Annotated in this window: 54 protein-coding genes and 2 tRNA genes (1 of these 56 running past the window's edge); 19 read left to right on the forward strand and 37 right to left on the reverse strand. The window is 69.5% G+C overall.

The features are described from left to right. Window positions 1-156: 156 nt before the first annotated feature. From VKV26_07020 to VKV26_07035, 4 genes are all read left to right on the forward strand, one after another. Window positions 157-762, forward strand: coding sequence for a transposase (locus VKV26_07020; protein ID HLZ69649.1), 606 nt, complete (start codon window positions 157-159; stop codon window positions 760-762). Between the two features lie 163 nt (window positions 763-925). Beyond that, window positions 926-1,114, forward strand: a complete 189-nt coding sequence (locus VKV26_07025; protein ID HLZ69650.1) for a hypothetical protein — start codon at window positions 926-928, stop codon at window positions 1,112-1,114. 9 nt (window positions 1,115-1,123) lie between these two features. Further along, window positions 1,124-1,300, forward strand: coding sequence for a hypothetical protein (locus VKV26_07030; GenBank protein ID HLZ69651.1), 177 nt, complete (start codon window positions 1,124-1,126; stop codon window positions 1,298-1,300). 112 nt (window positions 1,301-1,412) lie between these two features. Beyond that, window positions 1,413-2,798: a hypothetical protein gene (locus VKV26_07035; GenBank protein ID HLZ69652.1), complete on the forward strand. Its 1,386-nt coding sequence runs from the start codon at window positions 1,413-1,415 to the stop codon at window positions 2,796-2,798. A gap of 2,102 nt (window positions 2,799-4,900) precedes the next feature. On the opposite strand, the gene VKV26_07040 is transcribed toward VKV26_07035, so the two are convergent. Further along, window positions 4,901-4,974: transfer RNA gene (locus VKV26_07040), tRNA-Asp, on the reverse strand. A gap of 99 nt (window positions 4,975-5,073) precedes the next feature. Continuing rightward, window positions 5,074-5,502, reverse strand: a complete 429-nt coding sequence (locus VKV26_07045; protein ID HLZ69653.1) for a hypothetical protein — start codon at window positions 5,500-5,502, stop codon at window positions 5,074-5,076. 284 nt (window positions 5,503-5,786) lie between these two features. Here VKV26_07045 and VKV26_07050 point away from each other — a divergent pair, with 284 nt between their 5' ends. Further along, window positions 5,787-7,211, forward strand: a complete 1,425-nt coding sequence (locus VKV26_07050) for an MATE family efflux transporter (protein ID HLZ69654.1) — start codon at window positions 5,787-5,789, stop codon at window positions 7,209-7,211. A gap of 252 nt (window positions 7,212-7,463) precedes the next feature. On the opposite strand, the gene VKV26_07055 is transcribed toward VKV26_07050, so the two are convergent. The 6 genes from VKV26_07055 to VKV26_07080 all read right to left on the reverse strand — a co-directional run bounded on the left by VKV26_07055 (window position 7,464) and on the right by VKV26_07080 (window position 14,967). Further along, window positions 7,464-8,357: an ABC transporter permease gene (locus VKV26_07055; protein ID HLZ69655.1), complete on the reverse strand. Its 894-nt coding sequence runs from the start codon at window positions 8,355-8,357 to the stop codon at window positions 7,464-7,466. 59 nt (window positions 8,358-8,416) lie between these two features. Next, window positions 8,417-9,367, reverse strand: a complete 951-nt coding sequence (locus tag VKV26_07060; GenBank protein HLZ69656.1) for an ABC transporter permease — start codon at window positions 9,365-9,367, stop codon at window positions 8,417-8,419. Between the two features lie 42 nt (window positions 9,368-9,409). After that, on the reverse strand, window positions 9,410-11,272 hold the full coding sequence (locus tag VKV26_07065; protein HLZ69657.1) for a peptide ABC transporter substrate-binding protein: 1,863 nt from the start codon (window positions 11,270-11,272) through the stop codon (window positions 9,410-9,412). 326 nt (window positions 11,273-11,598) lie between these two features. Continuing rightward, window positions 11,599-13,011, reverse strand: coding sequence for an aspartate aminotransferase family protein (locus tag VKV26_07070; protein ID HLZ69658.1), 1,413 nt, complete (start codon window positions 13,009-13,011; stop codon window positions 11,599-11,601). A 51-nt stretch (window positions 13,012-13,062) separates the two neighbouring features. Next, a complete protein-coding gene (locus VKV26_07075) occupies window positions 13,063-14,148 on the reverse strand; it encodes an alanine dehydrogenase (GenBank protein ID HLZ69659.1) in 1,086 nt (361 codons plus the stop codon). Between the two features lie 207 nt (window positions 14,149-14,355). After that, window positions 14,356-14,967: a GDSL-type esterase/lipase family protein gene (locus VKV26_07080; GenBank protein ID HLZ69660.1), complete on the reverse strand. Its 612-nt coding sequence runs from the start codon at window positions 14,965-14,967 to the stop codon at window positions 14,356-14,358. A 182-nt stretch (window positions 14,968-15,149) separates the two neighbouring features. Here VKV26_07080 and VKV26_07085 point away from each other — a divergent pair, with 182 nt between their 5' ends. Further along, window positions 15,150-15,713: an Lrp/AsnC family transcriptional regulator gene (locus tag VKV26_07085; GenBank protein ID HLZ69661.1), complete on the forward strand. Its 564-nt coding sequence runs from the start codon at window positions 15,150-15,152 to the stop codon at window positions 15,711-15,713. A gap of 170 nt (window positions 15,714-15,883) precedes the next feature. Here VKV26_07085 and VKV26_07090 read toward each other — a convergent pair whose 3' ends face one another. The 11 genes from VKV26_07090 to VKV26_07140 form a co-directional block, all read right to left on the reverse strand. Further along, a complete protein-coding gene (locus VKV26_07090) occupies window positions 15,884-17,563 on the reverse strand; it encodes a R3H domain-containing nucleic acid-binding protein (protein HLZ69662.1) in 1,680 nt (559 codons plus the stop codon). Window positions 17,564-17,615: 52 nt separating this feature from the next. Next, the gene (locus tag VKV26_07095; protein HLZ69663.1) at window positions 17,616-18,572 is read right to left on the reverse strand and encodes a hypothetical protein; all 957 of its coding nucleotides are present in this window, start codon (window positions 18,570-18,572) and stop codon (window positions 17,616-17,618) included. 19 nt (window positions 18,573-18,591) lie between these two features. Continuing rightward, window positions 18,592-19,215, reverse strand: coding sequence for a pyridoxal 5'-phosphate synthase glutaminase subunit PdxT (gene pdxT, locus VKV26_07100; protein HLZ69664.1), 624 nt, complete (start codon window positions 19,213-19,215; stop codon window positions 18,592-18,594). A 132-nt stretch (window positions 19,216-19,347) separates the two neighbouring features. Then, entirely contained in the window at window positions 19,348-20,235 is an 888-nt protein-coding gene (gene pdxS / locus VKV26_07105) for a pyridoxal 5'-phosphate synthase lyase subunit PdxS (GenBank protein HLZ69665.1), read from the reverse strand. 179 nt (window positions 20,236-20,414) lie between these two features. Then, window positions 20,415-21,482, reverse strand: coding sequence for an LLM class flavin-dependent oxidoreductase (locus VKV26_07110; protein HLZ69666.1), 1,068 nt, complete (start codon window positions 21,480-21,482; stop codon window positions 20,415-20,417). Window positions 21,483-21,712: 230 nt separating this feature from the next. Next, on the reverse strand, window positions 21,713-22,135 hold the full coding sequence (locus VKV26_07115) for a hypothetical protein (GenBank protein ID HLZ69667.1): 423 nt from the start codon (window positions 22,133-22,135) through the stop codon (window positions 21,713-21,715). Window positions 22,136-22,549: 414 nt separating this feature from the next. Beyond that, on the reverse strand, window positions 22,550-23,767 hold the full coding sequence (locus VKV26_07120) for an iron-containing alcohol dehydrogenase (GenBank protein ID HLZ69668.1): 1,218 nt from the start codon (window positions 23,765-23,767) through the stop codon (window positions 22,550-22,552). A 26-nt stretch (window positions 23,768-23,793) separates the two neighbouring features. Next, window positions 23,794-24,471: a hypothetical protein gene (locus VKV26_07125; GenBank protein HLZ69669.1), complete on the reverse strand. Its 678-nt coding sequence runs from the start codon at window positions 24,469-24,471 to the stop codon at window positions 23,794-23,796. Between the two features lie 36 nt (window positions 24,472-24,507). Continuing rightward, the gene (locus tag VKV26_07130; protein HLZ69670.1) at window positions 24,508-24,978 is read right to left on the reverse strand and encodes a glycine/sarcosine/betaine reductase selenoprotein B family protein; all 471 of its coding nucleotides are present in this window, start codon (window positions 24,976-24,978) and stop codon (window positions 24,508-24,510) included. A 64-nt stretch (window positions 24,979-25,042) separates the two neighbouring features. Next, window positions 25,043-25,525 (reverse strand): VOC family protein, encoded by a 483-nt coding sequence (locus tag VKV26_07135; protein HLZ69671.1) that lies wholly within the window; start codon window positions 25,523-25,525, stop codon window positions 25,043-25,045. A 178-nt stretch (window positions 25,526-25,703) separates the two neighbouring features. Next, window positions 25,704-26,336, reverse strand: coding sequence for an acyl-CoA dehydrogenase family protein (locus VKV26_07140; protein HLZ69672.1), 633 nt, complete (start codon window positions 26,334-26,336; stop codon window positions 25,704-25,706). Between the two features lie 100 nt (window positions 26,337-26,436). On the opposite strand from VKV26_07140, the gene VKV26_07145 reads away from it, so the two are divergent. After that, entirely contained in the window at window positions 26,437-26,757 is a 321-nt protein-coding gene (locus tag VKV26_07145; GenBank protein HLZ69673.1) for a cupin domain-containing protein, read from the forward strand. A gap of 64 nt (window positions 26,758-26,821) precedes the next feature. Here VKV26_07145 and VKV26_07150 read toward each other — a convergent pair whose 3' ends face one another. The 5 genes from VKV26_07150 to VKV26_07170 all read right to left on the reverse strand — a co-directional run bounded on the left by VKV26_07150 (window position 26,822) and on the right by VKV26_07170 (window position 32,428). Beyond that, window positions 26,822-28,183, reverse strand: coding sequence for a hypothetical protein (locus VKV26_07150; protein HLZ69674.1), 1,362 nt, complete (start codon window positions 28,181-28,183; stop codon window positions 26,822-26,824). A gap of 178 nt (window positions 28,184-28,361) precedes the next feature. Then, window positions 28,362-29,348: an electron transfer flavoprotein subunit alpha/FixB family protein gene (locus VKV26_07155; protein ID HLZ69675.1), complete on the reverse strand. Its 987-nt coding sequence runs from the start codon at window positions 29,346-29,348 to the stop codon at window positions 28,362-28,364. 54 nt (window positions 29,349-29,402) lie between these two features. Continuing rightward, window positions 29,403-30,197: an electron transfer flavoprotein subunit beta/FixA family protein gene (locus VKV26_07160; GenBank protein HLZ69676.1), complete on the reverse strand. Its 795-nt coding sequence runs from the start codon at window positions 30,195-30,197 to the stop codon at window positions 29,403-29,405. Between the two features lie 153 nt (window positions 30,198-30,350). Further along, the gene (locus tag VKV26_07165; protein HLZ69677.1) at window positions 30,351-31,715 is read right to left on the reverse strand and encodes an NADH-ubiquinone oxidoreductase-F iron-sulfur binding region domain-containing protein; all 1,365 of its coding nucleotides are present in this window, start codon (window positions 31,713-31,715) and stop codon (window positions 30,351-30,353) included. Window positions 31,716-31,801: 86 nt separating this feature from the next. Further along, complete coding sequence (locus tag VKV26_07170) at window positions 31,802-32,428, reverse strand: universal stress protein (protein HLZ69678.1); 627 nt, start codon at window positions 32,426-32,428, stop codon at window positions 31,802-31,804. A gap of 202 nt (window positions 32,429-32,630) precedes the next feature. Here VKV26_07170 and VKV26_07175 point away from each other — a divergent pair, with 202 nt between their 5' ends. From VKV26_07175 to VKV26_07185, 3 genes are all read left to right on the forward strand, one after another. Further along, entirely contained in the window at window positions 32,631-33,032 is a 402-nt protein-coding gene (locus VKV26_07175) for a cupin domain-containing protein (protein ID HLZ69679.1), read from the forward strand. Window positions 33,033-33,089: 57 nt separating this feature from the next. Continuing rightward, window positions 33,090-33,365, forward strand: a complete 276-nt coding sequence (locus tag VKV26_07180; GenBank protein HLZ69680.1) for a hypothetical protein — start codon at window positions 33,090-33,092, stop codon at window positions 33,363-33,365. A gap of 285 nt (window positions 33,366-33,650) precedes the next feature. Continuing rightward, a complete protein-coding gene (locus tag VKV26_07185) occupies window positions 33,651-34,067 on the forward strand; it encodes a PIN domain-containing protein (GenBank protein HLZ69681.1) in 417 nt (138 codons plus the stop codon). Window positions 34,068-34,080: 13 nt separating this feature from the next. On the opposite strand, the gene VKV26_07190 is transcribed toward VKV26_07185, so the two are convergent. The 7 genes from VKV26_07190 to VKV26_07220 form a co-directional block, all read right to left on the reverse strand. Then, a complete protein-coding gene (locus tag VKV26_07190; GenBank protein ID HLZ69682.1) occupies window positions 34,081-36,330 on the reverse strand; it encodes a (Fe-S)-binding protein in 2,250 nt (749 codons plus the stop codon). A gap of 153 nt (window positions 36,331-36,483) precedes the next feature. Continuing rightward, the gene (locus VKV26_07195) at window positions 36,484-38,046 is read right to left on the reverse strand and encodes a long-chain-fatty-acid--CoA ligase (protein HLZ69683.1); all 1,563 of its coding nucleotides are present in this window, start codon (window positions 38,044-38,046) and stop codon (window positions 36,484-36,486) included. Window positions 38,047-38,383: 337 nt separating this feature from the next. Beyond that, window positions 38,384-38,932 (reverse strand): hypothetical protein, encoded by a 549-nt coding sequence (locus VKV26_07200; protein ID HLZ69684.1) that lies wholly within the window; start codon window positions 38,930-38,932, stop codon window positions 38,384-38,386. After that, complete coding sequence (locus VKV26_07205; protein ID HLZ69685.1) at window positions 38,925-39,719, reverse strand: enoyl-CoA hydratase/isomerase family protein; 795 nt, start codon at window positions 39,717-39,719, stop codon at window positions 38,925-38,927. The genes VKV26_07200 and VKV26_07205 overlap by 8 nt, the downstream gene beginning before the upstream one ends. Before the next feature lie 19 nt (window positions 39,720-39,738). Next, the gene (locus VKV26_07210) at window positions 39,739-39,978 is read right to left on the reverse strand and encodes a hypothetical protein (GenBank protein ID HLZ69686.1); all 240 of its coding nucleotides are present in this window, start codon (window positions 39,976-39,978) and stop codon (window positions 39,739-39,741) included. Between the two features lie 24 nt (window positions 39,979-40,002). Beyond that, window positions 40,003-40,254, reverse strand: a complete 252-nt coding sequence (locus VKV26_07215) for a hypothetical protein (GenBank protein HLZ69687.1) — start codon at window positions 40,252-40,254, stop codon at window positions 40,003-40,005. A 143-nt stretch (window positions 40,255-40,397) separates the two neighbouring features. Next, on the reverse strand, window positions 40,398-41,168 hold the full coding sequence (locus VKV26_07220; protein HLZ69688.1) for an enoyl-CoA hydratase/isomerase family protein: 771 nt from the start codon (window positions 41,166-41,168) through the stop codon (window positions 40,398-40,400). 152 nt (window positions 41,169-41,320) lie between these two features. On the opposite strand from VKV26_07220, the gene VKV26_07225 reads away from it, so the two are divergent. Both VKV26_07225 and VKV26_07230 read left to right on the forward strand, forming a co-directional pair. Continuing rightward, window positions 41,321-41,551: a hypothetical protein gene (locus tag VKV26_07225; GenBank protein ID HLZ69689.1), complete on the forward strand. Its 231-nt coding sequence runs from the start codon at window positions 41,321-41,323 to the stop codon at window positions 41,549-41,551. A 47-nt stretch (window positions 41,552-41,598) separates the two neighbouring features. Then, on the forward strand, window positions 41,599-41,877 hold the full coding sequence (locus VKV26_07230; GenBank protein HLZ69690.1) for a hypothetical protein: 279 nt from the start codon (window positions 41,599-41,601) through the stop codon (window positions 41,875-41,877). A gap of 509 nt (window positions 41,878-42,386) precedes the next feature. Here VKV26_07230 and VKV26_07235 read toward each other — a convergent pair. Next, on the reverse strand, window positions 42,387-42,863 hold the full coding sequence (locus tag VKV26_07235; protein HLZ69691.1) for a hypothetical protein: 477 nt from the start codon (window positions 42,861-42,863) through the stop codon (window positions 42,387-42,389). Between the two features lie 53 nt (window positions 42,864-42,916). Continuing rightward, window positions 42,917-43,441: a hypothetical protein gene (locus tag VKV26_07240; protein ID HLZ69692.1), complete on the reverse strand. Its 525-nt coding sequence runs from the start codon at window positions 43,439-43,441 to the stop codon at window positions 42,917-42,919. Window positions 43,442-44,002: 561 nt separating this feature from the next. On the opposite strand from VKV26_07240, the gene VKV26_07245 reads away from it, so the two are divergent. Then, a complete protein-coding gene (locus VKV26_07245) occupies window positions 44,003-46,255 on the forward strand; it encodes a tetratricopeptide repeat protein (protein HLZ69693.1) in 2,253 nt (750 codons plus the stop codon). A gap of 264 nt (window positions 46,256-46,519) precedes the next feature. Here VKV26_07245 and VKV26_07250 read toward each other — a convergent pair whose 3' ends face one another. Next, window positions 46,520-47,416, reverse strand: coding sequence for a crotonase/enoyl-CoA hydratase family protein (locus VKV26_07250; protein HLZ69694.1), 897 nt, complete (start codon window positions 47,414-47,416; stop codon window positions 46,520-46,522). 31 nt (window positions 47,417-47,447) lie between these two features. Then, a complete protein-coding gene (locus VKV26_07255; GenBank protein HLZ69695.1) occupies window positions 47,448-48,188 on the reverse strand; it encodes an SDR family NAD(P)-dependent oxidoreductase in 741 nt (246 codons plus the stop codon). A gap of 362 nt (window positions 48,189-48,550) precedes the next feature. Here VKV26_07255 and VKV26_07260 point away from each other — a divergent pair, with 362 nt between their 5' ends. Together VKV26_07260 and VKV26_07265 are read left to right on the forward strand one after the other, a co-directional pair. After that, window positions 48,551-50,230: a methylmalonyl-CoA mutase family protein gene (locus tag VKV26_07260; protein ID HLZ69696.1), complete on the forward strand. Its 1,680-nt coding sequence runs from the start codon at window positions 48,551-48,553 to the stop codon at window positions 50,228-50,230. 20 nt (window positions 50,231-50,250) lie between these two features. Further along, window positions 50,251-50,454, forward strand: a complete 204-nt coding sequence (locus tag VKV26_07265; protein HLZ69697.1) for a hypothetical protein — start codon at window positions 50,251-50,253, stop codon at window positions 50,452-50,454. Between the two features lie 61 nt (window positions 50,455-50,515). Here the strand turns inward: VKV26_07265 and VKV26_07270 are convergent. After that, a tRNA-Pro gene (locus VKV26_07270) sits at window positions 50,516-50,593 on the reverse strand. A gap of 80 nt (window positions 50,594-50,673) precedes the next feature. Further along, window positions 50,674-50,877 carry a hypothetical protein gene (locus tag VKV26_07275; protein ID HLZ69698.1) on the reverse strand — a complete coding sequence of 68 codons (204 nt, stop codon included), beginning with the start codon at window positions 50,875-50,877 and terminating at the stop codon, window positions 50,674-50,676. A 335-nt stretch (window positions 50,878-51,212) separates the two neighbouring features. Between VKV26_07275 and VKV26_07280 the strand changes: the two genes are divergently transcribed. The 4 genes from VKV26_07280 to VKV26_07295 form a co-directional block, all read left to right on the forward strand. Further along, window positions 51,213-51,935, forward strand: a complete 723-nt coding sequence (locus VKV26_07280) for a response regulator transcription factor (protein HLZ69699.1) — start codon at window positions 51,213-51,215, stop codon at window positions 51,933-51,935. Window positions 51,936-52,064: 129 nt separating this feature from the next. Further along, the gene (locus VKV26_07285) at window positions 52,065-53,597 is read left to right on the forward strand and encodes a HAMP domain-containing sensor histidine kinase (protein HLZ69700.1); all 1,533 of its coding nucleotides are present in this window, start codon (window positions 52,065-52,067) and stop codon (window positions 53,595-53,597) included. Beyond that, on the forward strand, window positions 53,594-54,718 hold the full coding sequence (locus VKV26_07290) for a PDZ domain-containing protein (protein ID HLZ69701.1): 1,125 nt from the start codon (window positions 53,594-53,596) through the stop codon (window positions 54,716-54,718). The genes VKV26_07285 and VKV26_07290 overlap by 4 nt, the downstream gene beginning before the upstream one ends. A gap of 284 nt (window positions 54,719-55,002) precedes the next feature. Then, a protein-coding gene (locus VKV26_07295; GenBank protein ID HLZ69702.1) for an SDR family oxidoreductase crosses the window boundary here: on the forward strand, window positions 55,003-55,931 show its 5' portion. It continues 46 nt past the right edge of the window; the window shows 929 of its 975 coding nt (coding positions 1-929); it begins with the start codon at window positions 55,003-55,005; the stop codon falls past the right edge of the window.

Below are 55,931 nucleotides of genomic sequence, written 5' to 3' on the forward strand. Positions count from 1 at the left end.
CGGTCGGTTCCAGGGTTTGCGTGCGCGTGCCCGCCGGTCGCCTCGCCATGCGCGCCCTTGCCCTACCTCAGGTGCGAGTGGCGCTTATCGGAACCCGGGCTCGGCGAACCTCTCAAGCCAAGTTTGCCGGCCTAGAAAAAAAGCCGACGCGACCGGGTGATCCGCCTGGCGGCGCGGCATCCCGACTGGGCCCTGGGGTTCGCGGATGAAGTCTGGTGGAGTCGGGTGAGTCAGCCGGACGCCAACGCGTGGGTGGACGAGCAGCCGCTGCGGCTGCTGGAGCAGACGGTCGCCAGGGACGATCCGGACCCCAAGGCATTGGCCGCCTATGGCCTGCTGGGCCAGGGTGCGGGGGGCGCCGAGCCGGAGGTGTGGCTGCGGTTTGTGACGGCGCGGCCAGTGAGCGGCGCCACGACGGCGTTCTTGGACTGGTGCTGTGCCGGGCTGGCCGCGTGGGGGAAGACGGCGCTGCTGTTTGTCTGGGATAACGCCAGTTGGCATCTCAGCAAGGCGGTGCGTGGCTGGCTGCGGCGGTACAATCGCACGGTGAAGGCGCAGGGCGAAGGGGTGCGGATCATCGCCTGCTTCCTGCCGACGAAGAGTCCGTGGCTGAACCCGATTGAGCCGCGCTGGGTGCATGGCAAGCGCCGTGTGGCCGAGCCCGCGCGGCTGCTGACCGCGGCCGAACTGGAGCAGCGAGTCTGCGACGCCTTCGGCTGTGATCAACTTCAGCATTTAGCCATTCCCGAGGAAGCGGCTTGATTCTGCACTAGTCATCCTTGCCCTTACCGTTGGTCTGGTCCTCAGCCGCTGGAGCGCGGCGCTGATCGGCCGCACGTTTGCCAAGTACTGGGGCACCAAGGCCCTCCTGCTCTGGCTCTGCGGCGTCGGCTGCTGCCTGGCCGTCAACCTGCTCATCTATCTCGTGCCGGCCCTCCAGCCGGCCGCTCTGGCCGTTACCTGTCTCATCGTCTGCACCAGCCTGATCAGCCTGGCCGGGCTGGAGTGGGTGCTGGACCGCCGGGCGCTTGCGCCCGCGCCCGATGCGTTGTTGGACCTGCGGTTTGACGCCGGCGAGCCCGCGCCGCCGGCTGCACCGCCGCGGCAATCGTGAGGAATCGCCATGCCGTTTATCGAACGCGAAGCCACCCCGATTCGCTGCGACGCCTGTCAGGGCAGGGGCATTTGCACCCGCTGCGCCGGCCTTGGCGCGGCCGTCGACTGTCTGGCCTGTCTGCGCTCCGGCCGCTGTGACCGCTGCGCCGGCACCGGCACGATCGTCATTCGCCGCCGGTTCTAAGCCCGCCCACCACGCACGGGAAGGAGCGTGCGCTATGCCTCTGTGATTCCTGATCCGTTGGCTCATCGCGCTTGCCCTGGCCCTGGCCGCCATCCTGATCTTCACCTCGCTGGTGCAGGCCGGCGACCATCTGCGCCATCCGGCCATGCCACGGCTGATGCCGAGTGCGGTGGCCGGCGCCGAGCCGGTGCTCGACCTGCCCGACCTGGCGGCGATCCCGGCCGGCGGTTTTGCCTGCCTGGCCGCAAATCCAAGCTGTCAACGCGGCGACGTCTGGTGGATGGGCTGGTTTGACGAGGATGCCGACGCCGCCCGCCAGTTCGTCACCTTCCGGCCGCTCGGGCCGGACCTGCGTGTCCAGCAGGGACTGGCCGAGGCGGTGCTCTGGGCCTGGATCTCACCGACCGGCCACGACCTGCTGTCCGGGCTGCGGTCGTTCGGGCTGACGATCATCCTGGCGCCGCAGGCGAGTGTGGGACCAGCCACGACGATCGCCGCCTACCGCACCCAGGGCCACCTGATTCTGGTCAGCACGCGCTACGCCAAGGTCTCCTCCTGGGTGCTGGGCGACGTGGTAGTGCATGAGCTGACCCATGCTCGGCAGGACCAGACCGGTCAGCTCCAGTCGGCGAGTGTGGCCGGCTGTGAGGCGGCCGAGATCGGCGCCCGCCAAAGCGCGGTCGCCTATGCCCGCTGGGTGGCCGGTCACTTCGGCACGCTGCCGACGCTGGCAGAGGTCGGCCAGAGCCTGTCGGCCGAGGACAGCGCCCTCATCGCCATGATCGCCGCCGAAGTGGCGGCGCCGGACCTGCGGCCGATCGCCGCCGCTGAGTGTGAGCCAGACAGCGGCCAGCCCGCCGGGAGTGCTACGCCAAGATCACGGAATGCCGTCACCTTTGGACGTGGTCGGTTCCAGACTGCCAGTGGATCTGTGTGCGCTGCGAACGGGCCCAGCTCGCCTGTCCGCACCCAGCCTGGCGGTGGTGCTCGCCGGCGCTGGCGATGTGCGGCTGCTGCGGGCAGCTGCGCTGGCTTGGTATTGACGGACGTGCGCAGCAAGGACAGGAGGCCTGACATGGAAACGCACTGGAAGCTGGTGCTGCAGCGGGCGCAGGCCCTGCGCGCCGAAGTAACGCAGCGCCAACAACACCTAGACCACTTTTCGGGCAAGGCGCTGCGGCAGGAGATGCAGGCCATTTTCCGGCTTGAGGAGGAGGCCAGGGCCCTGTTCCAGCAAGCCGACGCATTGGAGTGTGCCGTCGAGGCGCGGGCGCTGCGACTGGGCATGACGGTCTACAAGCTGCGCATTCCCATGGAGTGGGCGTTGCCGTTCGGCGACGAGCCGCTTTCTACCTGGTTCGCCCGGCCGTTGCGGATCACCTGGTTAGGCCGAACGCAGGCGGACGTGGTTCGGCTGGACGGCCAGCCCTTCCCCGATGGCAGCCGGACGCAGCGGGAACGGCGCACAGACCTGCGCCGCACGCCGGTTCGCTTCTGAACGCAGGCTGCGCCGCCAGCCACCGGCGCGTTGACCGTGTGGCTGGCGCGCGGCCGTTCACCGCCTGATGCAGAAAGCAGGGAATGAGATGAAGACGACACCCGCAACTGGCCTGGAGCCAGGTCAGCCAGCACCTGGCCGGGTTTTACACGGCTTCGCCAAACGACCGTGACATCCTGGCCGCCTCACTCGATGACGAGATCGCAGAGCTGGCCGAACTGGTACGACTGCTCTTCTATGAGCAGCGCGACGATCGGGAGCAGGAGATTGCCGAAGGCATGGTCGACCAGGGCGGCTGGCTGCCCGCAAGCGCGGTGCGACCGCTGCAGACCGAGGCGGAAGCGTGGACCAGACAGGAGTGATGAAGATGACCGAGCAGGCAGATTCCCGCACGCCGGCTGACGCCGCCGACCCGGAGGTGGCAGCGTACCTCCGGGTCGTGGTCAAAGCGGCGCGACAGGTCGCGCGCCGGCGACCTGACCGCGAACCGAGCGAACCAGTCGACAACACGCCAGGCCGCTGGCACAGTGGGCAGGCCACGCGTTCGGGGGACGGAGGATCAACCGCATCATGAGTGAGGGGCGGCGGACGGTCTGCTACTTGCGTTTCTCGTCGGAGCTGCAGCGCGACAGCTGGACGATCGATGCCCAGCGCCATGAGTACGACGAGTTCATCGGCGCCCGCGGCTGGCAGCACGTCGCCGCCTATATCGATGAAGCCCGGCGGGCGTCGTCCGACGACATCGCCCGCCGGCCGGCCTTTCAGCAACTCCTGGCCGACCTGCGTGGCGGCGCCTTCGACACGGTCGTCGTGCACGAGAACTCGCGCCTGGCCCGCAACCAGCTCGTGTTTCAGCAGTTCCTCAAGGCCTGCCGCGAACGCGGCGCGCGGCTGGTCAGCATCGCCGAGGCGATCGACACGACCACGGCCGACGGCGAGATGCTGATGGGCCTCCTGATGCAGTTCTCCCAGCACGCGAGCAAGGTGCTGGGCACGCACGTGGCCAAGGCCAAGCGGGAGCGCGTGCGCCGCGGCCTGGCCAACGGTTCCATCCCGTTCGGGTACCGCCGTTGCGACTGCGGTCAGGGGACCGACGGGAAGTGCCGCGGTCATGCGCCGAAGCCGGTGCCCGAGGAATTCGCGGCGGTGCGGCAGGCCTTCGAGCGCTATGCCACGGGCGCGTACACCGCGACCGCAGTCGCCGCACAGCTCAACGCCGGCGGCTTTCGCACCCGCAACACGCGCAGGGATCCCGAGGTCGGCGTGACCGGGCCACGGCCGTTTGGCAAGGAGTCGGTCGTGGACTTGCTGCGCAATCCGTTTCACGCCGGCAAGGTTCGCTACCGCGACGGCGACCTGGTCGACGGAGCCCACGAGCCGGCCGTGTCCTGGGAACTGTTCAACCGCGTCCAGGAGCAGCTCGACCGCCGTGCCCGCCATGGGCGCAGCGATCGCACCAAGCGGATCTACCTCCTCAACGGCCTGGTGCGCTGCTGGCACTGCGGCGAGCGCCTGTGGGCAATCACGGCGGCGAGGACCGAGAACCGGCACGGGACTCCGATCGCGCCGGTCTTGCGCTCGAAATATCGGGCCATGTGTCACGACCGCGGTAACCACGGGTGCCCGGCGGGCGATGCGTCGCTGAATGTCAACCGGATCGACGCTCAGGTCGAAGCGCTCATAACCGCACTTCGCCTGCCGGCGGACTGGCAGCGGACCGCCGAGCGCCTGCTGGCGAGCGACGGCGAACGGGCCAGTCGCGAGCAGCGGCGGGCGACCGTCCAGGATCGGCTACGGCGGGCAGCCCGCGCCTACGCCGACGGCAATCTGGACGAGGCGGACTATGAACGGCGCAAGCGCGAAGCGGAAGCCGAACTGGCCGGCCTCGCCGTGCCGGCGGAGCAGGAGGTCGTCGGCGCGGGTCGCTTCCTGGCGGATCTGCGCGACCTCTGGAAGCAGGTGGATACGGCGACCCGGCGGGGTATCGTCCAGGCGGTGTTCGAGGCGTTCTACGTGGACATGCGAACGGGCCGGGTAGAAGAATATCGCCCGAAGGCGGCCTTCCGCGAGTTATTGCTAGGGTTAGGCGGTATTCACTTCGGCGACCCCGATGGGATTCGAACCCACGATCTCCACCGTGACAGGGTGGCATGTTAGACCGCTACACCACGGGGCCAAGAAACCGGGCCACGCAGCCCGGTTCATCGATCGTACGGTACCTGTGTTGCCCTGTCAAACCTCGCCCTGACCGGCTCAGGGCGCTGCGACCACCGTGCTACAGCGCCAGGCGCCGGCCGCGCGGCACCCACATCGGGCCGTCTTCGGCAGGGACCGCCGGCTCGTCGATCGCGCGCAGGCTCTCGCGCGAGACGTCGGGGCTGCGAATCGCGCCTTCGAAGCGCGGCTCGTGCAACTCGCGCAGGCGCACGGCCAGGTCGTCGGCGCCGGCCTCGGTCAGGTTGGCGGCCAGCACATCCACGCCGTCGGCGAACGCCCGCGCCTCGATGCGCCAGTCGGCCGGGCTCAGGTCACGTGTGAGCTTGCGCCAGGCGCGTTGCACCTCGGCCGGCGCCAGCGCAGCGGCGGCCTCGGGCTCGGGGCTGGTGAAGAGGTCGATCAGCACGCTGAGCAGCGATTCCGCGGGCCAGGCGTCCTCCGCCTCCTCGTAGGCCCGCGCCCGCGCGACGATCTCCCTGACACGCACGCCGCCCCTCCCTGTTGTCATTGCATCACCGCTGCCCCGTTATCCTATTGCATCCTTCGCGGCAAAGACAGGCCGTTACGACAAGCCGCACCCCTGCGATTCTGTGCTACCATTGCTCCGGCAACGGCAGGCTCTCCCCTCGCTTCGCCCGCGCAGCAGTACGGGTTCGCCCGAGCGCCACGGCGTGCAGCAGGACGCGCGACCGCGACGCTCTCCGTCTTCACGGAGCGGCCCGGCCTCGGCAACGAGCGAGCAGCCGCCGCAGCCGGAAACGAGGCGCTCCCGTGGCGATCGCGCCATCCCGCCGGGTGGACGCCGCCCGCCCCGCCGAGGGCAGCGGCGGCCCACCGCGGCGACGCACCGTCGCCCTCGACGAGTCGCGGCTCGACCGCTCCGTGCTGGCGCTGGCCTGGCCGGTGCTCGTGCAGCAGCTCGCGCTGTCGCTTGTGCAGCTTGTCGATACCTTTCTCGTGGGCCATATCGACAACACGGGCAACGCGCTGGCCGGCGTGGGGCTGGCCACCTTCATTCAGTGGACGCCGCAGGCCGGTGTCTTCGCGATCGCCGCGGGCACCACGGCGGTGCTCGCCCGCGACATTGGCAGCGGTCAGCCCGATCGCGCCGCGGCCGCGCTGCGCCATGGCCTGCTGCTCTCGCTGCTCTGGGGTCTCGTCGGCACGGTCTTGGTTTTCTTCGCCGCGAACTGGACGATGGGCGCGATGGGCGCCACCGGCGACGTGCTCACGCTGGGCGCCTCCTGGCTGCGCTGGGCCTCGCCCGGCATCCTCTTCGGCTCCTTGCTGTTCGTGGCGAACAGCGCCCAGCAGGGCGCGGGCGACACGCGCACGCCGATGGCGGTGATGCTCTGCGTCAACATCGTCAACGCGATCGTGGCGTTCGGGCTGATCTACGGCTCATGGTTCCTGCCGAAGCTGGGCGTACGCGGCTCCGGCATCGGCTTCTCCGTCTCGCAATTGGTCGGCATGGCGCTGACCCTGGCGATCCTGACGAAGGGCCGCGCCGGCCTCCGGCTGCACTGGCCGTCGTTGCGCCGCTGGGATGGCGAGACGGCGCGCCGCATCCTCAACGTAGGTGTGCCGTCGGGCGTGGAGCAGGTGCAGTTCCAGTTCGCGATGCTGGTCTACACGCGGATCATCGCCAGCCTGGGCGAGACGGCGCTGGCGGCGCACAGCGTGGCGATCCGCATCCAGGGGCTGGCCTTCATGCCGGGCATGGCCTTCCAGCAGGCGGCCACCGCCTTCACCGGCCAGGCGCTGGGCGCCGGCAAGCCGCAGCTGGCCGAGCGCGCGACCTTCGCGGCCATGCGTTTCGCGCTCTACATCCTCGGCGGCGTGGCGCTGCTGCTGGCGCTGTTCGGCGGGCCGATCACCAGGGCGTTCGTCGACGACCCGGCCGTGACCAGCGACGGCCGCCAACTGCTGCTGATCTTTGCCGTGGCGCAACCGGCGATCGCGATCGCCTTCACCTTCGCCGGCAGCCTGCGCGGCGCGGGCGACACGCGCGCGGTGATGGTGATCTTCGCGATCTCGCCCTGGATCCTGCGCGTGACGTTGGCCTATCTCTTTGCGATCGTGCTGGGCTGGGGCGTGGGCGGCGCCTGGATCGGCGCCGTGGCCGACATGTGGGTGCGGGCGGGTCTCACCTTCCTGCGCTTCCGCCGCGGCCGCTGGCAAACCATCCGCGTGTAGGGCGCTCGGCCCTCACCCTCACCCCCTGACCCCTCTCCCAATCCTGGGCGAGGGGGGACGCAAGGCCGGAAGATTAGGGCTGAAGGCGTAGCTGGGAGCGGCGCGACAGGCGCACGCGGAGCGCCTCTGCAGCACTCGGCTAACCCGGCACGGCCCTGGAACTCCCTCCGCCGGATCGCCCCTCTCCCTCTCCCAGGATTGGGAGAGGGAGAGGGGACGGGGTGAGGGCGAGGGCCGCCCCCGCCGCCTGCCTCATAGCCGCAGCTTGGGGTCGAAGGCGTCGCGCAGACCATCGCCGAGCAGGTTCACGCAGAGCACGGTGATCAGGATCAGCAGGCCGGGGAAGATGGCGAGGAACGGCGCACTGATCACGTAGTCCTGCGCGTTGGTCAGCATGTTGCCCCAACTCGGCGTCGGCGGCTGAATGCCGAGGCCCAGAAAGCTGATCGCCGCCTCCGCCGTCAGGTTTGTGGCGAAGAGCAGCGTGCCGCTGACGATGATCGGCGCCATCGCGTTGGGCAAGATATGGCGCGCGGCGATGCGCCACCAGGGACAGCCAAGCAGCTCCGCCGCCTGCGTGTAGTCGCGGGTGCGCGCGGCGATGAACTCCCCGCGCACGATGCGCGCCAGCACCGCCCAGTTGAACAGGCCCAGGATCAGGATGATGCTCGTGACCGAGGGCCGCGTGATCGCCGCGGCCAGAATCAACAGCAGCAGGAAGGGCAGCGTCAGGAAGAGCTCGATCAGCCGGTCGGCGATGCCGTCGACCCAGCCGCCGAAGTAGCCGGCCAGCATGCCGACCAGCGTGCCGATCCCTGTTGCGATCAGCGCCGAGAGCAGCGAGATCTCCAGCGAGTTGCGCCCGCCATAGACGGCGCGATCGAAGGCGTTGCGGCCGAACTCGTCGCGGCCGAAGAGGGCGCTGCCGGAGGGCGAGGCGAAGGTGTCGCTGCGCACCTGCGTCAGCGTATCGGTGTAGGGCAGCCAGAGCGGCGCCGAGAAGCAGATGCCGGTCAGCACCAGCAGCACGATCAGGCCGCTGACGGCCAGCCGGTGCCGCAGCAAGCGGCGCAAGATCACAAAACGGCGCGCCGGCGCTTCCTGCGCCAGCGTCGCCGCACCGATCGTTTCGATCACCTGTGCCACGGCGGCTCCACGCCGTCCGGCGCTCGCTTCGCCGCGGGCGCCGGCACTCCCGTACCGTCTCAATGCAGCGTCACGCGCGGATCGACCACACCGTACCAGAGATCGGCCAGCAGGTTGGCGAGCACAATCACCGCGCCGGAGAGCATCACCAACGCCATCACGACCGGGATGTCGCGCCGCACCGTGGCCGTGACCGTGAGCTGGCCGAGCCCGTTCCAGTTGAAGATCTGCTCGGTAATAATCGCACCACCCACCATGTCGGGCAGGCTCAGGCCGAGCAGCGTGATGATCGGCATGATCGCGTTGCGCAGCGCGTGGCGGAACAGCACCTCGCGCCCCGTCAGCCCCTTCGCCCGCGCCGTGCGCACGTAGTCGAGCGAAAGCACTTCGAGCATCGAGGAGCGCAGGTAGCGCGACCAGCCGGCCGTGCGGATCAGCGTCAGCACCGCCAGCGGCAAGATCAGGTGCTTGAGATGGTCCAGCAGGCTGAAGCTGCGGCCGATCGTCTGCGTGCCGCCGGTGGGCAGCCAGTGCAGATCGACGGAGAAGAAGAGGATCAGCAGGATCGCCAGCCAGAACGACGGGATCGAGATGCCGAGAAAGCTGATCACGGTGACGACGTTGTCGCCGAACGAGTACTGGCGCACGGCCGAGAAGACGCCGATCGGCAGCGCGATCAGCAACGAGAGCAGGATCGAGCCGCCCAGCAGCTCGGCCGTGCGCGGCAGCCGCTCCCAGAGGATCGTGAACACCGAGCGTTGTTGCAGGACGGAGATGCCCAGGTCGCCGCGCAGCCAATGGCCCATCAGGTGGAAGTACTGCTGGTACCAGGGCAGATCGAGACCCAGGTAATGGCGCAGGCGGATGATCTCGGTCTGGCTGGCGCGCTCGCCCAGGGCGAACTCCGCCGCATCCCCCGGCGCCAGGTGGATCATCAGGAAGACGATCAGCGAGATGCCGATCAGCAGCGGAATCGCCTGCACGAGCCGGCGGATAACGTATCGTCCCATACAGGCGATCCCGCCCCGAACGCATTCACCGCTAGCCGGGCGTTATCCAGACTTCCAGAGCTTCCAGGTGTCCCAGTACTGCCACATGGCGTTGGGCTGGAAGCCGAGGAAGTTCTTCTTCACCAGGATCAGATCGCGCGGGAAGCCGAACCAGAGCGCCGGCAGGTCGTCGTTGATGATCGCCTGGAACTGCCCGAGCAGGTCCTTCTGCTTCACCAGGTCCGGCTCGCGGATGATCTGATCGAGCAGCTTGTCGGCCTGCGGGTTGCTCCAGGCGCCGGCGTTGAGGCCGTTGGCTTTCACGCGCGGATCCCAGTCGCTCTTGTAGTAGCCGTAGTCGCTGAAGCCGGCGAAGAGGATGCGGCTGGCGAAGTAGAGATCCCAGTCGAACACCTTCAGCCGGCGGTTCTTCAGCGTCTGCGGCTCCAGCGTGTCGATCTGCAGCGCGAGGCCGAGCTTGCGGAAGTCCTCCTGCACCGAGACGGCGATCTTGTCCACCGGGTACTGCTGGCTGTTGGAGATGATGCCAATCAGCTTGATCGGCTTGCCGTCCTGGCCGACCAGGCTGCCCGAGCTGTCCTTCTTGTAGCCGGCGTCGGCCAGCATCTGCTGCGCCTTCGCCTGGTCGTAGTCCGGGCTCTTCAGCGTCGCGTTGTACGCCCAGGGGAAGGCGATCGAGCCGATCTTCTGCTCGTCGACGAAGCCCTTAAAGATCGCCTGCGCGTAGCCTTTGCGGTCGATGCCGATCGAAAGCGCCTGGCGCACCTGCTTGTTCTGCATGAACTCGGGGTGGTCCTGCTTGGTGCTCTTGAAGTTGATCCAGGCGTTCATGAAGGCCACCGCCGGCGGGTCGTAGAGCCAGGCCTCCTGGTTCTTGACCTGGTCGACCTCCGTGGCCGTCACCGGCCAGAGCAGGTCCGTGCTGCCGTTCAGCCAGGCGGTGATCTGCGCCTCGGTCTTGTCGACCTGCTGGAAGATGAACTTCTGGAAGTGCGGCTTGCCCGCCCAGTAGCTGTCGTTGCGCGCGTACTGGATGTTGGGCGGCGAGTCGCCGGGCGCGTACTTCGTCTGCTTCCAGGCGCCGGTGCCGATCAGCATCTTGTCGGTGTACGGGTAGTCCTTCAGGCTCTTCTTCTGGTTCCAGAAGTCGTTGAACTGCGCCTTCTGCATGATGAACTGGTTGCAGGCGTTGAGGATCCAGTCGCCCGAGGTGTCCGAGAGGTCGAAGCGGATCGTCTGCGCATCGACGACGACCGGGTCCTTCTGCATCAGCGGGAAGAAGCGGGCAACGGCGCTGTCGGGGTCGTCGCGGTAGGCGATGAAGGAGAAGGCGACGTCATCGGCGGTGAAGGGCGTGCCGTCGTGCCACTTCACGTCGCTGCGCAGCTTGAAGGTGTAGCTCTTGCCGTCGGGCGAGATCGACCAGCTCGAGGCCAGCCAGGGCTTGGGGTCCAGCGTGTACTCGTCGATCCAGACCAGCGGGTCGTAGACGAAGGTGTAGGGCGAGTAACTGTTGAGCGCGGTGGGGTTGAAGGCGCTCAGGTCCTCGCTGCGGATGATCGTCAGCGTGTCGCTGTCAACCGGCGAGCCGGTGTAGCTCGGATACGGCTCGGTGCGCACCGTCAGCTTGCCGATCGTGGCTGGCGCCGCCACGCCCGCGGCCGGGCTGCCGCCGCTGGCCGCCGCGGCTGCCGGCGTGCCCGTGGCGCCGGCCCCGGCGCCCGTGTTCGGCGCCGCCGACGGCGCCTGCGGCGTGGCCAGGTTGCTGGCGCCCTTGTTGTTCGCGGCGCCGCCGGTAGTGGCGGCCTTCTTGTTGTTGTTGCCGCCGCCGCAGGCGGCGAGCACCGGGCCGACAAGGCCCGCCGCCATCAGGCTGCCGAGCAGTCGACGGCGGCTGATCAGCATCCGGGCGAACCGTTGTTCAGCGCTCTCGGTTTCGGGCTGCGGAGTCATACCTGGCCTGTCCCTTCACTCCGTCCAGGAGGCGCGCGGGTGCGCTGCTCTGGGGACGGGATGACGAATCCCTTCGCAGATAGACCGGCCGTTTGTTTCAATCCGCACCCGGCGCCTGCGCCAGGTGCGATGCCTTAGCATACACCCCCTCAGGGATGGCGTGCGCGTATCGCCCACGCCCACCGGCTGCACGCCAAACGGCAGCTCCGTTGCATGTCGCGGGCGTGACAGCGAACGCACACGCTGGTTTCGTGCGGCGCCGACGGTTGGCCGCGCCGTTACTTGACGCCGAGGCTCTGCTCCACCTCCCCAATCGACTCGTCGACGATGCCGACGATCTCGTCGACCTCCTGCTTGTTGATGCAGAGCGGCGGCGCCAGGCTGATCATCGCCCCGGCCCGGCTCAGCAGGCCGCGCTTCTTCAGCGCATCGGTCATCTTCGTGTTCATGTCGTCGGCTTCGCCGAACTGCTCTTTCGTCTCGCGGTTCTTGACCAGCTCGACGGCGATCAACAGGCCGATGCCGCGCACCTCGCCGATCGAGGGGTGATACTCGCGCAGCCGGCGCAGCTCCTCCAGCATGTAGTCGCCCTGCAGGCGGGCGTTCTCCACCAGCCCCTCGCGTTCGATGATCTGGATGTTCGCCAGCGCCACGGCGCAGGAGACCGGATGCGTGCCGAAGGTGATGCCGCCGCTGAAGGCCATCGACTTCTCGCCCACGAAGGCGTCGGCCACCTCCTGCTTCGCCATCACCGCCGAGATCGGCAGGTAGCCGCTGGAGATGCCCTTCGCCACGGTCATCAGGTCGGGAATCACGGGCGTGTGCTCGATCGCGAACCACTTGCCGGTACGGCCGAAGCCGTTGATCACCTCGTCGGCGATCAGCAGGATGCCGTACTTGTCGCAGATCTCGCGCAGCGTCGGCCAGTACTCGGCCGGCGGGATGAAGTTGGCGTTGGCCGAGGAGATCGGCTCCGCCACGATCGCCGCCACCGTCTCCGGCTTCTCGAACTTGATCGTGTCCTCGATCGTGCGGGCGCAGAAGACGTCGCACTCGGGATACGTCTTCTCGTAGGGGCAGCGGTAGCAGTTGACGCCGGGAACTTGAATGGCGCCGGGCAAGAGCGGCTCAAACGGAGCGCGGTTGGCGTACTGGGCGCCGTTGATGCTCAGTGCGCCGGCGGTCATGCCGTGGTAGGAGCCGCGACGCGAGATGATCTTGTAGCGCTTCTTGTCGCCGCGGTTGTAGTGGTACTGCTTCGACATGCGGATCGCCGTCTCCACCGCCTCGGAGCCGGAGTTGGCGAAGTAGAACTTGGAGATCGAGCCCGGCGCCAGCTCGGCCAGCTTCGTCGCCAGGTCAACGCCCGGCCGCGTGGCGTAGGCGAAGGTGTTGATGTAGGCGAGCTTCTCCATCTGCTCGGCCGCGACGCGCGCCAGCTCCTTGCGCCCATGGCCCACGGCCACCACCCAGAGCCCCGACATCGCGTCGATGTACGAACGCCCCTTGATGTCCTTGAGGCGCACGCCCTCGCCCTCGGTCAGCACCATGAAGCCGTCGGGCTTGGCCAGGTCGTTGTACTGCTGCGTGTGGATCCAGAGGTGGTCCAGCCCGCGGCGGACGTAATCGTCGACCTCCGCTTCGTTGAACTGGCCGTTCTGCGCTGCCTGGGAAACGAGACTGTCGACCATGCCGTCTACTCCTTATGCCCAATACCCTACACTCGTTCGATCGGCGGCGTCTCAGGCGCTCGCCGGCAGCTCCTTCAGCGAGTCCAGCAGGATGCGGCCGCCGCTGATGTTGACGGCCTCCGCCAGCGCTCGACTATCCTGCAAGGCACGCTCCGGCCCCAGCCGCAGCACCGGCTCCAAATACGGCGTCAGCGCGTGGCTCAGGGCGATGCTGGCCGAGCGCGGCACCATGCTGGGAATGTTCGTCACGCAGTAGTGCAGCACGCCCTCCTCGACATAGATTGGGTCGGCGTGCGAGGTTGGGCGTGAGGTCTCGAAGCAGCCGCCCTGGTCGATGGCCACGTCGACGGCAACGGAGCGCGGCGGCATGCGCGCGATCTGGGCGCGGCTGACGACGTGCGGCGCCCGTGCGCCGGTGATGTAGACGCCGCCCACCAGCAGATCCGCGTCCGCCAGTTCGTCGGCCAGCCGGCCCGCCTCGGGCGTGAGCATGCCGGCCCGCGGATAGCGGGCGCGCAGCTCGTCGAGGCGGCGCGGGTTGGCGTCGACAAAGACGACGCGCACCCCCTCGCCGTAGGCCAGCCGGCCGCACTCCTCGCCCACGACGCCGCTGCCGACCACGACGACCTTGCCGGCGTGCTTGCCCTCGATGCCCGGCAGCAGCACACCGCGGCCGCCGCTCGTCGCCTCCAGATAGTGCTCGCCGATCTGCAGCGCCAGCGCCCCGGCGACGGCGCTCATCGGCCGCAGCACGGGATGCTGGCCGTCTTCGGCGATCGTCTCGTAGCCCAGCGCGGTGGCGCCGCAGTGGCGCAGCGGCCCGATCAGCGCGGGGAAGGCGGCGAGGTGCAGAAAGCTCAAGTAGAGCTGGCCGGGCCGCAGCAGCGCGATCTCCGGCAGCGTCGGCTCTTTGACCTTGATCACCACGTCGGCGGCGGCGAACAGCGCCTCCGGGGTAGGCGCAAGGCCGGCGCCGGCCGCGGTGAACTGCTCGTCGGGGAAGCCAGACTCGACGCCGGCGCCGGCCTGCACGAGGATCGTGGCGCCGGTCTCGCGCAGGCGGCGCACGTCATCGGGCGTGAGCGTGATGCGGCGCTCGGCGGGCTTGGTCTCTTTGAGCACTCCCAGCGTAACCACGCATCCCTCCGCGGGCCGCGATCGCCTCTGGCCTTCGGCTCTCTTCTCACCGCAGTATAGAGAGCAGGTGGCGGGAATACGTGCCATTATCGGCAATGTCTGGCCCGGATGGCTGCCGCTTCCGGCAATTGTTTCCCGATCGATAGCCGAAAGGGGCGGAGTGTGTCGAAAGCATTGAGCGGCGCCTCCCTGCCGCGCCGTCCGGATCTACGCGCGGCTGGCGCTCGACCGCGGCCGCAGCCACGCCTGCCAGGCCGGCCAGGCCTGCACCTGCGCGGCCAGCTCGGCATAGCCGCGGGCGCCGGGGTGGGCGCCGTCGTTCGCCTCTGCTTCGGGCAGCCAGTACGTTGCCGCCAGCAGCGCCTCGACCACCGGCAGATAGGGCACGCCGGCCGCAGCGCAGACCGGGGCGAGATCGCGCGAGAGGGCGCCGATGCGCTCGTTCTGCGCGGCGTCGGCCAGCGGCGTGGGTCCGACCATCAGCACCGGCCAGCGCCGGCAGGCGCCGGCGAGGATCGTGGCGGCGTTCGCCAGCGAGACGGCCGGCGCCACGCGGCGCCGGCCGTCTTCGATCGTCGTGTCGTTGGCGCCGAAGGAGAAGACCAGTCCCGCCGCTTCGCTCGCCGGCAGGCGGCGGGCGGTTTCCTCTTCCCAGCGGGCGCGGATGTCGGCGCTGGTATCGCGGCGAATGCCGAGGTTGTAGCAGGTGAGGTCGTGCCCCGCGCTGCGGGCGGCGACGCAGACGCGGCCGGTCCAGCCCAGGAACTCCGGATCGCCGGTGCCGTTGACGAACGAATCTCCAACGAAGCAGATGCGCATCCGCGTCCCCCCGGTTCGCCGGCGGGCTGCTGCCGCGCGGCGCACGGCCCACCGCCGGACACTGGCCGAAGCCCGGTTCTTTCGCTTCGTGAGACTCGCCGACTCTCCGATTTGCCCCTGTGCCGATTTACCCCATTGCCCCCAATTACCCCAGCTATCAAGGAGCGCCAAGGAGGCAGCCGATGACCGCCCTGGATCAGATCGATCTCCAGCTCCTGCGCCTGCTGCGCAAAGATGCCTCCGTCGGCCACGGCCAGCTCGCCGCCGAATTGTACCTCTCGCCGCGCACCGTGCGCTCCCGCATCCAGCGCCTGCGCGAGGCGGGCGTGATCCGCTTTACGGTCTGCATCAACCGCGAGAAGGCGGGCTTTCCGGCCGCGGCGGATGTCGTGGCGCAGGTAGAAGGGAACCGCGTGGCGCGCATCGCCGAGCAGATCGCGCAGTTCCCCGAAGTCGGCTACGTGGCGATCACCACGGGCAGCCACGACATCAGCATCCAGGTCTACGGGCAGTCGACGGACGAGATCCATCGCTTCGTGGTGGAGAAGCTGGCGCTGGTGCCCGGCGTGATCCGCACCAACACCTTCGTCCTCTTCAAAATCATCGAGGAGTGCTCATGGGCGCCGCCGCTGCTCGCCGAGGGCGGCGAGAAACGCAAGCGCGGCCGGCGGCCCTCACCCTCACCCCCGACCCCTCTCCCTCTCCCAATCCTGGGAGAAGGAGAGGGGCGATCCTGGGGGGAATAGTTCCGGGAGGGCGTCGGGTTAGGCGGGGCGCGGGGCGCACGCGGTGCGCCCCCACAAGCGGCCTCCTGCATCCCGCCTTCAGCCCGTTCCATCCGGTCAATCGATCTCCCCTTCCCCTAGCATTGGGGGCACGAGAGATGAACCGGGGGATGGGGGCCCGGTTTGCCAAACTAACGCGCCCGCGGATTGTCGGCGAAGATGCGCACGCCGCGGTGCGGCTCGCGGCCGCGGCTCACCGAGGTCAGGTTGAAGCGCTGCGCCAGCTCGTGCTGCTTGCGGCGGATATAGGACGGCTGCGGCGGCAGTTGCACCGACGGCTCGCCGTGCACGCGGATGTCGTTGATCGCATCCTCCGCCTCGCGCAGCGCCTCGAACTCCGGGTCGAACGCGCGCCGCACCGGCCGCTGCTGCGTGACCGAGAGCAGCATGCGCTCGATCTGCGAGACGGCGTTCGAGCGCAGCACCGAAAGCGGGATGTGCCGGTCTTCCGCGTCGCGCAGCGCCGGCGGCTTGCGGCGGAAGTAGCTGTTCAGCGTGAACACCGTGTCCGCCTCGTCCAGGCTGTCCACCACCTTCGCCGCCACGCGCGTCTCGCGGATCGCCTGCTCCAGGCGCGAGCGCGAGATGCCGAAGGGGTAGATGCGCGTGCTGTGCGGCGCCTCGTCCGGATCGGCCGGCGCGATCACTTCCTCCGCCGGCAGCGCCGCGCTGTCCTGCACCACGTAGGGCCCTGGTGTGGGCGCCGGTCGCGACGCCTGGCCGTAGCCGCCGTGCCGCCCGCCGCGGCGGAAGCGTCGGTCCGCGAAGGCACGGTTCTCGAACGGATTCAGCTCGGCCAGCTCGCCGCGCTCTTCGATCGCACTGCTGATCGAGCCGTCCGTCCGCATCTCGCGCAGCTCGGCGTTGACCGCGAAGCCGCGCAGCAGCGCATCCACCGTTTCCGCCACGTCCTGGTGCAGCGCCACGCGGTCCCAACTCTGGATTTCGACGATGATGTCAAAGGTCGGCGGCGCCTTGCGCTCGAGGATCGACTTCTGCGTGCCGCGGCGCCGTGCCTCCTCGTCGCCCAGCGTCACGGACTGAATGCCGCCGACGAGATCGGAGAGCGTCGGGTTCTGCATCAGGTTTTCCACCGCATTGCCGTGCGCCGTGCCCACGAGCTGCACGCCGCGTTCGGCGATCGTGCGCGCCGCCTGCGCCTCGAGTTCGGTGCCGATCTCGTCGATCACCACCACTTCGGGCATGTGGTTCTCGACTGCTTCGATCATCGTGGCGTGCTGGGCGCTGGGCGTGCGCACCTGCATGCGCCGCGCCGAGCCGATCGCCGGGTGGGGAATGTCGCCGTCGCCGGCGATCTCGTTGCTGGTGTCGACGATGATCACGCGCTTGTTGAGGTCGTCGGCCAGCACGCGCGCCGTCTCGCGCAGCATCGTGGTCTTGCCGACGCCCGGCCGCCCCAGCAGCAGGATGCTCTTGCCGCTCTGCACCAGGTCTTCGATCAGCTGGATCGTGCCGAACACGGCGCGGCCCACGCGGCAGGTGAGTCCGACCACGCGCCCAGCGCGGTTGCGAATGCAGGAGATGCGGTGCAACGTGCGCTCGATGCCGGCGCGGTTGTCGTCGCCGAAGTCGCCGATGCGCTCGATCACGAAGTCGAGGTCGGCGTGCGTGACCTCGACGCTGCCCAGCACCACCTCGCGGCCGGGGTAGCGGGCGCTGGGCAGGCGGCCGAGGTCCATCACGATTTCGAGCAGCTCGCGGTTGTCGTCGCGCTGCTTCAGCGGCGCGACGAGGTGCGGCGGCAGGGCGCCGAGCAGGGCATCCAGGTCGTCGGTGATCGTGCGTTCCATCTCAGATGTTCTCGTAATTTCTTGCGTGGGTTTCCCGAGCGCTGGTCGGGCTTCAACCGGTGGCGAGCGGCTGGTGCGCCGGTACGCGCACCGGCTTCGCCTCCTTGATCGGCGTCACCAGCCGCTTGACCAGCCCGTCGAACTCGGCCACGGGGGCGAAGCCCTGTTCGCGGTGCATCGCCAGCAGGTTTTCGGCGTAGCGCGGCACCAGGCTGTACAGCGGCCGGTGCCGGCCGAGCAGGCCCACCGCGTGCGCCAGCAGCGCCGGGCCGTGCGCCGCTCCGTCCGGGTGCAGCAGCAAGTCGATGCGGCCGACCTCGCCGTCGGGCACGGCGCGCAGCCAGGCGACGATGCGGCCGTCGGTCTCGGCCACCAGGTCATGATGGCCGCGGCCCTGGCTGCGCCGCTCCTGACCCGCGATCCACTCGGCGTAGGTCGCGGCCTCGTAGCGGCGCACGCTCTCCGGCGTGACGGCATTGTAGAGGCGGAAGAGGGCGAAGCCGTCGGCGCGGGCGCGCTTGCGCAGGCTCAGCCCCTGGTCGAGCGGCTGCTCCGATGCGGGCTCACTGAGCTGCAACAGCGTTTCGTGCACGTAGGGCATGAAACCCAGCGCCCGCGCCGCCTCCAGCGCGGCGCTGCCGGCTTCCAGGCGCAGAAAGACGCGCAGCGTACCGGCGCCCGCGGCAGCGGCAATCAGCTGATCGACCAGGGCATCAAGCGTGGGCTGGCGCTCGTCGCAGGCGATGATCAGGCAATCGACCTCCCAGGCAAGCCGGCTGCCGCGCGCCCGCGCCGAGATCAGGCCGCGGATGGTCAGCCCTTCGACACTGATCCAGGTGTGCCGGCCGGTGGCGAAGGAGAACCACTGCTCGAAGGCATTCTCGAGCAGGCGGGCGCCCGCGCGGCGGCCAAGCCGGTCCCAGGTATGCGCCTCGTTGGCGTAGACGCGGCCGTCGAAGGAGACGAGCGCGACGAGGTCGGTCGGGCGGACGGGCCGCGCGGTGGTCATCGTGCTGCCGAAGACATCCTCACTTTCCGCCGGGAGCGGGATGGGCGCTCTCGCGGACAATTTGCAGGAAGTAGCGATGGAAGCGGTCGTCGCCGGTCAGCTCCGGGTGAAACGAGGTGGCGAGCAGATGCTGCTGTCGCGCCGCTACGACGGTGCCGTCCTCCAGCCGCGCGATGACTTCGGCGCCTGGCCCGACCTCGTCGATGATCGGCGCGCGGATGAAGATCGCGTGATATGGCCGGCCGGCAAGCGCGGCGACGGAGAGGTCGATCTCGAAGCTGTCCTTCTGGCTGCCGAAGGCGTTGCGCTGCACGCCGATGTCCATGGCGGCGAGGTTCGGCCGGTCCAGCCCCGGCGCCCGCTCGGCGAGGATGATCGCGCCGGCGCAGGTGCCCCAGGTGGGGAAGCCGGCGTGCGTGAGCGCTCGGAGCGGCTCCAACAGGCCGTAGGCGTCGAGCAGGCGGGCGATCGTGGTGCTCTCGCCGCCGGGGATGATCAGGCCGTCGAGCCCGGCGAGATCGGCGGGCAGCCGCACCTCAATTGGCTCGGCGCCGCAGGCGCGCAGCGAGGCGGCGTGCTCGGCGAAGTCCCCTTGCAGCGCCAGCACGCCGATGCGCGGCAGTCGTGTTCCGTTCGTCGTCATTCTCTAACAATTGTACAGCATCGGCGGCCCGAAGCCCCGCCAGGCGAAGGCCGCGGCGCCCTGGGCGGGCGCCGCCGTGGCCTCGCGGAATTCGGTCAGCGGCGTGTCTATCGAGCCGGGGATCGCCGCGGGCTACCAGCCGCGGCCGGCGAGCTGCTGCTCGGGGGCGAGCGAGCGAGCGGACGTGCCGCGCATCGCCTCGCCCAGCCCGCGCGAGACTTCGGCCAGGATCTCCGGGTTGTTGTAGTGTGTCACGGCCTTGACGATCGCCTTCGCCCGCACCGCCGGATTGTCCGACTTGAAGATGCCGGAGCCGACGAAGACGCCCTCGGCGCCGAGCTGCATCATCAGCGCCGCGTCGGCCGGCGTGGCCACGCCGCCGGCGGAGAAGTTCACCACCGGCAGCCGGCCGATATCATGCACTTCCTTCACCAACTCGTAGGGCGCCTGCAGCTCCTTGGCCGCGGTGTAGATCTCATCCTCCGGCATGTTCTGGAGGCGGCGGATATCGTCCCAGAGGGCGCGCATGTGGCGCACAGCCTCGACGATGTCGCCCGTGCCCGCCTCGCCCTTGGTGCGAATCATCGCCGCGCCCTCGGCGATGCGGCGCAGCGCCTCGCCCAGATTGCGGCAGCCGCAGACGAAGGGCACGCGGAAGTCGTGCTTGTTGATGTGGTGCGCCTCGTCGGCCGGCGTCAGCACTTCGGACTCGTCGATATAGTCGATGCCGAGCGCTTCGAGCACCTGCGCCTCGACGAAGTGGCCGATGCGCGCCTTGGCCATCATGGGGATGGTCACGGCCTCTTTGATGCCGATGATCATGTCCGGGTCGCTCATGCGGGCCACGCCGCCGGCGGCGCGAATGTCGGCCGGCACGCGCTCCAGTGCCATCACCGCGCAGGCGCCGGCCTCCTCGGCGATCTTCGCCTGCTCCGGCGTCACCACGTCCATGATCACGCCGCCCTTGAGCATCTGCGCGAGGCCGCGCTTCAACAGCCAGGTGCCCTTCTCTACTGCCATCGTGCCTGCTCCCGTGCCCATTCTGTGCGGCCGAATCGCCGTATAGCCCTGTCATAAAGTCTATCGATGCCGAAGCACGGCCGCAAACGCGCGGCGCGGTCCAGTTGCGATCCAACCGGCCCGTTCCACACGCCGGCTCATCGCCGCGACCGCTTCCGAACATCGCGCCACCAGGCAGCTCACACCGGTGCGTCGCCGAAGGCGGGCATGACCTCACGCGCGAACAGCTCCAGCGAGCGCATCACGTTCTCGTGCGGCAGGCCGCCGAAGTTGACCTCGAAGATCAGGTAGTTCATGCCGTACGCCTCGGTCAGCATGCGGATCTTCGCGCGGCACTCCTCCGGCGTGCCGAGCACGGCGCGCGTCTCCTTCATCTGGTCGAAAGAGATCGTCTGGCGGTTCTCATAAAAGCCCTTCCAGTCCTGGTACGCCCGCGGGTCGCGGTAGGCGTGGCGGCGCTCGTCCACGGCCTTGCCGAACTGCTGAAAGCGCTTCATCGCCGGGTCGGCCACGGCGGCCACCTCCGCGGCCGATTCGGCGCAGTACATATGGTAGACGGCGAGCACCTCCTTCTGGGCGGGATCGTGGCCGTGCTCGCGCAGGCTGTCGCGGTAGATCGCCAGGCGCTCCTGCATGTCGGCGAAGTGCGTGTAGAAGAAGGGCGCGGTCTGGAGGTTGAAGCCGTGGCTGCCGGCCCAGCGAAACGAGTCGCGGGTCATCACCGCGGCCACCCAGATCGGCGGATGCGGCTGCTGCAATGGCCGCGGTGTCACCGTGTGGTGCTCGATCGCCGTCCAGCGGCCGCGATAGGAGAAGTCCTCTTCCGTCCAGGCCCGCCGAATGATCTCCAGGTTTTCGTCGAACCGCTCCTTGCTCTCGCTCATGTCGACGCGGCAGGTGTCGTAGTCGTACTTGTACAGGCCGCGGCCGGCGCCGAAGTCGAGCCGCCCCTTGCTCAGCACGTCGACCATGGCGTAGTCCTCGGCCAGGCGGATCGGGTCGTTCAGCGGCAGCAGGCTGACGGCGGTGCCGAGGCGGATGCGCCGTGTCTGCCGCGCGGCGGCCGCCAGGAAGACGGCCGGCGAGCCGAAGGCGAAGGCGGGGATATGGTGCTCCGCCAGCCAGGCGCCGTCATAGCCCAGTTCGTCGGCGCGGACGATCTCTTCGAGCATGCCGTCGTACCACTGCGCGTAGCTGCCCTGAAAGTCCGGGTGATAGTCGGCGATGTAGCACAGGCCAAACTTCATCACATCCCCCCGCGCCGGCGCATCGCTTCGCGGGCCGCCGTGGCCGCAGATGCGACACAGCGCCTGCCGCCGGCTCGGTCCCCGCGGCGGGGATCCGGCGCCGTCCATCGTACTCTTCGGCGACGCACCCAGACGCGGGCACACCGGCGCCACGGCAGCTTCGGAGCCGTCGCGGCGGGGACAGCCGCGATCGAGGGTAGGCAGGAGCGGGGCAGGGGCGCGGCACGCGGCTAGGGCGGGCCGCTGCCCTGCTTGTCGCCGCCGCAGCCGTCCGCGCCGGCGTCGGTGTAGATGCCGGCGCGCAGGCCGCGGGCGTGAATGGAGTCGGTGAGGAAGCGCATGCCGTGCGGCCACTGGCGCGCGGGCGGCACGATCGCGCCTTGCGCGTCGCGTACGCCGTCCCACCAGCCGCCGTCCAGCCGGACGTACTGGTAGCCGGCGGCGAAAAAGCCACGTTCCACCATCGCATCGCTGACGTGCAGGATGAACTCTTCGTACATCGGCGTGCCGCCGTAGTAGGTGTTCCAGCCCATGTACGGCCTGAGCGCGAGGCCGGTATCCAGCGCCCGCGCCCGCTGCGTGCCCATGAGCAGCGCTGCGGCGCATGCCGCGAACAGCGTGAGCGCCGGCCAGATCGTGCCCTGTCGCCTCACCTGCTGCTTCTCCCGTATCCGCGTCCACGCCGATCGAGAGCTGCGGAGACGGCCGCCCGCACAGGCGCCGGCACACGCGCCCTCGCACACGGCGCTGCGCGCCGCCCTGGCGAGAGGCTAGCCCGCGCGATCGCGGCCGGCATCCACAAATCGTGCATTCTGCGCCGGCGCAAGCAGCCGCCGGCATGCACGATTTGTGTACGGTCACCGCGTGACTGCGGCCGCTTCCGCCCGGCGCTGCGAGCGCGGCGTCTTTGCCTTGCGCCCCGGACTACGGCAGCAACCGGCGAATCGGATTGGGCCGCGGCAGAAACGGCTGGTGGCGTTCGACCGCACCCGCGCTCGCCCGGCGGCCGTGTTGGTCGCGGAAGGCTCCCGGCGTTGAGCCGCGCGCTGTTCTCCAGTGGCGGGCGGCTACCAGGCGGCGTGCAGCAGCGCCAGCATGCGCGCGCTGTAGTCCGCCGGGCGCTCGCCGGGGTTGGCGTTGAAGTTCTTGAGCGTGTCCTGGGCGAGCTGGGGCAGATCGGCCTCGGGAATCTGCAGCTCGCGCACGCGGCTCGGCATGCCGGCCTTCGCCAGCAGGGCCTCAAGCGCCGCCGCGGCCGCCTCTATCGCCGCCGCCGCCGACATGCCCTCGCGCCAAACGCCGAGGCCGGCGGCGATCGCCTGGGCCGGAGCGGCAGGCGGCGCCAGGCGGCGCAGGCAGGTCGGCCATACCGCCGCCGTCGCCTCGCCCTGGCCGACGTGGTGGTAGCGGATGTGCAGCGCCGTGGCCAGCGCGTAGCTGGCGCTGGCGGCCGCGTCGCGCCCGCGGCCGGCGTCGTCGTCGGCGGCGCGGTTTTGTAAGAGCGCGGCGGCGCAGAGGTCGATGCGCAGTTGCACGTTCTCCGGCTCGTGCGGCAGGCGGCCGAGCGCGGCGTGCGCCAGGGCAAAGGCCTGGCGCTGGTCGCCCGCCGCCAGCGGGTTCGCGTCGCTCGCACCCAGCGCCGTCAGCGAGCCGAGGAAGGTGGTGGTGGCCGTGGAGCGCAGCAGCGCAAGCGGCGCCGTGAGCAGGGCGCCATGGTCCCAGACGATCGCGGCCGGCCGCGTCTTCGGGTCGAAGAACTCCATGCGGTGGTCGAGCGCGTCGTTCTTCAGCGCCGAGCCGGCGCGGTTCATGGCGCTGGTCGGCGTGGTGGGCACGTTGATGATCGGCGGCTTCGGCGCCCGCAGGCGCGGGCTGTAGGCCGGCTTGCCTTCAGGATACTGGGTCATCAGTGCGTACGGGTCGCCCTGCTCCGCCAGCAGGATGGCGACGACGCGCGAGCCGTGGATCACGCTGCCGCCGCCCACGGCGATCAGCAGATCGGCCCCGGCCGCCCGCGCTTCTTCTGTGCCGCGCTGGATCGCGGGGAAGGTCGCGTCCTTGTCCATCCCGTCGTAGACGCCGGCGAAGGCGCCGCCGCAGGCCGCGCGGATGCGCGGCACCAGGTCCGTTTTGCCGGCGACGGTCTTGCCACAGAGCACGAACGCCCGGCGCGCCCCGGCGCGGCGCAGCTCGTCGCCGATGCTGGTGATCGCTTCGGCGCCGCAGTAGAGCCGCCACGGATACCCCTGGGCGCGGAAAGCAGCGGCCGTCTGCGGCATCGGCATAGTCGTGCTCCTGTGCGCGGGCCGTCTCAGCGGGCGATGCCGTAAGCGATCGCCTTCATCGCCGGGTCTTCGGACACGTCCAGCCGCTCTTTGACACGGCGGATGAGCTGGCCGGTGGCCGTCTCGCCCCAGAACCAGCGGGCGAAGGCCTCGCCGGTGGTCTGCGGCTGCTGCAGCAGCCGCGCCTCGAAGTACATGGCCTTCAAATCGTCGGCGCAGTAGCGGATGAAGAGCGGCAGCGGCACGCCCTCCGGCCGCTCGCGCATATCCGCCTCGTCGCCCGCGGCGACTGCTTCAAGGAAGCGGATCACGCCACGGAAGCGCTGCGGCGGGATGCGCGTGAGGCCGACGGCGGTGTGGCCCTCGCGCTGCAGCCACTGCTCGTGGTAGCGGCGCAGGCGCGTGGTCTCCGCGGCCGCGTCTTCGGCGGCTGGCGCGGTTTCGACCTGCGAGGCCTGCAGCGGCGCCGCCGGACCTGCCGCCGCGGCCTCGTCCGGGAAGTCGCGCAGCACGGGGCAGCCGCGCTCGGCGAAGAGGTCGAGCGCGGCGCCCAGCACACGATGCTGCAGATCGGGGTCGTTCGGCCGGCCGAAGGGGTGGCCGAAGGGGAAGGGCACGAACAGGGCGCGCGGCGGCTGCACCTGCGCGGTATGCTCGCGCACCAGGCTGATCGAGGTGGTGGGCAGGCCGGCGGCTTCGAGCACGCGGGCGATCACACCGACGGTGTGCGTGCAGAACGGTCAGGTGGGGGTAAGCAGCACGGCGTCGGCGCCGTCCTCGCGCAGCCGCCGCGCCACTTCCGGCGCCGTCTCGGAGACGATGCGGCTCACGTCGCGCTGGGCGCCCATGAACGAGTAGCAGTTAGGCGCGAGGCCGCCCAGCTCGCCGCGCTGCACCAACTCGCGCAGCCGGTCGATCGGGAAGACGACGTTCCAGTCCTGCTGCGTGGCGGTGCGGTCGAAGCCGATGCTCTGGTGGCTTTGCAGTACGTCCGCCTGCGTCGCCGTCGAGGGGATGACGCGGAACGAGGGATCGCCCGGACCGAAGGGCCGGGCGTCGCGCAGGTGGATGCCGATCGTGGTGACGATCGCGATCCGGCTCTGCGCCAGTGGCTTGGCCGGCGGCGTACAGGGCGAGGTCTCGTTGACCTGCACGGGCAGCGCCAGGATCGTGTTGCGGGCGATCTGCGAGAGGCAGTCGAGGCGTGGCATGGGCGCGTCCTTGTGGCAGCGCGCGGAGCGGCGGGCTTGCCGTAGCCGCCGGCGTCGGGCGCGGCTACGCCGGGCTTGCGGCCCGCGATTTCGGCGGCATGGCGGCTAGCCGGCTCAGCAGCTCGGCCTCGCTCTGGTCGAGGTCGATCGGGTCGCCGTGCGGCTGCGGGTAGTCCTTGCCGGTGGGCCAGTAGATCTCGACGCGGTTGCCTTCCGGGTCGCGGAAGTAGCAGCCGAAGGCGATGCCGTGGTTCACGACGCGGTCCACGGGATAGCCGCGCGCCTTGATCTGCTGCCAGAACTGGCGCAGCTCGGCAAGCGAGCCGACGGTGAACGAGATCTGCTGCACCTCGCTCTTGCGCTCCGGCGCCCTCATCAGCGCCAGCTCGTGGTGCTCTTCGTGCGGCCGGGCGCTGAGGAAGACGATCCAGTCGCCGTCGCCGCGGTCGGTCACCTGCATACCGAGGAAGTTGTGGTAGAAGTCGATCATCACGGCGGGGTCCTGCACGAACAGCCCCACGTGCCCCAGACCGGTGACGTTCGGCATCTGTCTGCCTCCTGCTGACCGCCCGCGGCACGTGGCGCGGGCCGTTTCGAGCCTACCACGCCGCGAGGTGTTCGCAAGCGCCGGCCGTGAGCAGCCCGACACGCGACGGCCGCCCACGCAGAACCGCCCCGGCCAGCCTGGGCCGGGGCGGCTCTGCGGCGGGAGTGCGGCGGGCAGGTTAGCGCACGATGTCGAAGTCCACCGAGGCCTGGGTGCCGTAGTCGGTCTCGAACACCGCCGTCCAGGCGCCGTAGGTGCCGTCGGGGAAGGCATCGATCGGCGTGAAGCCGGCCTGGAACTCGCCATAACTGTTGACGAAGACGCGGTTGCTGCCGTCGTAGCTGGAGATCCAGTCGTAGCTGCTGCCGTCCGGCGCCTCGAAGTGCACGTACAGTGCCGAGTTGGGCATCCAGCCGGCGCCGGAGATCACGAAGTGGTGGTAGGGCGTGCCGGCAGTGGTATCGATGTCGATGAAGCCGCGGGCGCTGGCGCCGCGCTGGCCTAGCATGCCGATCGCCAGGCTGCAGACCGCTGCGAGGAATGCGACTGCGAACAGTTTGCGCATAGGTGGATCCTCCCTGTGTTCACGGCCGGGTACGGGCCGTTGTGTTCGTCGTTGCCGCTGCGCTGTCGCGGCGGTGACCTCAGCGTAGCCGCGGGTGGATTCACGCCGGCATGAGCGCGCCGACGCGGGCCGTGTGAACTGCGCCACACTGCCGCTCAAATTCCGGCGACGCCGCGCGCAACGATCGGCCATTCCGGCGCCGCTTGCGCGACGCTCGGATCCGCGGCGGCATCGACACGGCCGCAGTGCCGGCCCGTGCTATACTCGCTGAGCAGAGCCGGGCGCAATGACCTCTCCCCGCTGGGAGAGGTCATTTTGTTGTGTTCAAGCGGAGGGGAAGGCGGTCATGGCGAAGATCAGCCTTGCGGCCCAGCTGGCAACCATCGAACAGCTCTGGTCGCCGCATACCGTGGCCACGTTGAACGACTGCGAGGTCAAGCTGGCAAAAGTCCGCGGGGAGTTCCTCTGGCATACACACACGCAGACCGATGAGCTGTTCCTGGTCTTGGGCGGTGCGCTAACCATTCGCCTGCGCGATCACGAGATCGCGCTCAGCGCCGGTGAGCTGTTTGTGGTGCCGCGCGGCGTGGAGCATCAGCCGTTCGCGGCGGCGGAAGCGCAGGTCTTGCTATTGGAGCCGCGCGGCACGGTGAACACCGGCGATTAAAGGGGTGCGCGTCGGCAGAGACGGTAGCGGGCTCGCGCCGGCGCTCAGAGACGCAGGCTAACGGCTACGGGAAGGCCGGGGAACGTCCTGCGCCGGCAGCGAAGGCAAGCGGCCGAGCCGCGTGAGCGGACGCGGGCGGCTGCGCGGCCAGGGGGCTCGCCTGGTACTGCGCCTCCTCTGCCCGCGCGAAGGCGAGCACGTCGTCCAGTTTCGTCGAACCGGGCGGGCCGGACATGTTTACCCCGAACAGCAGCGGCCCGTGCGTCCACTCGAGCGACAGGTTTTCGGTCACGCGGCCGGAGGGGCTGTCGTAGCCGGTGCGGAAGGCGAGCGTGAAGTCGCCCAGCATGAGCGGCGAATCGAGGTAGGTAATCGCCTCGCCTTTCGCCAGGATAATGTCCTGCCCGTCCACGATGGCGCTCGCCGGATCGGCATCGTACGCGGTGTCGATCGTGATTTGCGCCGGCGACGTGGCGGCGTCAAACGATTGGTTCGTCTCGATCAGCCGCTTCCACTGCCCGTCGACACGCTGGAGGATATCCGGCGTATCCAGGTTGCGCGCTACGAGGTTCGCAACCGAGGTAACACCGCGGTCGGGAGGCTCGTAGCCCGCGGGCGCTTGCCCTGCGGGAAGATCGAGCGCCACGAGCTGCTGGAGCGCGGCGGCACGCTCCGCTTCGCTCGCGGGCGGCGGCACGGTGGGCGAAGCGAAGTCCGGCGGCGGCACTGCGGTTTCCCGGCGCCCGATCTGCAGCGCCAGCGCGGCAACCTGCTCCGGCGTGATCTTCGTGGGATCGAGGCTGACGTCGAATTCAAAGCCGATCCGGCCCTGCTGCCAGCGCACCAGGTAGTACGCCGACCTGCCGAACAGGCCGAGAGCCATCTTGCCGCGCCAGGTCATCGTCGCATCGCCCAGCTTCAGCCCCAGGTCGACGGCGTCGACGCCGGCGCCGCCCGAGTTCGGCGAATAGGCGGCGCCGCGGACGAACTCGCGCGCGGCATCGGCGTCACGCATCAGATACAGCAGCAGCGCGTCCGGCGAGAGCGGCGCCAGCAGATCGGCAGCGGAGAGCGGCTGCTGAAGCAAGACGATCAGGCCGGCGCTCGTGTTCTGTTGGAAGGCGGAGAGGGGATCGGCGCGATCGAAGCCGAAGGTCACCGCCGTGGCCGCCGAGACGCTCCCCGGCGTGTAGTCGGCGGCGAGATCGACGCGGGTGAGCAGGTACGGCGCCAGGCGGGTGACCGCCTCCTCCGGCGAGAGCGCGACGGCCCCGCCCTGCGCCGAGAGCCTGTCTGGGCGGCCGGCAAACGGCAGCGTGGCGAGCAGCATTGCCAGCAGCAGAGCGGCGCGCCTGCCCGCGCGGCGCGAGCGCCAAAACCGGACGAGAGGGGGGGCGCCGGCCGCTCGCTGGCCGCTTACCTGCATGACCGCGCTCCTTCCGGCGGGTGAAGGTTGCGCGATTGTTCCCCCGCGGCGCGGCATCTGTCAACCGGGCCAGAGCCGAGGATCGCCCCGCTCGCCCATACATAGATGCCTGGAGATCCACCAGTGGCGACAAGCGTGTGGGAGAAAGGGGCGGGGGAGTGCAGGCCCACGCCGCGCCTCAGCTCTTCAGCTTCTTCACCTCTTCGATCAGCGGCGGCATCACCTGCTTGTAGTCGGCGACCACGGCGAAGCGCGCCACCTTGACCATATTGGCGTCCGGGTCCTTGTTGATCGCCACGATGTTCTTCGAGCCGGACATACCCGCCATGTGCTGGCTGGCGCCGGAGATCGCCACGGCGATGTAGAGGTCCGGGCTCACCGTCGTGCCCGTGAGGCCAACCTGCTTCGAGGGCGGATACCAGCCCAGGTCGCAGGCGGCGCGGCTGGCGCCCGCGGCGCCGCCCAGCACGGCCGCAAGCTGCTCGATCACCTGGAAGCCGTCCGGCGAGCCCAGGCCGCGCCCGCCGCTGACGACGACATCGGCGTCCTCCAGCCGCACGCCCTCGGCCTTCGCCTTCTCCTGGCCCAGCACCTTCGTGCGCACGTTCTGGCCGGAAACAGCCACGTTCACGACCTCGGCCGCGCGGCCGGCCGCCGGCTCCAGCGGCTCCTGCGACTTCGCCTTGATCGTGGCGACCACCGGCAGCTTCACGGGCGAGAGCACGGCGCGCGCGTTGCCGCCGTAGGCGGCGCGGGTCAGGTGCGGCACGCCGCCCTCCACGCTGACCTCGACCGTGTCCATCGAGACGCCGGTATCGAGGCGGAAGGCCAGGCGCGGCGCCAGGTCGCGGCCGATGCTCGACTGCGCCAGCAGCACCAGCGCCGGGTTCGCCTGCCTGACGATGCCCTCGACCACCGGCAGCCAGGCGTCGTTCTGATAGGGCGCCAGGCCCGCGTCGTCGGCCACGTAGACCGTGTCCGCGCCGAGCGGGCCGGTTTCGCCGGCATGGCCGGAGACGCCGCTGCCCAGCAGCGCCACCGCGACCTTGCCGCCCAGGCCGCCCTCGACCAGCCGGTGCGCCAGGCCGAGCATCTCGGCCGTCGTGCCGGAGACGGCGCCCTCATGAATCTCCCCGACGACCAGCACCCCGTTTTCGTTCGCCATCTGTCGTTGTTCCTCGTCGAATTCTGCGTTGCGCATGGCCCGTTGGCCGCGGCGCTAGATCAGCTTCGCCTCGCGCAGCTTGCGCGCCAGGTTCACGGCCTGCTCGGCCGGCGTGTCGCCCTCGATGATCTCGACCTTCGAGTCGTTCACGGGCACGAATAGCTTCTCCAGCTTCAGGCGCGGCTGCAGATCGGCGGCGCCGAGGCCCAGGTCCGCCGGCGTGTAGGTCGTGACCTGTTTGCGGGCGGCCATCATGATCTGGCGCAGCTGCGGGTAGCGCGGGTCGCCCAGCTCGTTGCTGACCGTGACCACCGCCGGCAGCGAGCTTTCCACCGTCTCAAAGCCGTCCTGCAATACCCGCTCGACCTTGACGCCGCCGTTCGTCGCCGTCACGCTCTTGGTCACGGTGAGCGCGGGCAGGCCGAGGATCTCGGCGATGCCGGAGGGCACGACGCCCTGGTCCCAGTCCGCCGCCTGGCGGCCGGTGATGATCAGCTGATAGTCGCCGATCTTCTGGATCGCCGCGGCCAGCACCTTCGCGGTGACGAACGCGTCGGCGTCCTCGAGCGCGGGGTCGGAGACGAGCACGCCCTCATCGGCGCCCATCGCCAGGCCGTGCTTGATCGCGTCGCGGGCGCTGGCCTGGCCCATCGAAAGCACGGTGATCTTGCCTTCGCCCTGCACGTCCTTGATGCGCAGCGCCGCCTCCACCGCCTGCGCGTCGAAGGGGCTGATCACCGGCGCCACGCCCTGCGCGGGCACGACCTTGTTGGTCGCGGCGTCCACCTTGAACGCCGCGGCCGGTGTCTCGGGGTCGGGTACCTGCTTGACGCATACGATGATGTTCACGAGTCAGGTCCTCCTGAGTGCTTCCTCGCAGTGTGGAGACCGTCGCCCATGCCGCGGCGGCCCGGCGCGCAAACGGCGGCAGGCGATGGAAGCGGATTACTTCCATAATCATCGCCCGCCGCCCGCTTAGACGCCATCCGCGGCCGCTGCACGCTACCTGGCGCCGTACGACCAGTCCGGCTGCTTGTGCACGTAGTTCTCGTCGAAGCGGAAGCCGCCTTCCGGCAGATAGGCGGTCATCTTGGGGATCGCGATCTCGTGGCGCAGGGCGCAGCGGCGCTCCAGGTGCGCCTGGAACTCTTCGGGAAAGGCCGCCAGCATCGCGGCCGTGACGATCGCCTCCTCCGAGGCGAGGAAGCAGCGGGCGGCGTTCGTCACCCAGGTCGAGGCCGCGTGGATCTCGTCGAGATCGTGCGCCTCGGCCTCGCCGGCCAGCAGCCGCTCCAGCCGCTCGGTGATCCAGCGCGAGCCGGTCTTGCACGGCGGGCACTGGTTGCACGACTCGACGTAGAGGAAGCGCGAGAAGGCGTAGAGCACCTGCACCATGCAGGCGCTGTCGTCGTAGGCCACGAAGCCGCCCGAGCCGAGGCCCGAGCCCGCGGCGCGCATGCTGTCGAACGAGAGCGGCGTATCCCACTGTGGCGGCGTCAGCACCGCGCCGGCGCCGGGCAGCACCGCCTTGAGCCGGCGGCCGGGCGCTGGCCCGCCGGCCAGCTCGAACAGCAGGTAGCCCAGCGTCTGCCCCAGCGGCAGCTCGACGATCTGCGGGCGCTGCACGTCGCCCGAGATCGTGAAGATCATCGTGCCCGGCGTGTCGGCGCTGCCGATGCCGCGGAACCAGTCCGCGCCGTTGCGCAGGATCTGCGTCACGTGCGCCAGCGTCTCCACGTTGTTCACCACCGTCGGGTGGGCGAGCGTGTCGCTCGGGCCGCCGTACGCGCCGCTGAACAGGCCGTGCAGGCGCGGCGGGAAGACCCGCGGTAACGGCAACCCGCCCTCGATCACCTCCAGCAGCGCCTTCTCCTCACCGAAGAGGTATTCATCCGGGCCGAGCACCAGCTCGATCGCTCCGACCAGCGTCGTGCGCTCGCGCAGCTCGGCAAGCGCCCGCTCCAGCGCCGCCACTTCCGGCTCGAACTGCCGCTTGGTGCAGAGGTAGGCCGTGCGCGCGCTCAGTGCGAAGCGCGCGATCGCCAGCCCTTCGATCACCTGGTACGGATTCATGCGCAGCAGGTAGCGGTCCTTGAACGTGCCCGGCTCGCCCTCGGCGCCGTTGGCACAGACGTAGCGCGTCGTCGCCGGATCGTTGTGCACGCCCGCCCACTTCGTCGCCGTCGGGAAGCCGGCGCCGCCGCGGCCGCGCAGGCCGGCTCGCCGCAGCTCCGCGATCACGGCGTCGGGGCCGAGCTGCTGCGCCCGTGCGAAGGCCGCGCCGCCGCCGCGGGCAAGGTAGGCATCGAGCGACTCGACGGGCGTGCTGTCCGGCAGCAGGATGCGGGTCAGGGGTTGAACGGCCATGGCGAAACGTCCTCACACTTCAGCCGGCACTGCGGAACGGTCGCGCAGTTCAGGATATGGCCGGCGGATGGAAAGCCGGCTCATCCTCAGGTGGAGGCGCGCGCCGCCGGCAGAATGAGCGTCACCGGCGCGATGCCGGCCCGCACGACCTCGGCCGCCACGCTGCGCCGCGTGAAGCCGGCCCAGCCGGTGCGGCCGTGGGTCGACATCACGATCAGGTCGGGGTGCTCTGCGCGCGCGGCTTCGAGGATGCCGGCCGCGGGATCGTTGGCGAGCTGGATGCGGCGGCGCACCAAGATCCCGGTCAGCTTCGCGCTCGCAGCGGCCAGGACGCGCTCGAGCGCCTGATCTTCGTCGCGGGCCTGTCCCCTGGTCTCGGGGTCGGGGCCAACACAGAGCAGCACAACTTCGGCGTGCAGCCCGCTCGCCAGCCAGCGCGCCACGGGCACCGCGGCGGCCGCCGTCTCAGATCCGTCAACGGGAACCATGATCGTGGTCATGCTGTCATCCTTGCCGTCGCCGATCGCGCTGCCGGTGCCGCCCGGACCGCGCGGAAGCTCCACCAGATACTCGCCGCCGCCGGGGTTCAGCTCGCCGGAGCCGACCGGCCTCGCGCGGCGCCGCCTCGCCTCCGAGGCGCGCCGCTGGCGTTCCAGATTGGTACGCACGTCGTCCGATCGGGGTGAGCGTGGGGCGTCTGGTTGATCAGGCATCGCATGACCTCAGGGCTATGCGCGAGCGAGGCATTGGTATCGTCGCGAGATATACAGTGCGCCGGACGGCCAGCCCCGGCAAGCGGGCTAAGGCGGACTGCGCTGTCTGGATCTGCCCGACAGACAGACGGAGGGCCCATCGGCATATCATGTCGCGATTGGATATCGGCGGATTGGGTCACCGATCGAGGAGTGTGTTGCCATGTCAGAGCGTGTGCCGGCCTACGTACGCGAGCACGGGCCGCTTGAGCTGCCGGTGCGTGTGCTGCGTTTCGGCAACGAGATCGCCCGGCTGCGGAAGGAGCCCGGCTGGCAAAAGAGCAACCGCCTGGCCCGGACACTGGCCAAAGAAGGCGGCCTCTCGGTCGTTCTGTCGCTGATGAAGGCGGGCGCGATCGTGCAGGAGCACCACGCCGAAGGACCGGTGACGCTGCAGTGCCTGGAGGGACGGATGCGGCTGCACACCGCGGGCCACCCGATCGACCTCCTGTCGGGCGAGATGGTCGTGCTCGACGGGAAGTTGCCGCACCGCCACGAGGCGCTCACGGATTGCGCTGTGCTGCTGCTCGTCTCGCGGGCCGCTGAGAGCACGACGCCCGCCTGACCGGACCGGTCCCGCCGGGTGCGTGCACGATCGTGCGGCATGTACGAGGAAGGTGCGATGACGCCCCGTGCAGCTTCACCGACGCCCGCGGTCACGACCATGCGGCCCAGCGTCGCGGGCGGACGCGGCGCCGGGCCGTACCGCCTGTTCGACGAGCCCGGCTACGAACTGCCGGACGGCCCGACGCACCAGCCGGGCGTGATGCCCGGCCGGCACCACGAACCGTTGCGCACGCCCTTCGGCGATGCCGGCGTGCCGGGCACCGGCCGCGAGCGCAACGTGACCGACCTCGATCTGCACCGCAACCGTCATCGCACCGGGCGCCGTCGCTGAAACGGATGGCAGCCTGCGAAGCGGCGAGCGCTGCCTTCTGACCGAAAACGGCGTCGCACTCGCCGTGCTCTCGCCGGCGCCGAAGCCCACGCCAGCGCGCGGGCGTGGCCGGCGGCGCAAACGCGATGATGAGCACGCCTCACAAGACGCCATCCTGTCGATCATCGGAATGTTCAAGGATCCTGAAGGGCCAACTGACGTTTCGGCTAACAAGCACAAGTACCTGGCCGAGGCCTACATGCCGAAAACCACATGAACCCACGTGGAGAGCCACATCCACGGCGGGTGTTCGTCGATAGCTCAGCCTACTATGCCGTATCAGCGGAACGCGACGCGAACCACCGCACCGCCCAGGCGATGCTCACATCGCTCGTTCGCCGCAACGCCACCATGTTTACCACGCGCTATATTCTCGCCGAGGCCCATGCGTTGGTCATCAATCGCCTCCGCAATACTCGTGGCGGCGCCGATCTGCTCCGCCGCATCGAGGCGAGTGCCAACACCACCATCGTTCCTGTCACCGACAGTGACGAGGCGCGGGCTCGGGTGATCATCGAACGATACGACGATCACCTCTTCACCCTGACCGACGCGATCAACTTCGCCGTCATGGAGCGGCCGGGGTTGACCTACGCGTTTTCCTTCGACAGCGACTTCGCCGCGTTCGGCTTCACGGCGCTCGCGTTCGATTTGCTGCGCTGAAGGGCGCCGGCCCTCAGTCGCCCGCCGCCGGCTCTTTGACCGCGACCTCGAGCAGCTCCGAGATCTCCATCGCCTTGAGGCGGCCGCTCTCTTCCGGCTGCACGGCGGGGATCGCGTCCTCGAACATCTGGATGCAGAAGGGGCAGGCCACGGCCACCACGTCGGCGCCGGTGGCGATCGCCTCTTCCGCCCGCACCTGGTTGACGCGCCGGCCCTTGTGTTCTTCAAGCCAGATCATGCCGCCGCCCGCGCCGCAGCAGTAGCCCTGCTGCCGGTTGCGCGGCATCTCCACCAGCTCCAGCTCCGGAATCGCTTCGAGGACCTGACGCGGCGCCTCGTAAACGCCGTTGTGGCGGCCGAGATAGCAGGAATCGTGGAAGGTGACGCGCTGGCCGAAGGCGTTCTTCGGCTTCAGCTTGCCCTGCGCGATCAGCTCTTGCAGGAACTGCGAGTGGTGTGTGACCTCGAGCTGCACGCCGTAGTCCGGGTACTCGTTCCTGAACGTGTTGAAGCAGTGCGGACAGTGCGTGATCACTTTCTTGACGTTCAGCGCCTTGAACAGCTCGCCGTTGGCCTGCACCTGCATCTGGAACAAGAACTCGTTGCCCAGCCGCCGCGCCGGGTCGCCGTTGCAGGTCTCCTGTGCGCCGAGCACGCCGAAGTCCACGCCCGCGTCCATGAGCAGACGGATGATCGCCTGCGTGATCGGCACGTTGCGATCCACCAGCGCGCCGGTGCAGCCGACCCAGTAGAGATACTCCTGCTCACCCGTATACTCGGGCACCTGCATGTTCTCCATCCAGGTCGTGCGCTGGAGCTGCGTGCCGCGCCAGGGGTGGCCGCGCTGCTCGATGTTCTGCAAGGCGGCCTGCGCCGTGGCGGGAATCGAGCCCCGGTCCATGACGAGATGGCGGCGGAAATCGACGATCGTGGGCACGTGCTCGATGAAGACGGGGCAGGCCTCCATGCAGGCACCGCAGGTGCGGCAGGCCCAGAGCTGCTCCTCGGCGATCGTCTCGCCGACCAGCGCCCTCGCCGGTTCCGGCGGCTTCTGGCCGTGCTCCAGCGCACCGGCGATGCCCGGCCCGAACTCGCTCATGTAGTTGCGCAGGTTCTGCACGATCGACATGGGCGAGAGCGGTTGCCCGGCGATATGCGAAGGACAGTTGTCCGAACAGCGCCCGCAACGCACGCAGACGTCCGTCTCGAAGAGCTGCTTCCAGCTCAGGTCTTGCAGCTTGGCCGCGCCGAAGGTCGCGTCCTCGGCCAGCTCAGCGTTCTCGTCCAGCAGGTTGGCCGGGTAGCTGAGCCGGCCGTACGGCTGCAGCGTCTTGAAGAAGCCGTTCGTCGGCGCCAAGAAGATGTGGCCGAGCTTGGTCCAGGCGATCAGCCCCAGCCACAAGAAGGCCGCGGGCATGTGCGTCCACCAGGAGAGCCGGTGCAGGTTCTCCTCCAGGTCGACGCTGGCGCCGAGCCCGTTCATGATCTTGCCCACGGCCCAGCCGGCCGGCGCCCAGTGCGACCAGGCGCCATGGCCGTTGCGCAGCTCCGTGGCGCCGATGCGGAAGCCCTGCTGCAGGATGCCGGTGAGCAGGATGAAGCCGAGCAGGCCGAGGATCGCCTGGTCCTCCGGGCGCATATCCCACTGCAGGCGCGGCTTCTTGGAGAGGTAGCGCCGCCAGAAGGCCATGCCCACGCCGAGCAGGCCGATCAGGCCGAAGAGGTCGCCGAACAGCTTGTAGCCGAGGTAGAACTGCCCGCGCAGGAACGACTCGCCGGAGATCGGCACCCAGATCTCGTGATCGATCAGGATCAGGTTGGTGACGATGAACAGGGCGACGATGCTGGAGTAGATGCAGGTGTGGAAGACGGCGGCGTAGGGGTCGCGCAGCACGCGCTGCGAGGAGGCGCCGCGGGCGAAGGCGTTTCTCAGCCGGCGGGCGATCGCGTTGGTGCGCAGGTCTTTGCGGCCGATGCGGTAGAGGCGGATGCGCCGGTAGGGCACGTAGAGCAGCACGGAGACGAGCGCGGCCAGGAAGAGGTAGATCACCCAGCCGCCGACGATGTTCCATTCGAAGATGCGGTGCGGCGTGTTCTCGGCGACGCCGTCGTTCTTGACCGCGGCGGCGACCGCCGTGCCGCCCGCCAGCAACGCGATCACCGCGCCCGCGGCCAGCCCGTTGAGGCGCAGCCCACGCTGCTCACGTTCCGGCGTGGCCGGCGACGGCGAACGCTCGTCTGCCTGTCTCGGTTCATCAGCCATGATCACGCTCGCGTGGCCTCACCCCCTGGCCCCCTCTCCAGGGCTTTCCATCGCGCGGAGCGCGATCTCGGATGGAGAGGGGGAAGCTGCGGAGGGTCCTTTGAGGGGGTGGAGGGCCGACTTTTCTATTCCCTGTTCCCTGTTCCCTGAACCCTAGCGTTCGTCCGGGCCGCCGTGCTGCTTGCGGATCTCCGTCTTCAAGACCTTGCCCAGGGCGTTGCGCGGCAGCTCGTTCACGAAAGCGATGTAGCGCGGCGTCTTGTAGCTGGCCAGCCGCGAGCGGGCGTAGCCGCGCAGATCATCGCCGGTGGCGCTCTGGCCGTTCTTCAGCACGACGACGGCCTTGACCTCTTCGCCCCACTCGACGTCGGGCACGCCGATCACGGCCGCTTCCTCGATTGCCGGGTACTCTTCCAGCACCGCCTCGATCTCGCCCGACGAAATGTTCTCGCCACCGCGGATGATCAGGTCTTTCTTGCGGCCGGTGATAAAGAGGTAGCGCTCGTCGTCCAGGTAGCCCACATCGCCGGTGTGCAGCCAGTTGTCGATGATCGCCGAGTGCGTGGCCTCTTCCTGCTTGAAGTACTCGCGCATCACACGGGCGCCGGAGACGCAGATCTCGCCCTCTTCGCCCATGCCCAGCATCTGGTTGCGCTCGTCCATGATCGCCAGCTCGATGTCGTCCATCGGCCGGCCCACGGAGCGCAGGCGGTGCAACTTCTTCTCCTTCTCTGCGTCCGAGAGGCCCTTGATGTCGTGGTCATCGGGGCCCAGGTAGGTGAGCGAGGAGGTGCTCTCCGTCTGGCCGTAGGCGTTCATCAGGCCGCAGTCGAACGTTTCGACGGCGCGGCGCACGACCTCGTAGGGCATCGGCGCGGCGCCGTAGGTGATCAGCTTGAGCGAGCTGATGTCGTAGTCCTTGAACTTCGGGTGCTCCATGATGCGCTTCAGCATCGTGGGCACGACGAAGGCGTGCGTGACGCCCTCCTGCTGCACGGTCCGGAGCCACAGCTCCGGCTCGAACTGCGGCAGGATCACCAGCGTGCGCCCGCCCCAGATCGAGGACATCATCGCCGTGGCGCCGGCGATGTGGAACAGTGGCACCGTAACCATCGTCTTGTCGTGGATCTCCGGCATCGCCGGCTCCATCGTGTTGGTCACGTAGGCGGTGAGCGTGAGGTAGGTGAGCACCACGCCCTTGGGCAGCGCCGTGGTGCCGCTGGTGAAGATCAGGATCGTCGGGTCGTTGTCGTCGATCTCGGTGTAGAGATCGTCGGGCGAGCCGGACTCGAGCAGCTCGGCGTAGCTCTGCATGCCCGCAACCGGCTTCTCGATGCAGAAGACGTGCTTGAGGCCGCTCAGCCCGCCGCGGATACGCCCCAGCAGCTCGAGGTAGCGCTCGCCCACGAACAAGACCGACGCCTCGGAGGTGTTGACCATGTAGGTCAGCTCCTCGTCCTTGGCGCGGTAGTTGAGCGGCACGAAGGTGACGCCGAGCTTGGCGCAGGCGTAGTAGGCCTCGACGTACTCGGCGGAGTTGACCGCCATCACCGCCAGCTTGTCCCCGCGCGAGAGGCCGCGGGCGGCCAGGGCGTTGGCGAGCTTGTTGGTGCGCTCCACCATCTCCGTGTAGGTGATGCGCGTGTCGCCGCAGACCAGCGCCTCGCGGTCCGGCACGACGAACGAGCTGATTTGCAGGAACTCCGCGGTGTTCATGCTGCCTCCCCGGCCCCGGCGACGCGGCGGCCGCTGTCTGGGCGAGATGTCGGCGATGTAGTGATGCGCACGCTGTCCGCGCAGATGAAGATACCGCGCACGCCGCGCAGAGAGAAGCGGTTTCGGCCCTCATCCCCCCGTCCCCCTTCTCCCAATCCTGGGAGTAGGGGCGATCCGGCGGTGCAGGAATCGGACGCTGCCGGGGTAACCGTTTGAAGATCGGAACGCCCGGCGCCAGATCGTCTCCTTCCCTCATCCCAGATCGCGCTTCGCGCGATGTTGCAAATTGGGGGCAGGAGACAGGAGAGGATGAGGGCCGACCGCCGCCGCACAGTGGCTATGAGCCGCCGCCCGCCCGCAACGCGGCGCAGGAACGCGCCGCACCGCCCAAAGCCGGTGTACACCGCCTGAGGTCCACGATGGCGTTCTTTCCTGAAAGCCGCAGCGCGTGATGCAGCAAGGGCGCGCCGCCGCCCTGCGCCGTGCCATCGCGGGTGAACGCCGCGGCGCCGCACTCGGGCCGGGCCTGAAAGACGCCGCCGGCGAGATCGGGCCGCCACTGCACCGCGCACGTGTCCGCACCCGCGGGCGGCGCCGGCAGCACCTCGTCCAGCGCCAGCAGCGAGCCGTCCGGCTGGGCGATGATGTAGAGGTGGCCGCGTGGCAGATAGGTCACGCCCGCGCTCGCCGAGGCGAGGCGCGCGATCGGAGCCGAATAGACCGAGCGGTCGTCGTGGCCGAAGCACGACCAGACCAGGGCCGCAGCGGCCAGGGCGATGGCGGCCACCCCCAGCCGCGGCAGCCAGCGCCGCAGCAGCCCGGTCGAGCCCGCCGGAGCAACCTCCGGCGGCGCGGCCGGCGAAGTTGACGGCAGATCCTCAGCCATGGGCCGGGCTCCAGCCGGCGAGCGCGGCGGCGCGGTCCGGACCGACGGCGTGCAGCGTGCGCTGGCCGAGCCGGTGCGAGACGGACAGTCCCTGCGCCAGCGGCAGATCCATGGCGGCGCGCAGCGCCTCGCGCGCCAACCGCACCGCGAACGCCGGCCGGGAGAGCAGCCGCTCGGCAAGGGCGCGGGCTTCGTCATACAGCCGCGGGCGCGGCACGACGTCGTGCACCATACCCAGCGCCAGCGCCTGCCGCGCGTCGATCGGCTCGCCGGTCATGATCATGCCCAGCGCCACGCCGCGCGGCATGTGGCGCGGCAACGTCTGCGTGCCGCCTGCAGACGGGATGTAGCCGAGGTTCACCTCGGGCAGGCCGAAGCGCGCGTCTTCCGCGGCGAGACGCAGATCGCAGAGCAGGCTCATTTCGCAGCCCGCGCCCAGCGCCCAGCCGTGCACGGCGGCAATCAGGGGCTTCTCCAGCGAGAGCATCAGCCCCCAGAGGTCGCGCTGCAGCCGCGCGTCGCGCGCGGCCAGATACGAGGGCGCGGTGCCGAACTCCTTCACGTCGGCGCCGGCGCAGAACGCCTTCTCGCCATTGCCCCGGATGACCAGGCAGCCGATCTCCGGGTCGTCGCGCACGGCCAGCAGCAGCGTCCAGAGCTGGTCGCGCATGGCGAGGTTGACGGCGTTCAGCGCCTCCGGCCGGTTGAGCGTCAGCCAGGCGATGCCGCCATCCTTTTCAAACAGCACCAGGTCGTCGCGCTCCGCGCCGCCGTTCGCCATCACCATGCCCGCCTCGGCGCTGCCGCTACACCCAGTCGTGCTTCTGGATCGGGCTGCGCTCGCGCGTGCGCTGCACCCGCTCCAGGTCGCCGTTCAGCTTCGCCACCAGCGCCTTCATCGGCTCGCTGCCCTGGCGCATCTCGCTGCTGCGCCAGCGGCGCAGGGCGGCGCGGTCCTCATCCGAGAGGTCCGTCTCGTCGATCACGGCCCTGGTGACGACGGAGAGCAGCCCCCAGACTTCATCGGCGTCCAGTTCCACTTTCATGCGCGTACCACTCCGGCGTGTTCGTCAATCGTGGCTGGGCACATAGCCGCCCTTGCGGCGCAGCAGGCGGTAGGTCTTTTCGTCCATCGTGCTGCCCAGCGCCTCGTTGAGCGAGACGGTCAGCTCGTTCATGGCCGGCGTGCCCTCGGCGCGGTCGGTGCGCCAGCGGCGCAGCCTGGTCTTGCCGTCGCCGGAGAGGCCGGCCTTGTCGATCATTTGCGAGACCATGGTCGTCATCAGCGACCAGGCCTCTTCGCCATCGATGATGACCTGCATCGTCCCTCCATCACAGAACATACAGAACAGATTCAGGGCGCTGTCTGCGGCGGCCGTCACGCGGGGCCGCGGCCCGCCGTGTGGCCCGATCCTAGCGAATCGGGCGCGGTAGCGCGATGCGACGGTATCGAGGGGCAGCGCCCTCAGCGGCCATGAAATTCGGGCGGGCGCTTCTCGGTGAAGGCGCGTACGCCCTCGGCGCGATCTTCCGTCGTTTGCAGGAGCACGGTCAGGTCCAGCTCGTAGCGCAGCGCCCGCGTGAGCGGCAGATCGCTGCCGTTCTGCACCGCCTCCTTGGCGAAGCGCTCGGCGATCGGGCCGCGCGCCGCGATCGTGGCCGCGAGCCGCTCGGCCTGCGCCAGGGCGCCGCCTTCGCCGGCCAGCGCGTTGACCAGGCCCCAGGCCTCGGCCGTGACGCCGTCGATCGTCTGGCCGAGCAGGACCATCGCCAGCGCCCGCCCGTGGCCGACGAGCCGCGGCAGCCGCTGCGTGCCGCCGGCGAGCGGGATCAGGCCGAACTCCGACTCCGGCAGAGCGAAGCGCGCCGTGCCCGCGGCCACGCGCAGATCGCAGGCCAGCGCCAGCTCCAGGCCAGCGCTCAGGCAGTCGCCCTCGATCGCCGCGATCACAGGCAGCGGCAGCTCCGCCAGGCAGCCGAACGGATCGCCTGGCGCGGCCCGCAACTCGGGCGGCGCGGCGGCGTCCGCGAGCAACGACGCGCTCCAGCCGCGGCAGAAGTTGCCGCCCTCGCCCTGCACGATCAGCGCCCGCAGCTCGGGCATCTCGGCGAGCGCGGTGCAGAGCGACTGCAGCTCGGAGATGGTCTGCCACTCGATGCGGTTCTCGCCGTCGCCGGCGGCCAGCGTGAGCCGGGCGAGCGCGCCGTCTACCTCAAGGTCTAGCCGGGTGGTCATGCGTCTGCCGCCTCAGATCGTCGCCGCGGGCCAGAGGCTCGATCGTACTCCACGCGCGCCGGCGCGTCACCCGCCGTCCCGCTTGTCCGGCGTGCAGGCCGGTGCTACGATGCCGCCGCGCGGGCAGCATGGCCGCGCGAGCGGGGTGGCGCATGGTTCCCGACAAGCACGATCTGCCGCGCCTGATCGTGCCGCCGGCGGCGGGCGCGCTGCTCACGCTGTTCTACTTCGCTATCTTCAACCGCTGGGAGCAGACGGGCGACCCGCTCAACAGCATCGTCGCGCCGATCCTGGGCGCCGTCGGCTTCCTGATCGGCGTTGGGGTGGACCGCTGGCGGCTGCGTCGCGCCCGCGCCGCTCCACCCGCCGAGCAAACAGGCTAGCGGCGACCGTCGCCAACGGGCGAACCTTCAGCCAGCGGAGCCGAGATGTGCCGCTCTACGTCGCCTATCTCACCTTTAAAGAGGGCACGACGACTGAGCAGGGCATGCAGGCGTACATGCGCCGCCTGGGCTTCAGCTTCCCGCCGCGCATGAACGTGCTCGGTGAGTACTGGGTGAACGGCACACCGCAGGTAGTGCTGATCTGGGAGGCGGAGGACGAAGGGCCGGGCGACCTGATCGACGCCTTCTGGGGCGACCTCTTCGACGTGGCGATCTGCCCGGCCAGCCGCCCGCAGATCTCCGGCGAGCTGCAGATTCCGCAGTAGCGCGCAGTGACCTGTCCCGAAGCCGCATCGTGCATGCCACAGGTGACTCGCTGCGTCGTATCCAAATCCGTCGAGGCAAGCGGGTATTGAGACTTTGATTCTCAGACGAGCTGTGAAACGGCGGCCGACGCGCAGGCAACGGCGCTCCTGGACGGCTTCAGCGCCGTCCAGAATGGGGCCGTTTGGGAGACACCAGTCAGTCACTTCGCGGTCCGAGAGCCCCATGCCGCGGCCGTCGTGCCGCACCAGCTGATACTGGGGACCCAGCGCCGTGACCCATGGCGCCCAGAACGGGCCGGTGCTGTCAACGCCCAGGTGGGAGAGCCAGCCCAGCACACGCACCACGGGGCGGTCCTGGCCGTTGGTGGTGTAGGCAATGCGGACGCCGTTGCGGGTCGTGCAAAACTGCACCTGCTGCTCCAGCGCCATGTCAGGTAGTATACGCAGGCTGCTGTGACGCATCACCGCCTCGGTCGCCCATCGTGCGGGCCACCATCACCCCCACTCCCTTAGCGCAGGTCGACCAGCGCAATCGGCGCCAGCCCGGCGGCTGCGCGGGCGAGGTTCGCGGTGTTGAGATCTTGGAACACGGCGTCCGCCTCTGCGGCCGTCGTCACGGTCACTAGCTGGGCGGCGAGGTCGCCCCCACCGGCCTGTGCCCGCGTGGCCGCGTCGTCCGCGAGCTGCTGTTGCAGTTGTGCGGCCTGCGCTGGTGTGCCCACCAGCCAGACTTGGGGTACCAGCGCTGCGCTGGCCGTCCTGCGGGACACCGCCGTGCTGACACCTCGGTCACTGGTGCGAGCTGGCAGCACCGCGCCTGGCTGGGTGATGCTGGCGTCCCTGTGGACTGCGGCGTGGCTGGTGGGACTGTGCACGCGCCAGACCACCCCGGTCGTCGCGGCGGCCGTCAGCAGGAGGGCTGCGCCAGCCAGGCCCAGCCGGCGAACCTGTCGCCGCGTGGGGTGCTGCGTGGTGAGGGAGATCATTGCTCCGTGCTCCTTTCAGGTGTTTCAGGTGTTGTCCTCTCTGAAAGTCCGTACTAGACCGTAATCCGCGTGCCCTGCACCGTGCCGGCATCCCCGTGCGAGTCAAACAGGACCGTGCCATCAGCGCCTGTGATGAGAACCTGGAAGACTTCGCTGGTGCTGTTGCCGTCGCCTGCAAGCGTCACCGTCCCCGTAATCTGCATGAGGCCGGCAAAGTTGCCCTCCTCGTCGGTCTGCACCGCCAACCACTTGTAGCGCACCTGACCAGCGCCGGCGGCAACCCAGGTGCCCTGGCCGGCGGTGCTGTAGCTGCGCGTAGCGTTCGGATCCTGCTGCGGGGTGGGCGGCGAGATGGGAGGATGGCTGGCAAGCACGATTCCGTCAGCGGTATAGCTGACGACCTGGTGGCTGTTGGGGTCAAGGCCTGGCCGCGCGATGGTGATGAGCCACGAGCCGATGATGCTGGGGGCGGTCTGTGCCTGCGCCGGCCCCGTAACCGCTCGGAACGCAGCCGGGGCCGCGATGACCCCCACTGCCACGGCTAGCACGCCCATGCCGGGTATCCACCACCGGTTCATACCGTCGCCTCCTTGGCGGACCTGCCATTCTCGATGCCTCCCCGGCATCTGCCAATACCGTAGAATCAGGGCACGGTGGCGAGGCACCGTCGAGGCACCAGTGGCGCATCATCGATGAATCACCCAGCGCAGCCTGCGCCCGTTCCGCCGCACTGGAGCACCGTCCTGCGCGGGCTACGGCAGGCGCGCGGCGTTACCCAGGACGGCTGGGCCGCGCTGATCGGCGTTGGCCGGGCGACGGTGCAGCGCTGGGAACGCGGGGAGGTCACCCCCAGCGCCGACACCGCCGAGGCGCTGCTGACGGTCTGCCGCGGGCAGGGGTTGCTCCGCACCTTCGAGCGTGGCCCTCTCCGTGGGCTGACGGTCACCGCTGAGCTGCTGCGGGAGCTCTTGGCAGAGGCCCGAAGCGGCACGGCGCCACGCTCTGTGCCGCCCTCGCTCGTGCAGCTGCCGGCGCGTCCAGCGCCAGTGCCCGGTACCCTCCCCATACCGCTGACCCGTCTCGTGGGGCGGGCGGACGAGTGTACGACGATTCCCCGGCTGCTCTCCTCCGGCCGCCTGGTGACGCTGACGGGCGCAGGCGGCGTCGGCAAGACGCGGCTGGCGTTGGAAGTGGCCGCGGCGCTAGCCGCGACGATCTTCGACGACGTCGTCTTCGTGGACCTGGCGCCGTTGCGCGACCCGGAGCTCCTCCCGGCGGCGATCGCGCGGGCACTCGGTTTGCGGGACGCCCCCGACCTGCCGCTGCCGGAGCGCCTCGCGCTTGCCCTGCGGACTTGGTCACTCTTGCTGGTGCTGGACAACTTCGAACACCTGCTGCCGGCCGCGCTGCTCCTCCCCCAGCTACTGCGCGCCGCGCCCCAGCTCACGCTACTCGTGACGAGCCGTGCACCGCTGCGGCTGCGCGGCGAGCGCGCCGTCCCGATCGCGCCGCTGGCGCAGCCGGACCCGGCCGACGTAGCTCTGGAGGCGTTGGCGCACTCCCCCGCGGTGGCGCTCTTGGTGGAACGGGCCCAGGATGTGCGGCCAGACTTCGCCCTTACGACGGCGAATGCCGCCGCTGTGATCGAGATCTGCCACCGCCTGGACGGGCTGCCGCTCGCGCTGGAATTGGCCGCGGCCCGGCTCCGACACCTCTCAGCGGCGGCGATCGCCGCGCGGCTGGACGCCCGCCTCATGCTGCTGACGGGTGGGCCACGCGATCTGCCGCAGCGCCAGCAGACGCTGCGTGACACGATTGCCTGGAGCTACGACCTGCTCACGCCCGCGGAGCAGCAGCTCTTCCGGCAGCTGTCGGTGTTCGCGGGCGGTTGCACGCTCGACGCCGCCGCGACCATCTGCGACAGCACGGGCGACCCCGGCGTGGATACGTTCGATGGCCTGGCGGCGCTGCTCGACGCCAGTCTGCTGCAGCAGTCGGACGGTCCGGACGGCGAGCCGCGCTTCCGCATGCTGGAGACCGTGCGTGAGTACGGCGCGGAGCAGCTGGTAGCGAGCGCGGAAGCGGATACTGTTCGGCGCCGGCACGCGGACTTCTTCGTGGCGCTGGCTGAGGCATTCGAGCCACGCCTGCGACAGGCCCACCGAGAGCCCTGGCTCCGGCGCCTTGACGCGGAGCTGGACAACCTGCGCATGGTACGGGCCTGGAGCTGCGCGGAAACGGACGAGGGCAGGGCAGCCCTCCGCCTGGCGGGGGCGCTCTGGTACTACTGGTGGCACCGTGACGCGCTCGGCGAGGGGCGACAGGCCACCATGGCAGCGTTGACCCTGCCTGCGGCGCACCATGCCGATCGAACGCGCGCCGCGGCACTGTTCGGCGCGGGCTTCCTGACACGCGAGGTCGGCGACCGAGCGGCCGCGCGCCTGCTCCTGGAGCAATGCGTGCGCCTGGGACCCGAACAGGCTACTCCGGCCACGTACGCCGCCGCACTCGCGTTCCTCGCCGGGCTGTTGGTCGTCGCCGGCGATCTGGCTGCGGCGCGGCGGCTGGCCGAGGAGAGTCGGTCGCGCGCCGCGGCCGCCGGGGAACTGTTCGCGCTCACGTGGGCGAACGCGGCGCTGGTTGGGGCCTGCTTACGCTCCGGCGACCGCTCTGGAGCCCGGGTGTATGCCGACGAGACGCTGCGCTGTGGCCGCCAGCTCGAGATGGAACCGCTCGGCCTGCACACCCAGGCGATGGTGGACCTGGCCGAAGGTCAGTACGAGCAGGCACGGGTGCGTTTCAGCGAGCTGCTGGCACTGGCGCAGGCGCGGGACTCCGCGTTTCTGATCGCGGGGGCACTCCATATGCTGGCGGTGATCGCGCTGCAGCAGGGCGATCTCCACCTGGCGGAGACGCTGCTGCAGGACAGTATCGGTCGCACCCGCCGCATCGGCGTCGACGTCAGCCCGGTGCTGGCCACGCTTGGCCAGACGATGCTGCAACAGGGGAACACCAAAGCAGCGGTATCCATCTGTGCGCAGTGTCTCGAATCTCGTCGCGGGATCAGCCGATCGCCGTCTGACCGGCTCGTCCTGCGGGTGCTGGCGCAAGCAGCGGAGCAGAGTGGTCTGCTCACGGACTGTGCCCGTCTGATGGCCGCCATCGCCGTGCAGCGGAACAGGTTCGCGGTGGAGCAGTTCGGCTTGCAGGAGGCGGAGCAGGCAGTGGTCGAGCGGGTGCGGGTCGCCCTGGGCGAGGAGGCGTTCGCCGCGGCCTGGGCAGCGGGCGTGGAGCTCTCTGCTGATGAAGCGATCGAGCTCGGGCTCGCGGCCGTGACCGAGCTGCAGCAGCTGCTCGTCACCGATACGGCCGCGGTCGGCGAGCGCCGCTAAGGCGACCATGGTCGCGGCTAGGGAGAGCGCCCTGCTGGCTCACAAGGCATCGCAGCCCAGCGCAGGCGCGAGCTTTTGATACACCTCTATTTCTGTGTCAAAATCCAGGTTTAAAGCGACGGCGCTTTGCGATGCAAAGCGCCGGGTGGACCCTGCCTGTGGCGCGCCGGCCTCGCCCGGCAGGCTGTGGGCAAACGGCAGCAGCCCGCGGCAGCCATGCCGCGGGGAAGCGTGAGCGCACGGTCGCGGCGGCGGCTCAGCGGGTCAGCGGACGGTCGCCGCTTCTTTGCGGGCGACGTAGGCGGCGCTGGCGCGGCCGTCCCCGAACTTGGAGTCGCGCCATTCCAGCGCGGGCTTCAGCCCCTTCTCGCGGGCGATCTTGTTGAACTCGGCCACGCTCGGCGCCTGGTGGGCGCGGCCGTCCATCTCCGTAGCGATGCGCTGCATCGTGCGGGCGCCCATCAGCTCCAGCGCTAAATTGCAGGTGCGCTTGTTGGCCGCCAGCAGGTCGGTGTCGATCAGCGCCAGCTTGTCGGCAAGACTCTCCACCGCCTCGTCGAGCTTGTTCGCGGGCACGGCCTGCAGCACGAGGCCGATCGCGGCCGCATCGGCGCCGCTGATCGAGTCGCCGGTGAGCAGCATGCGCTTCGCCCACTGCGGGCCGACGTGATAGGTCCACATGTGGTGCGGCGGCTGGCCCATCGAGCGCACCGGCGGGAAGCCGATCACCGCGTCCTCCGCGGCGATGATCATGTCGCAGAGCAACGCCACGTCCGTGCCGCCGGCCAGGCAGTAGCCGTGGAGTTGCGCGATCACCGGCTTGTGCATATCGAAGAGGAGCATGCGCAGCCGCTGCGACTGCTCCATCTGCCAGATGTCGTCTTCCAGCGAGGTACGGCCGCGGTAGGTGGTCGTCTGCGGCTCCGTGGCCGAGCGGCGAGCGCCGCCGGTCAGGTCGTAGCCGGCGGAGAAGGCGCGTCCGGCGCCCTTGAGGATGACGCAGTGCACCTCGGTGTCGTTGTCCGCCTCGTTCAGCGCCTGGTTCAGCTCCTGCTGCAAGGTCACGGAAAGCGCGTTCAGCTTCTCCGGTCGGTTGAGCGTGATCCGCGCCCGCCCGCGCTCCTTCTGATAGAGGATGGTCTCGAAGTCCAGCTCCGGCATTGTGCTCCTCCTCGCCGCGATGCCCGCTCCGCTATTCAGATCGGTGACCGCCTGCTGGAAAGGCAGACGTACCCGCACTCCCGATCTGTAGCACGTTTCCAGTCGTCGTGGCGCCTGCATCGGAGGCAAGTTGCACGATTAGCCGGCCGAGCGCCGCCAGTTCGGCTTCGCTTTCGCCTCCGCCCGGCGCGCTGAGCGCGAATGCATTGATCGTGATGCCCCGCTCCGCCACTTCCAGCGCGATCGCCCGCACCAACCCGGTCAAGCCCGCCTTCGCCGCGCAGTAGGCCGCGCTCTCCGCCTCGCCGCGTTCGGCCAGCACCGAGCTGAGCAGCACGATGCGGCCGCCGTGCGCGGCCATCTCGCCCAGCGCCGCGCGGCAGGCATAGAAGGCGCCGCTCAGGTTCACGCCGAGCACACGCGTCCATTCGGCGTCGCTGGTCTTCTCCGTCGGGCGACGCAGGAAGGCATCGGCGGCGTAGATCAGCAGGTCGAGTCCGCCCATCTCCTTCGCGACCTGGCGCGTGGAGACGCGCACGTTCTGCCCGAGCGCCAGGTCGAAGGCGTACTCCGCCGCGCGCCGCCCAGCGGCCTCGACCGCCCGCCGCACGCGGCGCACCGCCATGACTTCGTCGCCGTCGAGCGAGCCGGCCGCCACGGCCACATCGGCGCCCGCCTCGGCCAGCGCCAGCGCCGCCGCGCGCCCCGCCGCCGTGCCGGCTCCCAGCACCAGCGCCCGCCTGCCCGCCAGCCCCACCGCCGTCTCAGCCATACATCTGCCACCCGTCGCCTAGCCCCGCTTTGATTCGACATCGCCGCTGCGCGGCAATCTGAAGAAAGCCGCGTCAGCATATGAAGTCTCCGTCTGCCATGGGCGCGGCGCGCCCATCTGCAACCCTTGCGCTGCGCTCATGCGAAGTCTCCGACGGTTGCGCTGCGCTCTGGCCCGACGCGGGCAGGGTTGGCCCCAGCCACTCCAAACAACTTCCGCCATTCCCCCTCTCCAGTCCCTGGAGAGGGGGCCAGGGGGTGAGGCCACGTGATGATACCGCCCTCTCGAAACCCGTTGCTATACTGAAACCACGGCCGGATCGTACGCCTGCGCCCGATCTGGCGACCAAGCCCGGAGGTCTCATGCCGATGCTGTACGACGCCAACACGCTCAAAGACCTCGCGGCACGGCGGGCGGCCAACGACGAAGCGGCACGGAACGGCGGCACTGAAGCGCCTGGTCCGTTCGTGACGACCTCAGGCCGCCCGATCGCGCGCCTCTACGGCCCCACGGACTTGCCCGACTTCGACTACACGTGCGACCTGGGCGATCCGGGCGAGTACCCGTACAAGCGCGGCGTGCACCCAACCGGCTACCGCGGCAAACCCTGGACGATCCGTATGTTCGCCGGCTTCGGCTCGGCCGAGGAGACGAACGCCCGCTACCGCTACCTGCTCGATCACGGCGAAACGGGCCTCTCCGTCGCCTTCGACATGCCCACGCTGATGGGTTACGACACCGACGACGAGTGGGGACTGGGCGAGTTCGGCAAGTGCGGCGTCGCCGTCTCCTCGCTCGCCGACATGGAGATCCTGTTCAGCGGCATTCCCGTGGACCAGATCACGACGAGCATGACGATCAACTCGCCCGCCGCCGTGATCTGGGCGATGTACATCGCCGCGGCGGAGAAGCGCGGCATCGGCCGCGAAACGCTGGGCGGCACGCTGCAAAACGACATCCTCAAGGAGTACATCGCCCAGAACGAGTTCATCTTCTCGCCCGAAGACTCGATGCGCCTCGTCACGGATACGATCGAGTTCGGCAGCCAGCAGCTGCCGAAGTGGAACACGATCAGTATCTCCGGCTACCACATCCGCGAGGCCGGCGCCACGGCGGTGCAGGAGCTGGCCTTCACCCTGGCCGACGGCATCGAGTATGTGAAGTGGGGCATCGCGCGCGGCCTCGACGTGGACAGCTTCGCGCCGCGCCTCTCCTTCTTCTTCAACGCCCACAACGACTTCTTTGAAGAGATCGCCAAGTACCGCGCCGCGCGCAGTGTCTGGGCCAAAGTGATGCGCGAGCGCTTCGGCGCCAGGAACCCGCGGAGTTGGTGGCTGCGCTTCCACACGCAGACGGCCGGTGTCTCGCTCACCGAGCAGCAGCCCGAAGTCAACCTGATCCGGACCACGATCCAGGCGCTGGCGGCGGCGCTGGGCGGCACGCAATCGATGCACACCAACTCCTGGGACGAGGCGCTGGCGCTGCCCAGCGAGAAGGCCGTGCGCCTGGCCGTGCGCACGCAGCAGGTGATCCTGCACGAGTCGGGCGTGGCGAACACGGTGGACCCACTGGGCGGCAGCTACTTTGTGGAGAAGCTGACGGCCGAGATGGAGCGCGAGTGCTTCGCCTACTTCGAGCAGATCGACGCGCTGGGCGGCGTGCTGCCGGCGATTGAAGCGGGCTTCTTCCAGCGCGAGATCGCCGATTCCAGCTACCGCTACCAGCGCGAGATCGACCGCCACGAGCGCACGATCGTCGGCGTCAACGACTATCAGCTCGACGAGCCGATCGAGATCCCCATCCTGCGCATGGACCCCGAGGGCGAGGAGAAGCACCTGGCGCGGCTGAACCGCGTGCGCCGCGAGCGCGACCAGGAGGCGTGGCGCGGGGCGATGACGCGGCTCGACCACGTGCTGCGCGACGGCACGGCGAACACGATGCCGGCGATCCTGGACGCGGTGAACGCCTACGCCACGCTGGGCGAGGTCTGCGGCGCCATGCGCAAAGTCTTCGGCGAGTACAATGAGCTGGTGGTGGTGTAGCCCCCGCAACTGCGAGAGAGATGACGATGGCGACGGACGGCAACACGGCGGGCCAGCCGCTCACGCTCCAACTCGACGCGGCGACGTTCGAGGCGTTGCAGCGCACGGCCGCCGAGCGCGGGCTGGCGCCGGCGGATCTCGTGGCACGCTGGGTGCGCGAGCGGCTGGCGCACGAGAGCGAGCGCGAGAAGGGCCGCGCCCGCCCGCAGCGGCCCGGCGCATAGCCGGCCGCAAGACGCGTGCTGCATGACAAAACCGGCCCATCGGGCCGGTTCGCTGTGCCACTGGTCGGGGTGGGCGGATTTGAACTGCCGGCCTCTGCGTCCCGAACGCAGCGCTCTAACCAAGCTGAGCTACACCCCGGAGCGCCGGCCGCGGCGCACGCCGCCGGACACCACAAGATCATAACAGGCGGAGCGCGGCGCTGTCCAGCGACGAGCGGCCTAGCGGAAGCGCGGGCTGTGCAGCGCGCCGCTGGTGATCGGCTCGTCGATATAGAGATCGCCGTTGCGGATCTTGATATTGAAACCGCAGTCGGGGTTGGTGCAGGCCCAGGCCTTGAAGTGGATCGCCGCCCCCTGGCTGCCGAAGTCCGAGAGGGGCACCAGGTCGCCGTCCTTGCACTTCTGGCACTTCGGAAAGATCATCTCCACCACCCACCTCCCGCCCCTGGCGCGAGTATAGCAAGCCCCCCGGCACGGACCACGGCGCACAACCCGCGCCGCGTTAATACTTGTTTAACATGTTGGCCGCCGCTGCGTCCATCGAAAATCGGTGCAGCCTCTCCCCTCGCGGTACAATTGCAAGCGGGCGCGAGGGGATTTAGCGGTTCGTTGACGACTGCTTAGCCCGGCGATAAGCCGCCGCGCCGCCGGCTCTGCGACAATCAGATCGCCGGCCGCGCCCGCGGTCGGTCCGCCGTGCGCCGCGAACCGCCGCGGGTCACACGTGCGAGCCGGCCCCGCCAGGAGAGGACTTGCCCATGGCTGCCACAATTCTCGTCGTCGACGACGAAAAGCACATCGTCGAGCTGGCGCGCATCTACCTGCGCAATGAGGGCTTCCAGATCGAGGCGGCCTACGACGGCCGCGAGGCGTTGGAGAAGGCCCGCGCCGTCAAGCCGGCGCTGATCGTGCTGGACCTGATGCTGCCCGAGCTGGACGGCATGGAGGTCTGCCGCGCCCTGCGCAAAGAGAGCGATGTGCCGATCGTGATGCTCACCGCCCGCAGCGACGACATGGACAAGATCATCGGCCTGGAGCTGGGCGCCGACGACTACCTGACCAAGCCCTTCAACCCGCGCGAGTTAGTCGCACGCATCAAGGCCGTGCTGCGCCGCAGCGAGGCCGGCAAGCGCCCGGCCAAAGTGGTCGAGGTCGGCGATCTCAAGGTCGATGTGCTCGGCCGCGAGGTGTTCGTCGCCGGCGCGCCGGTGGCGCTGCGCGCCAAGGAGTTCGACCTGCTGCTGGCGCTCTCGCGCAACGCCGGCGTGGCGATGGCACGCGACCGCCTGCTCAACACCGTTTGGGGCGAGGACTTCTTCGGCGACCAGCGCACACTGGACGTGCACGTCGCCTGGCTGCGGGACAAGATCGGCGCCAGCACGGCCAAGATCGTGACGGTCTGGGGCTTCGGCTACAAGCTCACCGCGCCCGAGCCGGCGGCCGCGGACGCCGTCGCCGGCCCGGCGGCGAGTCCGGCATAGTCGATTGGAAGCGGTGGTGGGCGCCGAAGGGGCGGAGGACGCGGGGATCCGGGCGGTGGGTACGGGCGGAGGCACTGATGACCCCTGCGCCCCGCGCCCTATGCCCTTGACCCTGCGAACGGGGCCAGCATGTTCAAGTCGCTGCGCATCAAGCTCGCGGTCGCCTTCGGGCTGATCGCCTTGCTCTCGGTGGCCGCGGTCGGCACCGGCTCGCTGTTGCTGCTGCGCAGCCGCGAGGTACAGGCCGCCCGCCAGCGCGTTGGCGACCTGCTGCCGCCCGAGGCCGCGGCCGTCAGCATGCTGGCGCAGCGCGGCTGGCCGCAGGACCGCATCGCCAGCTATCTGCGCCTGCGCGCCGACGAGCTGAAGACCGACGACAACGTCGACGTGCGCTTCATCCTGCTCGACGACGACTCCAACGTGATCGTGGACACGGCCGGCCGGCAGAGCGGCCACTTCACCGCGCTCAGCAACGGCAAGAGCGGCCGCAACCTCACCAACAGCTATCACGTCACCGGCTACAAAGAGGCGGGCACGGTCTACACCGCCTTCTACCAGCCGAGCGGCCAGCTCACGCTCACCAAGTCGCCGGCCTTTGTGGCGGCCAACTACAACGTCGTGATGCTGGTGCCCGAAGCGAGCATCAGCTCGGCCTGGTTCGATCTGGCGCCGCGCCTGGGCGTGGCGGCGGCGCTGGCCCTCGTCGCCGCGTTGACCGCGGCCTACTTCGTCGCGCGCAGCGTCACCCGGCCGCTCGCCCGCGTGACGCACGCTTCCGAAGCGATGGCCAAGGGTGAGTACGAGCAGCAGATCCGCGTCGAGGGCCGCGACGAGGTGGCGCGGCTGGCACGCTCCTTCAACGGCATGGCCGCGCAGGTCTCGCACTCGCATCAGATGATGCGCGACCTGCTGGCCAACGTCGCGCACGAGCTGAAGACGCCGCTGACCAGCATCCAGGGCTTCTCGCAGGCGCTGGCCGACGGCGCCCTGCAGTCGCCCGACGAGTACGCGAGCGCCGGCCGCATCATCAACGAAGAGTCGGAGCGCATGCGGCGGCTCGTCAACGATCTGCTCTATCTCTCGCAGATCGAGTCGGGGCAGGCCACGCTCGACCGGCAGCCGGTGGACCTCGGCGCCCTGCTCGACGCCACCAGCGAACGCGTGCGCTGGCAGCTCGCCGACGAGGCGAAGACGCTCAGCGTCGTCACGGCGCCGGGCCTGCCCATGCTGCTGCTCGATCCGTTACGCATGGAGCAGGTGCTCGGCAACCTGGTGGACAACGCACTGCGCTTCACGCCGGCAGGCGGCGCGATCACGCTCAGCGCCGCGCCGACGCCCGCCGGCGGGGCGCGCATCGACGTGCACAACACGGGTTCGTACATCTCGCCCGAGGAGCAGGAGCGCATCTTCGAGCGCTTCTACCAGGTGGACCGCTCGCGGCGCCGCAACGGGCACAACGGCGGCCTCGGCCTGGCGATCGCCGCACAGATCGCGGCCGCGCACGGTGGCACGCTCACGGTGCACTCCGATCGCGAGACGGGCACAACCTTCAGCATCGTGCTGCCGCGCTATGCGCCGGCGGCAGCGCAGGACAGCGCAGCGCGGGGTGGCGGAATGGCCGGCGTTCTGCCGGCCGGGAGGATGGAGGGACAACGGGCATGAAGACGAGACGAAGGCGCGTCTCGACCTTGAGTATCGTGGCCGTGCTGGGCGCGGTGACGCTGGCCGCCGGCCTCTCGTTTGCGCTGGTGGCACATGCGGACAACAGCAGCGGCAACGCGGCGGCCGGGTCGCGCGGCAGCGGCAGCCAGGCGAAGAGCGCCCACCCCGCCGCGAGCAGTGACACCGGCGCCCAGGGCGGCGTGGCGATCGAGGCGCAGAACCAGCCAGGCAACCAGGGCTATCTCGGGCTCTCCGTGCAGGACGACAACGGCAAGCTCACCGTCGCCTCCGTCGTCGCCGGCGGGCCGGCGGAGAAGGCCGGAGTGAAGCAGGGCGACGTGATCACCGCCGTGAACGGCGCCAACGTCGCCTCCTTCATTGATCTGAAGAAGGCGCTGGGCGGCAAGCATCCCGGCGACAGCGTGGCGCTGGCAATCAGCCGCGGCGGCAACGCCCAGAACCTGACGGTGACGCTCGGCGACGCGGCCGCGGCCGGCATTCCCGCCCGCCCGGGTGGACAGGGCAAGGGAGCGCTGCCCGGCTTCGCGGGCATCGGCGCGGCGCTGAGCCAGGGCTTCGATCGCTTCATCAGCGTCGAGACGAAGACGAAGGACGCGAACGGGCAGGTGCATACCGACACGGTCGTCGGCGGCACGGTGAAGTCGGTCAGCGGCAACTCGGTGGTCGTCACGCTGAACAGCGGCAGCGGTGATCAGACCTTCACGGTGGACGGCAACACACGCGTGATCAAGGGTCCCCACAGCGGCCAGAAGCAGCAGCAGGGCGCCGCGGCGCTCGCGCAGAACGACAAGGCGCTGGTCGCCACGCGCGACGGATCGACCACGGCGAGCTGGATCTTCGTGGTCGATCCGAACGGCTTCGGCTTCTTCCACGGCCGGGGCGGCGGCCAGGGCAACCAGAACGGGCAAGGCGGGCAGGGCGGCATCAGCTTCGGCCCGAACGGCTCGATCAACATCACGCTGCCGGGCGGGCAAAGCATCACGGTACCCGGCCAGGGCAACGCCAACTCGCCGGTGCTGCCGCCGCCGGGCAACAGCAAGAGCAACGGCGGCGGCAATCGCAGCCCGTTCGGCAACGGCTCGCGCGGGCCGGCGTACTGAAGCGCGGCTTCCTGGCCGGCTCGCGGTCTGGTCGCTGAGTCTTCTCGGACGCCAAGTCGCCGGCACTGAAGCATCGGGCGGACACGGGGCGGCCCGCATCAGCTGTTGATGCGGGCCGCCGGCGCGCCCCGCGGGCGCTTGTGCGCGGCTTCAGTTATGATGAGCGGCGTCGGGCGTCGTGGGCCTTCCCGGCGACCCGCAAGACGTGAGCAGGCCGCCGACGGCACGCGCCCGCGAGACGGTGAGCGCGGACGGCAACGGCAGCGAAATCGAGGAGGAGCACCGTGCCCGGACATCTCGAAGGCAAGGTCATCGTCGTAACGGGAGGCGGCCGCGGCATCGGACGCGGCGTGGCGATGCTGGCGGCGCGCGAAGGCGCCAAGGTCGTGGTCTGCGACGCCGGTGTGGCCGTGGACGGCTCCGGCGCCGACGCCGGCCCGGCGCAGGAGGTGGTGCGCGAGATCAAAGGCGAGGGCGGCGCCGCCGTCGCGAGCAACTCCAACATCTCGACCATGGCGGGCGGCGAGGCGGCGATCAAGGCGGCGCTGGACAACTTCCAGCGGCTGGACTGCGTGATCAATGTGGCAGGCATTCTGCGCGACCGCATGGTGTTCAACATGACCGAAGAGGAGTGGGACGCGGTGATCGCCGTCCACCTCAAGGGCCACTTCGCCACGATCAAGCCGGCCTCGATCATCTTCCGCCAGCAGCGCAGCGGGCGAATCATCAACTACACCTCCGTTTCCGGCCTGATCGGCAGCTCGGGCCAGGCGAACTACGGTGCGGCCAAGGCGGGGATCGCCGGCCTCACGCGCGTGGTGGCGCGCGACCTCGGCCGCTACGGCGCCACCTGCAACGCGATCTCGCCCGGCGCCTCCACGCGCATGACGGCCACCGTGCCCGACAGCACGCGCGAGCGCCGCGCCGCCTCCGGCATTCAGAGCGGCGGCTCGACCGTGGCCGCGGCGCCGAACCCGGCGATGCAGATGCGCGAGCCCGAGTACGTGGCGCCGATGACCTGCTGGCTGGCGACGGACGCCGCCTGGAACGTCAACGGCCAGATCTTCAACGTCAACGGCGGCACGGTGGCCCTGCTGAACCACCCGACGCCGCTGAAGACGATCTGGAAGCCGGGCATGTGGACGCTGGACGAGCTGGATCTGCACGTGCCCAGCCAGCTGCTGGCCGGCTACCAGAACCCGGCGCCGCCGCC

Source organism: Dehalococcoidia bacterium, from assembly GCA_035310145.1.
Taxonomy (GTDB): Bacteria; Chloroflexota; Dehalococcoidia; order CAUJGQ01; family CAUJGQ01; genus CALFMN01.

Excerpts from the sequence above, each read along its gene's own strand:
- VKV26_07030 (HLZ69651.1), top strand. The coding sequence starts at position 1,124 with ATGCCGTTTATCGAACGCGAAGCCACCCCGATTCGCTGCGACGCCTGT.
- VKV26_07060 (HLZ69656.1), bottom strand. The coding sequence starts at position 9,367 with ATGGGACGATACGTTATCCGCCGGCTCGTGCAGGCGATTCCGCTGCTG.
- VKV26_07065 (HLZ69657.1), bottom strand. The coding sequence starts at position 11,272 with ATGCTGATCAGCCGCCGTCGACTGCTCGGCAGCCTGATGGCGGCGGGC.
- VKV26_07070 (HLZ69658.1), bottom strand. The coding sequence starts at position 13,011 with ATGGTCGACAGTCTCGTTTCCCAGGCAGCGCAGAACGGCCAGTTCAAC.
- VKV26_07080 (HLZ69660.1), bottom strand. The coding sequence starts at position 14,967 with ATGCGCATCTGCTTCGTTGGAGATTCGTTCGTCAACGGCACCGGCGAT.
- VKV26_07085 (HLZ69661.1), top strand. The coding sequence starts at position 15,150 with ATGACCGCCCTGGATCAGATCGATCTCCAGCTCCTGCGCCTGCTGCGC.
- VKV26_07090 (HLZ69662.1), bottom strand. The coding sequence starts at position 17,563 with ATGGAACGCACGATCACCGACGACCTGGATGCCCTGCTCGGCGCCCTG.
- VKV26_07095 (HLZ69663.1), bottom strand. The coding sequence starts at position 18,572 with ATGACCACCGCGCGGCCCGTCCGCCCGACCGACCTCGTCGCGCTCGTC.
- pdxT (HLZ69664.1), bottom strand. The coding sequence starts at position 19,215 with ATGACGACGAACGGAACACGACTGCCGCGCATCGGCGTGCTGGCGCTG.
- pdxS (HLZ69665.1), bottom strand. The coding sequence starts at position 20,235 with ATGGCAGTAGAGAAGGGCACCTGGCTGTTGAAGCGCGGCCTCGCGCAG.
- VKV26_07110 (HLZ69666.1), bottom strand. The coding sequence starts at position 21,482 with ATGAAGTTTGGCCTGTGCTACATCGCCGACTATCACCCGGACTTTCAG.
- VKV26_07120 (HLZ69668.1), bottom strand. The coding sequence starts at position 23,767 with ATGCCGATGCCGCAGACGGCCGCTGCTTTCCGCGCCCAGGGGTATCCG.
- VKV26_07130 (HLZ69670.1), bottom strand. The coding sequence starts at position 24,978 with ATGCCACGCCTCGACTGCCTCTCGCAGATCGCCCGCAACACGATCCTG.
- VKV26_07135 (HLZ69671.1), bottom strand. The coding sequence starts at position 25,525 with ATGCCGAACGTCACCGGTCTGGGGCACGTGGGGCTGTTCGTGCAGGAC.
- VKV26_07145 (HLZ69673.1), top strand. The coding sequence starts at position 26,437 with ATGGCGAAGATCAGCCTTGCGGCCCAGCTGGCAACCATCGAACAGCTC.
- VKV26_07150 (HLZ69674.1), bottom strand. The coding sequence starts at position 28,183 with ATGCAGGTAAGCGGCCAGCGAGCGGCCGGCGCCCCCCCTCTCGTCCGG.
- VKV26_07155 (HLZ69675.1), bottom strand. The coding sequence starts at position 29,348 with ATGGCGAACGAAAACGGGGTGCTGGTCGTCGGGGAGATTCATGAGGGC.
- VKV26_07165 (HLZ69677.1), bottom strand. The coding sequence starts at position 31,715 with ATGGCCGTTCAACCCCTGACCCGCATCCTGCTGCCGGACAGCACGCCC.
- VKV26_07170 (HLZ69678.1), bottom strand. The coding sequence starts at position 32,428 with ATGCCTGATCAACCAGACGCCCCACGCTCACCCCGATCGGACGACGTG.
- VKV26_07175 (HLZ69679.1), top strand. The coding sequence starts at position 32,631 with ATGTCAGAGCGTGTGCCGGCCTACGTACGCGAGCACGGGCCGCTTGAG.
- VKV26_07180 (HLZ69680.1), top strand. The coding sequence starts at position 33,090 with ATGACGCCCCGTGCAGCTTCACCGACGCCCGCGGTCACGACCATGCGG.
- VKV26_07190 (HLZ69682.1), bottom strand. The coding sequence starts at position 36,330 with ATGGCTGATGAACCGAGACAGGCAGACGAGCGTTCGCCGTCGCCGGCC.
- VKV26_07195 (HLZ69683.1), bottom strand. The coding sequence starts at position 38,046 with ATGAACACCGCGGAGTTCCTGCAAATCAGCTCGTTCGTCGTGCCGGAC.
- VKV26_07200 (HLZ69684.1), bottom strand. The coding sequence starts at position 38,932 with ATGGCTGAGGATCTGCCGTCAACTTCGCCGGCCGCGCCGCCGGAGGTT.
- VKV26_07205 (HLZ69685.1), bottom strand. The coding sequence starts at position 39,719 with ATGGTGATGGCGAACGGCGGCGCGGAGCGCGACGACCTGGTGCTGTTT.
- VKV26_07210 (HLZ69686.1), bottom strand. The coding sequence starts at position 39,978 with ATGAAAGTGGAACTGGACGCCGATGAAGTCTGGGGGCTGCTCTCCGTC.
- VKV26_07215 (HLZ69687.1), bottom strand. The coding sequence starts at position 40,254 with ATGCAGGTCATCATCGATGGCGAAGAGGCCTGGTCGCTGATGACGACC.
- VKV26_07220 (HLZ69688.1), bottom strand. The coding sequence starts at position 41,168 with ATGACCACCCGGCTAGACCTTGAGGTAGACGGCGCGCTCGCCCGGCTC.
- VKV26_07225 (HLZ69689.1), top strand. The coding sequence starts at position 41,321 with ATGGTTCCCGACAAGCACGATCTGCCGCGCCTGATCGTGCCGCCGGCG.
- VKV26_07235 (HLZ69691.1), bottom strand. The coding sequence starts at position 42,863 with ATGATCTCCCTCACCACGCAGCACCCCACGCGGCGACAGGTTCGCCGG.
- VKV26_07240 (HLZ69692.1), bottom strand. The coding sequence starts at position 43,441 with ATGAACCGGTGGTGGATACCCGGCATGGGCGTGCTAGCCGTGGCAGTG.
- VKV26_07250 (HLZ69694.1), bottom strand. The coding sequence starts at position 47,416 with ATGCCGGAGCTGGACTTCGAGACCATCCTCTATCAGAAGGAGCGCGGG.
- VKV26_07255 (HLZ69695.1), bottom strand. The coding sequence starts at position 48,188 with ATGGCTGAGACGGCGGTGGGGCTGGCGGGCAGGCGGGCGCTGGTGCTG.
- VKV26_07260 (HLZ69696.1), top strand. The coding sequence starts at position 48,551 with ATGCCGATGCTGTACGACGCCAACACGCTCAAAGACCTCGCGGCACGG.
- VKV26_07265 (HLZ69697.1), top strand. The coding sequence starts at position 50,251 with ATGACGATGGCGACGGACGGCAACACGGCGGGCCAGCCGCTCACGCTC.
- VKV26_07275 (HLZ69698.1), bottom strand. The coding sequence starts at position 50,877 with ATGATCTTTCCGAAGTGCCAGAAGTGCAAGGACGGCGACCTGGTGCCC.
- VKV26_07280 (HLZ69699.1), top strand. The coding sequence starts at position 51,213 with ATGGCTGCCACAATTCTCGTCGTCGACGACGAAAAGCACATCGTCGAG.
- VKV26_07285 (HLZ69700.1), top strand. The coding sequence starts at position 52,065 with ATGTTCAAGTCGCTGCGCATCAAGCTCGCGGTCGCCTTCGGGCTGATC.
- VKV26_07290 (HLZ69701.1), top strand. The coding sequence starts at position 53,594 with ATGAAGACGAGACGAAGGCGCGTCTCGACCTTGAGTATCGTGGCCGTG.